The organism is Lysinibacillus sp. FJAT-14222, assembly GCF_001278875.1.
Taxonomy (GTDB): domain Bacteria; phylum Bacillota; class Bacilli; order Bacillales_A; family Planococcaceae; genus Lysinibacillus; species Lysinibacillus agricola.
The window spans coordinates 57,672-111,270 of record NZ_LIYL01000016.1; the positions used below are offsets into that span (position 1 = coordinate 57,672).

Below are 53,599 nucleotides of genomic sequence, written 5' to 3' on the forward strand. Positions count from 1 at the left end.
CCAAGAGGAAGGCTTCCGTACACTTGAAGAAGGTCAAAAGGTATCATTTGATGTAGTGGAAGGTAATCGTGGACCACAGGCGTCAAATGTTGTTAAATTATAAACACAAAGGAGCTGTTCGTTGGATGAACGGCTCCTTTTTTCTAAATGCTCCTAATTTTCTTCTAAGCGCTATAGCTTCAACGATTGATCCAATAAAAAGCAGTTGGAAAAACTAGCGTTTCCTTCATTCTGTCAGTATCTTTAAGTGTCACCCCAAACGGCCCTTCATTTAAATGACCTAGCGTTAGAGCAGTTGCAGCAACTTCTTCATAAAAATCTAAACGAATATTTGGTAATTGCAAGGAAATAAACTGTGCATGTTGCTCAGGTTCTGGTAGTTGTAATACTTCCTGCCATAATTTAATAGTAGTTTGCACATCTTTTACATAAAATTGCACGGACTCCATCGTTATTGATTGTTTCATATCAATGGCGCCACTTGCCTTTAATTGTGCAACACGTTCCTCATCTGCATCAGCCCACTCGATCAAAAAGGGAAAATCAATTGCCTGGCCTGGTTTCCCAAAATGCAATAGCTTCCATTCTACCACGGAGCCATCTGGTCTTGTGCGACTACAAGCGTCAGGTCCATACACTTCAAAGCCAAGTGCACGCAAACGTCGTCCCTCTTCCTCAATATTTTTTGTACGTAATGCAATTCGTGAAAAACCATAGCGCTCGTTAGTACGCTTAAACGTATAATGTAGGGAATAAGGTAATTTCGCAGCATTTTCAAATAAATCACGATCATAGATTGCTATTTGCTCTATATAGTTTAATCCAAAGTAGCTTAACGAATTGTATGTCCCCCACATTGTGTGTTGACCACCGTTAACTGTATGGATATTGCGTTTGTTTAAGAAAACCTGTGTATTTTCTGGTGATTGAACTTGGTGAACTAGATGGTCAAAATATAATGTCATGACTAAACCCCCTCTTTTTTCACTCTATTATATACTTTACCTGTTAGTTTTATTGGTTTAAAATAAAATTAAGAATATTCCAATTATTAAGGAGTTACTATATTTTGTGATGACTATTTTTAGATGCACGCGACGAAATAACTACCGTGCAGATGGTTAATCAAAAAAGGTTTTTCATTTCCATAAATCAATGGTATATTCACATAAAATATCAAGAGGTGATTAGAATGACAGACAGAGTAGCAGCTTTTAAATTAGCATTAGGTAATTATCCAACAGGCGTTACGGTTGTCACAGCTTGTAATGATGCAGATGAACCTATTGGCATAACTGTCAATTCCTTTGCGTCAGTCTCCATAGATCCACTCCTTATTTTATGGTCGCTCGATAAAAAATCACAGCTGCATCCATATTTTACAGCAGCCGACAAGTTTGCTGTCAATATTTTAGCGAGCAATCAGGAGCATTTATGTACGCTATTTTCAAGTAAAATACCGGATCGTTTCGCTCAGGCAAAGTGGTCAACTTCCGTTCACGGTCTTCCGATTTTACACGATACAGTAGCCACTTTACAATGTAAAACATTTCAGCAAATCGATGCGGGAGATCATACGATACTTATTGGGCAGGTCATAGAAATTGATAATGCACAGAAGGAGCCCCTACTCTATCATCGTAGACATATTGGTGAAATCCCTAATAGTTTTTATGAATAAAACATCTTCAAGTAAGTAGAATACATGCAAAAACAGGATGATTCGTCGAAATCAATCCTGTTTTTTGTATCATATACAATTGCTGAATATTTAGCCATACTTGAATTTATGAATTAAAAGTAACTGTTTTTAAACTTTATTTAATTGATGGGGTAATGTTGAAAATATATGATACCTATTTTCAGTAGTTTTATTATTTCTCCCACGGAAGGTGATATGCTAATCATCAACCCTATTTTTCAGACTAACACCAAAACCACCCTACTACAATGAACAAGTAACCCGCTCCTTTAGCCAGCCGCTAAACAAAAAAGGCCACAAATAAACGAAGGAAATAATCCTGCTTGTGGTCCTCAAAGATCTGGTCAACTGTCATCATATTGTTTACTTTTTCTGTGGAAATCTCTGCTTTTCAAGTCTGTTAATTTGAACAATGACACCATCTTGAATCGTAATGTGTACTTCTCCAAATTCTAAATGTTGAATTGCCTTTGCAATTGCCTCTAGTTTTTTGTCATCTACCTTTGCCTGTTGAGTCATCCGATTCACCCCTTCTTTTTCATTCTTTTTTGTACAAAAGAGGCCAACGCATCAAATTGATTCATAGCCCCCTTATCTCTCAGATAGCTCTGTTGGATTTGGCGCCTACAATAATGATCACCGAGGCTTTATGGGTCAAGTCCCTCCACTTCTTTTGATAGGAATATTACGTTTCTTGGAAATAATTCTATAATTCTGAAAACCTATTGTCAATATAAATATTACAAAACCTAGCTGAATACTATGTAATTGAGTAAAAAGAAGTATTTTAATATCGATTTCGCCTCGGCGTAATTGCCGCTGTCGTTACAAAAAACATTTGCTGAATGAAAATAAAAATAAAGGGCTAACCATTGTTTAGTTAGCCCACATACAGAAATTATTTTATTCCATTACTTCATTTCTAATTCAAAAAGTGTAAAATTTATCCAAAAAAACTCACTACACTAATGTTACACTGACATTTTATTGCAAACATGTTTTTTAGAAATCCTTATGGAATTATCTTTACCTTGTTACATTTCTCAAAATCTATTCAATCAGACCTCTATTGTAGCTGCTTCTCTATATTTTCCCTTTTTGCTCTCTGAACACACTATCTACAGCTTCCTGCCATATCTCTTTATAATCTAATTCAATTCCAGTCAACATAAAATTGCCGATATTATCGTAGACCATCGCAAGCATATGAGCTTTTGCTTTAATATTTGAATCGCAAATTGCCTCAATTTGTACAGCGTATTTCAATAAATCATAAAAGCCGTCTAAAAAACATGCTTGGAGCTCTAAAAGCCTTTTCATATATTTTTCATCTCGGGAAGCTAACAGCATATATTGATTAAATATTTTATTAAAATGTATGTCTTTTTCCTGTTGCTCAATTGACATGTAGCCAATTTCCAATAGCTTTTGTATTAGATTGTCCTTCGAAATGTCTGTATAATTAAATGTAATTTCAAGTTTAATTTCTTTATAGATTTCTTCAAACAAATATTCAATTAGTTGATCTTTAGATTGAAAATAATAGTAGATAGCTGGTTTGGATATCCCTACCTCTTTAGCAATCATGGATAGACTTGTTTTATCAAATCCATTTTCAGAAAACATAACGTACGCAACTTCTAAAATTTTTTTAAATGTTTGTTCTGAATTACCCATATGACCCCTCCATTTTTTACCTAACGTTTAGTAAATAATAATCTAAATCATTACCTAAAACAATAATAAAACAAAAACTGTGCAGATCTTTGCCTACACAGTTTTCTCTTTAATCATTTTGTAAAAAATCCATTAATGCTTTCGCTGTTTTTTGCTTGCCCATAATCTTTATTGGTTCGCCTTCAGCCGGTACAATCCAGTGTGGCTCATCTCCTCCATATAAAGACTGTGAGCTATTAGCTACCATAAACTGAGCGTTGGCCGACTCCATCCGTAGACGTGCGCGGGACAGTAAAAAATCCTCATCATCTGTTGCCTCGAGTTTAAAGCCTACTAAAGTAACATTCGGCTGCCACTCTTTTATTTGACCTAATACTTTAGGCGCCTTTTTAAAGTGAATAATAGGTGGCTCATCAGATGGCATTTTACCTGCTTCCTCCATTAAATTCCCTGATTGGTCATATACTTTATCAATGAGCCAATCAGAACCAGCAGCAGCCATAATAACGATATCCACCTTTTCTTCCTGAACAGCATGTCGAACTTTCTCGCCTAAATCTTCTATACCTTCAAATCGAATGGTACGCATTTTATCTTTGTTTGTTGGCAGCTGCGCAAAATAACCATGCATATACAATACGTTTGCCCCAGCCGCTAGTGCCGCCTCAGCTAAATAACAGCCCATCGACCCTTTTGATAAATTCGTATGCCCACGCACACGATCCCATTTTTCAAGTGTTCCCCCACTTGTAATGAGTACGGTCTTACCTCGTAATGTCCCCATACACTCACCTTTTTCTAAAAAAATATACAAATACTATTTTAACGTAATGCTATGTTATGCATCAATGTTGTTTTTATAGGGTATATCGCGAACCACAAAGAGTTAGATTTAAAGTTATTTCATATTTTGTTCTTTTAACCAGGAACTTAATATCTCCGCAAATTTCTTTGTCACCGGTGATGCCTGGTGTTTCATAGCAATTCCAATTGTGCGATAGCCACCTTGTTTCAAAGGAATTGCCTTTAATGTAAGCGGCAAATTATTTATAACTAATTTCGGTAAAATACTAATTCCTAGCTGGTGAGAAATCATCGAAATGATCCCTACATCTTCTGATAGTTCAAAGCGAATATTTGGCTTTACATGATATTGCTCCAAAATTACATTTACATCATTTGTCCCTTTATGCGAATTCAAGATAAATGGCATATCTTCTAATTCAACAATATCAATTTCTGCTTTATCATAAAGCGGGCTTTTATCGGAGACAATACACAGCAATGGATCCTGCTGTAGTTCGGTAAACTGAAATTGCCCAGAATTTTGACCATTTAAAAATCCTGCATCCACCTCTCCACTCAGTAGCCATTGTTCAATTTCATAATAATCTCCCTCTCGCAATTCGACTTGTATACCAGGAAATTGATTGTCCATAATACGAACAATTTCCGGCATCCAGTTTGAGGAGATACTTGAAATTACGCCAATTCGCACTTTCCCACGAGTAACGCCAAGTATATGTGCTGCTTCCTGCTGTAATAGCTCCTCTGCGTCGAGGACATGTCTCATTGCTCTTAGCATTGTATCTCCTTCGCTAGTTAACGTGACACCCGCTCGACTTCTGTGAATGAGTGCAAAGCCGAACTCCTTTTCTAAGCTTGAGACAGCGTGACTTACAGCAGATTGGGTTAAACCTAAAGCCTCCGCTGCTCTTGTAAAGCTTGCTACCTCAGCCACTTTATTCAAAATCTCATATTTCACTAAACTCATTGTCTTTTTCCTCTAATACATGAATTTTTTTAATACTAATCATTATAAACATTCGTTTTACTAATCACAATACAAGATATATAGTAATTTTTAGTATGAAAACTGTTTTAGTACAGGGATGGTAGGTGAGCATAATGAGTATCCAAGGAAAAGCAAATTTATTGATGGTTATTGTGACAATGTTTTGGGGACTTTCTTATACCTTTATGGTAATGGGGCTTGAAACATTGGCCGTATATAATGTAGTGGCATTACGTTGTATCATCGCATTTTTCGCAGCAGGTATCATCTTTTACAAACGAATGATTAAGGTCGATACTAAAACATTAAAATATGCAGCTATTCAAGGGTTATTGTTATTCATTGTGTTCGCTCTCAGTTTATTCGGACTAGAAACAACTTCTGTATCAAATGCTGGATTTATTTTAAGTCTAACAGTTGTCTTAGTACCTATTTTCAGCAGTTTTATTGAAAAGAAATTACCTTCAAGAGCCGTTAGCTTTGCGATTGTTTGCACAATGCTTGGAATTACAGTTTTAACTACTCAAGGCTCATTGGCCTTTCAAAAAGGGGATATTTTAGTAGCCATCGCTGCACTATGTTATTCGATATACTTATTATTAAACAGTACATTTACACGAAGCGTTGAATCAATTTCCTATGGCATTTACCAGCTCGGTTTTGCTGGGCTTTATGCACTTGTATTAACATTAATTTTTGAAACACCAACTCTCCCAAATACAACGACTTCATGGATTGCCATTATAGGACTCGGTGTTATTTGTAGTGCATTTTGCTTCGTAGGTCAAACTGTTGCACAACAGTACACTTCTGCTACACATACAGGACTCATTTTTTCTTTAGAACCGATTTTTGCGGCGATGTTCGCCATGATGTTTATTGGTGAGGGAATAACGATAAAAATATTAATTGGAGGTAGCTTTATTCTAATCGGTAACCTTGTTGCTCAATTAGAGCACCTTCATGTATTACGCTTTATAAAAAAACACGAACATGAAAAAGCTATACATTAACTTTAATACCACCATAATTCAAATAAACAGAGTGATGCATGTGCATTCACTCTGTTTTATTTGTATAGATATCTTCGAATTTGTTCAGCTTCATTCATCCACTGCATTATTAATGTCACGGTTACACGTAGATTGAGCGGATCATGTTGATAAGCGATTATCTTCCGAAAGAGTTGATGTTGTCCTAGACTCAATTGAATCCTCACGCTCGGCAAATAATACGATAGCACCTTGTTCTACGTGGTGGGCATAGTACGCCGTTTGTCCCACAGTAAAATTGAATCTCTTTAATCCTTCTGTTACAGCCGATTCACCGGTAAACCATGATTTAAATTGATCCACCAAATTCCCTACCTCATGTGTTTTAACATCAGCATCCCATTTTACATCCTCAAATTGCCTTGGATCCTTTGCAATAATGTGGATAATGTCCTCTATTTGATATGCTTCTAATCGCATACTTTCTAAAATATGAAGCATTTCTTCCCTTGTATGGGCCACTTCAATTTGTGGGTTTTGTTCATTTATCATGTTCAATTCCTCCTAATTCGTATGGCTTACCAGATATTTACCCTACTTATTTAAGAAAAAACCCATTTTGTTCATTCTTTAACGAACTGTAATATTTGTTACATCGTTTTGATATATGTTCCCGTTTTGTAATATGGTATAGTACTTTTATAAAATGTCAAAAAATAGGCAATGGAAGCTTACTAAAAAGATCCGTATTGCCTATCTTATTTTTTATCTCGGTTATTAGTGCCCAAGGAAAGCCTTCAACATCCATGTATGCTTTTCAAGGGACTGGTACATAGCATTTAGTAAATCCTCTGTTCGATCGTCCCCTTCTTCAGCCGCAAGCTGCATTGTTGAATTTAAAGCTTTCATCAGCTTTTGGAAATCTGAAATGGTTGTAGCTACCATTTCCTCTGTCGTCTCATTCCCTGTCGCTTCCTCGACAAAGGATAGCTCGAGATGTTCTTTTAAAGTAGCCACTGGGTTTCCATCTTTCGAAAGAATACGCTCTGCAATTTCATCTAGATTTAATGTTGTTTCATTATATAGTTCTTCAAATTTTGCATGTAGTGTAAAGAAGGTATTTCCCGTCACATACCAATGATAATTGTGAAGCTTTGTATAAAGTACAGACCATGTAGCGACAAGTTTATTCAATTGTTTGTTTAAGTTTTGTGTCATCATTTCTCCTCCAATGTGCCAATTGTTCTAGCTATTAGTATGCGTTTCAAAGTATATAGGCTATACACACATTTTTCCCATTGACACAAACAAATTTTTTATGCCCATTTGCATGGACTTGGGATACAGATTAGGAGGAGTTTTAATGTCTAAAATTTTTCTTATTTTGCATCTTCCTACTTATTATTACTGGGTGTACATCAGAGGATTCTGTACACAACAAATGGCGCGTGAATTAACGAAAAAAGATAACAATAATGATCTATTCTTACTTGAGTGGGCTGTGGATGCAAAAGAATTTAAAGCAGTAAAGACTACAAAGTTTGGTAGTATATCGAAGGAGTATCAGAAAAACAAAGTGTTTGAAGTAGGTATGGCTTCTGTATTACCTAAATGAACAGAGTTATTTCGTTCTGTAGAAAATCCTGAATATGTTATTCGAATGTAGATGGTAATTATAGATTATACAAGTCGAGCCCTAAAGGTTAATTAGGGAAATAGTTAAATCAAACTGTTCTTAAACAAATTTACAACAAGAAATGGATTTCATCTTAAATTGGACACTAAAAATTTACAACAATCCTTATAAGAATTTGTTGAATTTCATAGTGTCCAAACATTTTATTTTTCTGCACAATTAGACTACTTAAGTTCCTTACGAATTTCCTTTACCTTTGCCACTGAAAGCTTTGCAACTTCAGCAATCCACTCATCCTCAGCACCATTTTTCATTAATCCGAAAATTATTTGCTTAATACCTTGTTCAATACCTTGTTCAATACCTTGTTCAATGCCCTGCTCAAATCCTTCCTGCCTTTCTAAATCCAAAACTCCTACTAGTGTCGGCGGTAAATCTTCTTTATATAAATGCAAAATTTCTTCCTCCCCTCTAATCTCATCTTTTATATCCTTTACAAGCTGCTCAGACATATCTCTTGGTAGTTTCAATAAATAATCAATAAAGTAAAGCAACGCACTCATTTCTGTTCGTTCAACATTATTTAATGACCACACTTCTCTTAACAGAGCTCTTTTGTATACACTACGAAAGCTCATTTTGTTTTTAGTCCGATTCATATAAATAGATGCTAGTATCGCTTTACTAAATAGTTTCGGTGATTTTGTCAATTCTTCTTTATCAAAATCTGAGACGACAAACTTATTAAAAGTATATGTTATTTCTGTACCAAAATATTTATCATGATATTGATTCGTACTTTTGGTACTTGTATCTGTAAAAATAGCAATCGCCACAATCTTCTTACCATAACGATCACTGATACGATAGAAATACTCAAACATACGCTTCGCAAAATGCACTTCATCGACAGTTTGTATTTCCGTATGGACAAGGATCCATTGCTCTTTTCCACTTTTAAGATGAACCTTCGCTATTTGATCGGCTATTTTGCGTCCTTGACGATGCTCAATAATTTCTTTGAAAAGCTCCTGTTGTAAAAACTCCACTTGTTTTGAAAAATCTACTTCTGCGTGTAACTCTGGTAAAAAGAACAACAAAAAATCTTCAAACAAATCCGCAATTATCTTTTTCCATAAACTATCCTGATTCACTTGTCTAAAATTATATACGTCCGGTTTCTCCCAAACTAACTGCATTTTTCACCCCCCTTTATCTTTAAATCCATTATAACTAATGAGAACGTAAGTTTCTACATTCTTATGTATTTTTTGAGAATATTAGGACTATTCTCTATTATTATTTCACTTTCCGAAATAGTTTCGTTATAATGGAGTCACTCACACTAAAAGGGGTGTTAATTGATGGGGATTTTACCATTACGAAAAGATGTACCAGTAGAAGAAACGTGGGATTTAAAGGATTTACTTGAAAACGATGCAGATTTTGAGCCGGCTTTAGCTCAGCTTGTAGAGGAAGCACTAAACTTTGAACGCAAATATCAAGGTACAATTACGGATGCACAAAAGGTGATTGATGTTTTAACAGCTTTTGAAGCATTACAAAAAAGCATTGTTCCTATTGGCACTTATGCCAGCTTAAATATTCAAGCAGATCGTACAGATGACGTAGCTCAAATGCGTTCTGCAAAATACAGTACAGCAGTCGGAAAAATTAGTAGTGCACTATCTTTTGTACGCAGTGAATTACTAGCCCTAGATGAGACAATTTTACAAGAAGCTGCGAAGTTGAGCCCTATTTACAAGGTTTACTTAGAGGAATTGTTAAAGCAAAAGCCTCATCAGCTACATCCAGAAGTGGAAAAAGCATTAGCTGCATTTAGCTCAACTTTTAAGGCGCCTTATGAAACGTATAATACGACAAAGCTAGTTGATATGCATTTTGGCCAGTTTGAGGCAAACGGTGAAAAGTATCCACTGAGCTTTGTATTATACGAAAATAACTGGGAGTTTGAGGCTGATACAAATGTACGCCGTGCTGCATTTGAAGCATTTTCTAGTAAGTTACGCGATTATCAGCACACAACTGCAAAAATTTATAACACGCATATTCAACAGGAAAAAACAATGGCTGATTTACGTGGCTTCGACTCTATCATTGATTATTTACTGTTTGATCAGGATGTTGATCGTACGCTTTATAATCGTCAAATAGATCTTATTACAAAAGAGCTTGCGCCTCATATGCGCCGTTACGCAAAGCTGATTCAACAAGCGAATGGCATCGAGAAAATGACATTTGCTGACTTAAAAATAGCACTTGATCCAGATTACGATCCGAAATTAACAATGGCTGAAGCAAAGGGGTATGTTGAAAAAGCATTAGCAGTTATGGGCGAGGATTACAAGAACTTGATTGAAAAGGCGTTTAACGAGCGCTGGATTGATTATTCACTAAACAATGGAAAATCCACGGGTGCATTTTGTTCAAGTCCATATGGTAGTCATCCGTATATTTTAATGTCTTGGAATGAGCGTATGAATGAGGTATTCACTCTTATCCATGAGCTAGGACATGCAGGTCATTTTGCGAATGCACATGCTCATCAATCTTATTTTAACAGCCGTCCTTCGTTATACTTTATCGAGGCACCATCAACAATGAATGAAATGCTACTAGCGAATTATTTACTAACCCATAACGATGATCTTCGTTTCAAACGCTGGGTTATTTCTAATATTGTGTCTAAAACGTATTATCATAACTTCGTCACGCACTTACTAGAGGCAGCATATCAACGAAAAGTATATGAATTAATTGACGCTGGTGAAGCTGTTAATGCCACGGTTTTAAATCAATTAAAACGTTCTGTCCTTGAAGATTTCTGGGGCGATACTGTCGATATTTCCGAAGGCGCAGAGCTTACTTGGATGCGTCAGCCACACTATTATATGGGCTTATATCCTTACACATATAGTGCAGGCTTAACGATTTCTACACAAGTATCTCAGCGTATATTAAAGGAAGGCAGTGCAGCTGTTGATGAATGGTTAGCTGTCCTTCAAGCTGGTGGCACGAAATCACCTGTAGAGCTAGCTCAAATGGCAGGTGTAGATATTACAACAGAGCAGCCGCTTCGAGATACGATTTCTTATATTGGTCACCTCATTGATGAACTTGAACAATTAACAATGGAAATGGAAGCTATAAAAGGCTAATCAAAGTCTGCTTCAATAAACAAAAACCATCCAATGCTATCATAGGCGTAGATGGTTTTCTTTTTTTTAGTTCTAAGCAAGAAAATTCGTACATATACTAGAATCAGGGCGTCCCTCTACACTTTTTTGATATTTCTAAATAGACAATCATTTTTCTTCATACAAATGTACCGTTATTATTAAGAGTACGCAATTTATTTAGCAAAATTCGACTAACAATTTTCAAAGGAAGTGTTTCTAATTATGGTAAAACGTAATGATCCATGCCCATGCGGTAGCGGCAAAAAATATAAAAAATGTTGTGAAGGTAAACAGCAGGTTACAGTTGAAGCTGTAGCAATCGAAGAATTAGAGCGTGTATTACAAACATTTTACTTAGAATATCCTGAACGCAAAGATGTTCGTGCATATATCGAGCATGTAGGCACATGGCAGCCTAAATTAGAGAGCGTACTACAAAGAGAGCTAATTGAGGCAATCGCGTTAGACGACTTCTTCTTCCATCAAGATCCATCTATTTGGAAATGTTACTTAAAGAAAACGAAGAAAAAAGCGGTAAGACCTTCTACCTTAAAAGTGCTAGAAGGCTGGTCACAACCTAATTTATTTATTGGTTCGGTGTCAGTTGTAGAAGAAAAATATTTCAAGGCTATACATGTGTTAACAAATGAAGAAATTTATATTCGTCGCGAAAATGACAAGCCAATTCCTGAAGGTATGCATGTTTTTGCATTCATCTTACCAGATGGTACAAAAAAATCAGAGCATTATTTAGCTGTTTCAACGCTTATCTTCTTCCCTGAAGACCATGCAAAGGTATTTGAGCAATTGAAGAAAAATTTTGAGGCGTCAGAGAAGAAGGTTGGAGCATTCTTAAAAGAAGAGCATTTATCCTTCTGGGAGTTACTTGTTTCAAATGGTTATAAAGGCGAAGAATTCACTAACTTTGAGAGCAATGTACTAACACAAGTTAAAGATTTCCTTGAGCAAAATGATCGTGAAACAGCTCCTATGTTAGAGATTTTAGAGGACTATTTAATTGAAGGACAACCATCTGCACGTAAAGAGGCTGCTATTGCTGCTGGCGCGATTCGATATGGTCAGGAAAAAGAGCTATTCGAGTCGCTATCATTGACAGTAAAAGAAATTGCGGCGACGTTCGATATTTCAGCTTCCTCTCTCACAAAATATTATCAAGACTTAAGTAACTATGCTGCAACTAAATAATGCTTAAAATAGAATTACGCCGCACGCTTTAAGTCTTAGAGTGTGCGGCGCATTTTAGTCTACATAGAAAAAAGCTACTTTTGCTATCGGCAGAGCCAACAACAAGGTAGCTTTTTTTCTATGGTAACCAACCAATTCTATTATTTCCGAACATATTGTTATTTATGCATTGAATTTAGTAAATATGTTTCTTTTTGGAACAAAAATGAAACTTTTAGCACTAAGCTGTATTTTATTATAGCATTGTCCATTTAGTACTTATGATTGTCTTAATTGATACGTTTTATGTGTAAGTCCCAATGACCATTTATATGGTATCTTTTGCCGTATCCTTTTACAAAAATTATTTACTATATACCTTCAAGAGTTCTTCTCCAAGAAACTGTAGTCGCTCCCCTACTGTGCAGGCTTCAATACAAAAACGATGAGCTCCAGGTTTACCACGCTCTTTTCGTAATTGCTTTATCACTAAGCAATCAGCGCAATACATATCATGCAGTTCATCAATATCTTTCATAACCGTCACTTTATCCAATTTGAACTCTCGCTCCTTTCACGTCCAAATTTCGCTTCTTACTATTATGAAGTGAACATTTTGAACAAGCAACTATTTTGTTTATCCATATTTAACAACAACTAAGATATATTGATGTACAATTAATGTAAAATCTAAATCAAAAAGTGGGGATTTTATGTTAGAAGTAAATATAGATGCTGCTAGTGCAGGAAATCCTGGTCCCAGTGGTATTGGAATATTTATTAAAGGAGAAGGCCATCATATACAAATCAGCGAGTATATAGGGCAAGCCAATAACCATATTGCCGAGTTTACTGCCTTAGTACGTGGCCTTGAAGAAGCACAAAAGCTTGGTTCAAACCTCGTCTCAGTGCGCTCTGATTCAAAAATTGTTGTAGCCTCTATGGAAAAAGAATATGTGAAAAATGAGGAATTTAAACCTTATCTTGAGCAGGCACTTACACTTGCAGGTAGCTTCGATTTATTTTTCATCAAATGGGTTCCAGATGCGCAAAATAAAGCTGCAGATGCACTTGCACGTAAAGCGATTCAAAAAGAAAAAAATTAAACCACCTTATGGGGACTGTCCCTTGCCTTAAAACAAGAGTTAGTCTCCTTCTCTTCATCCGCCCCCACTTTATTCAGATACTTAATATCCCCCAATATTTTATTTTTATCATCTCCGTTTTCTTACATAAACAAGTAATTGAAATGATGTAGACAACCAATGAAAGAAATAATGTGGGCTCATCACCATAACGAGGGATTGATTTCCTTGACTTCCAATGAGCCGCTTAGAGCAACAAATGGTTTCTGTGCGAAAGCGAAGCGACAGCAACAAATGGTTTCTGTGCGAAAGCGAAGCGACAGCAACAAATGGTTTCTGTGCGAAAGCGAAGCGACAGTAACAAATGGTTTCTATATGATGCTTTTATCTACTGCAATCACTCCTAGGTCTTGTCTGTGACGCTGTGATTTCTAAGGGGTCGCACGTTCTCCGTTCCAATCAACTTAGATATATGGCATACGTTTTAACAAAAGTCACCCCACCTTTTGGTGATGAGCTATAAAATGTAGTAATTTTCTAATTATTATAAGTATTATTTGTATCCTTAATGTTATTTTGTTGACATATAACTGTAATATTACAATGTTAATATCATTTATATATTAAGTTATAAGTTTTAACGCTTTTAGGAGGATACATATTATGAAAAAGAATAAAAAGTATAGATGGGGATTGAAATTAGCTACATTGGCATTAAGTTCTTCTGTACTTTTTTCAACGATTGACACAGCATCAGCAGCAACTTACACAGTAAAATCTGGTGATTCTTTATGGAAAATTGCCAATCAGCACGGTGTTTCTTATCAAACATTGATGACAATGAATAACTTATCTTCTACAACAATTCGCGTCGGACAAAAGTTAAACCTCAATACCTCGGTAGCTTCTGCACCTAAACCAACAACTAACCTAGTACAAATTGCTAAACAACAATTAGGTGTAAAATACACATTTGGTGGAAGTAAACCGAGCACAGGTTTTGATTGCTCTGGCTATATCACTTACGTTTTTAATAATGCTGGTATTCCGACAGCTCGTACGTCAGCAGCAGGTTTTTACAATACAGCTAAAAAAGTAAGTACACCTCAAGTAGGTGATTTAGTATTTTTTGCTAATACATATAAAGCTGGTATCTCACATGTAGGCATTTACATTGGAAATAATCAAATGATTAATGCAAGTGACAGTGGCGTTAATATTGCTAACATCAATAGCTCTTATTGGAAAAAGCACTTTGTTGGATATGGTCGTTTATAGTAAAAGAAAAAACAGTTGGGGCGTCCCAACTGTTTTTTCTATATGCTGTAAACTTATACATGTGCTACTTTTTTGGATTTTATTTTTGCTAAACGTACTAAATAAATGATAAAGACAAAGACCAGTAGCCCTGCACCAGTTAGATAAACAGAAGCATAGCCCGCTTGCACTGCCACTATCCCTAAAATATAAGAACCGAGGGCAATCCCGAGATCAAACATCGTAAAGTACGTTGCAGTTGCATAACCACTGCGCGTATGTGCCGTAGATTGTACAGCCAATGCCTGTAAGCTTGTTGTCACTGCCCCGTAGCCAAATCCAATAAAAACGGCTGCAAATAAAAATAATGCCGGTCCTGCGACAAATGCGAGCATAACAAGCCCGATTGCAAAGAATATAATACCAGGAATAATAACAAATTGCGGCCCTTTTGTATCATAAAGCTTTCCTGTATAAGGGCGTGTAATAAGCATAGCAGCTGCAAAAACTGCATAAAAAAGACTTGCTACAGACATTAGATCTTTTTGCTGTGCGTACACTGATAAAAACGATAAAACACTTGCATATGAGAAAGCTACTAAACTAGCAATAGCCGCTACTGGGAGTGCTTTACGTTCGAATAAATCATCAAATTTAAATGTCAATTTACCTTGATGTGCAGGCTTGGGTAAATCATCTGTATTCAGAGTTACAGCTAGGATACCCCCTGCTAATATACAAATACTCATAACAATAAAAAGTACATTGAAGCTACTATATTGAATAAGCAGTAAACCGATAAATGGCCCAATTACTACTGCTAAGTTAGTAGACATCGTGAAATAGCCTAGACCTGCACCTTTACGATTTGCTGGCACAATATCCGCAGCTAAAGACCCAGCTGCTGTTGTAATAATACTAAAGAAGATACCTTGAATAAAACGTAATCCTAGTAAAAGTCCAAAAGGATGAATGAATAAATATAAAACCGTACATAAAAAATAGCCGGCAATCGAAATAACTAAAAGCTTTTTCTTCCCAAAGACATCTAATAGTTTACCTGAAAAGGGACGAACGATAATGGCTGATAATAAAAACCCCGACAGTAACAATCCCGCTTCCTTGTCTGTCTGGTGCAGCTCACCAATCGCATAAAGCGGCAAAGTCGTGACCAATCCATAGAAAACAAAAAATACCGAGATATTTGTTAAAAAGAGACTAATAAACCGCTTCGTCCAGATTTTTGTGTTCCCCTCTTGCTGCATGTCAATCAACCTTTCATTTTTTCCAATAAAATTATAAATTGCTGTTGCTCTTCAACAGTAAGTGATCCTACCATTTCTTCCTCAAAAGCTAAAATAGTTTCAGTAATAGCAGGTAATCGTTCCTCTGCATATGGTGATAAGGTAACAATTTTTTCCCGTTTATCTTCACCATCTATTCTTTCCACCCATCCTAAAGTTTCGAGTCGCGTAATTGCTCTTGTTACACTTGGTGCCTCAACATTTAAATACTTCCAGATTTGTGTTAATGTCATTGGCCCGTGCTTATGTAAGCAATATAAAATAGCCCATTGTGAGCTATACAAATTATGCTGTTTCAGTACTTCATTTAAACAATTCGTTAAATAACGACTTTTTTGGAATAAAGCATGAAATATAGGATTCATTTTATCGACCTCCCTGAATTTATTTACCTAGCTAAATAAATACTATACGCTTCATTTTTTTCATTGTAAAGCACGTTATTTGCGACATGATGACGTACTTTAGCAAAGAAGATTGTGAATCTACTGGCGTTTGATCCATTTTATCAGCGATTTCTCTACTTCTAGTAGTTTTTCTAAAATATCAGAAGGGAATTTTTTGAAAGTGTCGAATTAAGCTACTAGATTACAATAAAAGGAGATGGATTCATGGGAAAAAAGGTATTAATACTTGCAGGAGACGCAGTTGAGGCTTTAGAAATTTTTTATCCTTATTATCGTTGTCTAGAGGCTGGCTATGATGTGACGATTGCAGCACCATCAGCAAAGAAATTACAAACTGTATTGCACGATTTTGTCGATGGAGTCGATACGTACATCGAGCGTACAGCATATGGCTTAGAAGCACACTCTTCCTTCGCAGATGTAGATCCAGCACAATTTGACGGACTTATTATTCCTGGTGGGCGAGCGCCAGAATATATTCGTTTAAATGAACATGTTCCATCACTAGTAAGCCATTTCTTTGAAACAAATAAACCAATTGCTGCTGTATGTCACGCAGCTCAAATTTTCGCGACCATTCCTGAGGTACTTAAAGGACGTGAGCTAACAGCCTATATTGCCTGCAAGCCGGAAGTTCAAGTAGCAGGAGCAACGTATATCGATGCTAATCTTCATACAGACGGCAATTTAGTTAGTGGTCATGCATGGCCGGACTTACCTGGATTAATGCGCGAATTTATTCAGAAGCTAGAAAGCTAACGAAAGGAGGATGCCTGAAATAAGGCATCCTCTTCTTTACAAGGTGGGATTTGTATGAAAAAGAGCATACTCCATGGTTTTAACCAAAACGGTATCACCCGAAAGTATGTTGAAACAACAATAAGTCGTTTAATTATGTCCCAAATAAACAAAAACCGCCTATAAAAAATAAGAGCCTTACTACACTTTATTGTAGTAAGGCTCTTTAAAGTTGGTTAATTGTTATTCAACAAAGCACCAATTTGTTGAAGGTATGCATTCACAAACTAATTCAGTTAAAGTAACCAAAATTTTGAATGCTTAATAATTATGATTGTTGTTTAAACTTATTTTTAGAAGGAACAAATAGAGTTAAAACAAATGCAATTATAGCTAAGATTGTCATGAAATAATAGGCATCACTTGAACCTAAGATTGAAGCAAGTGTTCGAATACCTTCAGCCGGAGCATTTGGTGTTTCTGCTAGCAATGTTTTCGCATGGTTTGTCGTTTGTGATGTGAAAATTGTAATAACGACTGCAGATCCAATTGCACCTGCAATTTGGCGTAATGTATTATTCACTGCTGTACCATGTGTTACAAGTGTCTTAGGTAAGGCATTCAAACCAGCTGTGTTCAATGGCATTGTAATAAAACTCAACCCTATACGTAGAAAAATGGTCCGTATCATTAAAAAGCTATAGGTTGTTGTTTCTGTTAAATCTGTTACAGCCCACATTGAAGGAATGACAAAAACCAAACCGATAATAAATAACGGCTTTGCACCAAAGCGGTCATACATTTTTCCTGTCACTGGAGACATAAAGGCATTTACAAGTGCACCCGGTAATAATAATAAACCAGCGTCTAAAGCAGTAAACCCTCTTCCATTTTGCAAATACATTGGTAATAAAATCATATCCGCATACATCATCATTGTAACAAGAATGTTGATGATGGACGTTAGAGTAAATAATTTATTTTTAAAAACGGATAAGTTAAGAAGTGGATCAGAAGATTTAACTTGTCGAAGACAGAATATTGCCGTAGTCATTATCCCCACGAGTATAGAAACTATTACTACTTTATCATCCCAACCATGGCTTCCTGCATTACTAAAACCATACAAAATAAGACCAAAGCCAATAGTTGATAAAATAACACTGATTACATCTAACTTCGTTTTTGCTGTTTCTGAAACATTAATTAAATATTTCATAGCCATTAATATAACGATCACGACAAATGGAATTATTCCAATGAATAACCAACGCCATGAATAATAATCTATTACAAAACCTGCTAATGTTGGTGCAATGGCTGGAGCGAAAATCATAGCTAATCCAATTAACCCCATCATGCTGCCTCTTTTTTCTGGAGGAAAAATAAACATCACTATGCTCATTAGCAATGGCATAATAATACCTGCTCCAATGGCTTGAATCATACGACCTATTAATAAGGTCGTGAAGTTTGGTGCTACTGCACATAAGATAGAGCCCATTAATAAAAACAACATTGAACTTATAAATAATTGGCGCGTAGAAAAACGTTTCATTAAGTATGCTGTAATAGGGACTAGCACCCCGTTTACCAACATAAAGCCAGTAGATAACCACTGAACGGTTGTAGCAGAAACGGAAAATACGTCCATTAAATTACTTAATGCAACGTTTAACAGTGTTTGATTTAGTGTAGATAAAAAACACCCTAAAATTAATACTGTTAATAGTACTTTTTTATTTATTGTTTCCGACATTATTTTATTCCTCTTTCTACTTGTTTTATTAACACTATGTCAATAAAATAGATAATAACACGTTTATTTTTTGATTCCTATTTACAATTTTTCAAGAAGTGTCAATTAAACAACAAAATTTAAAATACTATTAACTAAATTTACATTTAATAGATAAAGGAGAATTAAATTGACCACACACAAAAAGCAAGACCCACGAGCTATTCGCTCTAAACGGGTATTTAAAGAAGCTGTCGTAGATATATTAATCGAAAACCCAGATATTTCGAAACTTACAGTACAAAAAATAGCCCAGCGTGCAGAGCTAAATCGAGCAACTTTTTATTTACATTTTATAGATATTAATGATTTATTAAAGCAAGTAGTTTACGATATTTTCGACGACTTGTTGTCGAAAATGTCTCCCACTTTACAAATTGATAATTTAAATAATCAAGAGCAATTAATTACGTTTTTAGATTACTTTTATAAGCATAGAAAAATTTTAGCTGTGCTATTTGAGCACCCTGGCTTCATTAAAAAAATGCATATGACATTAAAGGACTTGATTGTCATACAACGTAAAAGTGAAGGCGCTGATAGTACTCTATCAATGGATATTCTCGCCTCTTCAATACTTGGGATACTCATGTGGTGGCTCAGAAATGGGGTTCATTTCAGCTCCGAATATATAGCAAATCAAATTCTTGAATTATATCGATAATTATTTTGGCAATATCCTTACTCACCTTTCTAAATTTCTTTTCATGTAAAAAGACCAGCGCGGCTAAATTAGCTTTGCTGGTCATGGTACACTACGTTAGCTACTGCTCATAATTATAGTCACTATAAAACGTAAATTATTCGATTCTATTCTATATTTGCTGTTTACGAAGTGGTTGTTTCTTGTAATTCAATATGTAACACTTTGTTCGTATGCGTTACATATTTGATTCTTACATGTACACCGAATTCCTTGTCACTTTGTTTTAGCCAAAGCTTAAATTTTTCAATAGTTGAATCTTCATTAACTTCACTTCCCTCATGCAAATAATCTAGAATTTTAGCTTGAGGATATTTTGCCTGTGCCTCTTTAATTGCTACCTTTCCCCATTTCGCATGAGCTGGTATTTCTTGTTGAGCATAAGCATTTGTTGTTGGTAAGTGTAACAGCACAGCAAGGAATACAAGAAAAATTCCTAGTATTACACAAAATCTTCGCAAATGAATCCACCTCTTGCCTTCTTTTTGCATAAAGTCGTCAAAACAGCAAAAAATAAGTGCTCCAAAAGTATTCACAACTACTTAAGGAGCAATTTTTTTAATTATTTACTGGATTGTTTTGGTTGTTGAGGATTATTATGAATAACTTGATTAAATTCTGCTGAGTATTCCTCACGATCATTTCTTTTATGTGTATCTTCTTTCTTTTTCTTTTTGAAGCTTGTTTTACCCTTCTTTGCCATTATTTAAGCCTCCCATATTTCGATTATTTGTTTTTGTTGGACTGTTGATTCTTCTTATGGTTCGTTTTATTATCTTTATTTTTGGCTTTCGCATCAAATTCTGCAGCGAATTCTTCATTTAGATTGTCATTCGGGTTATTGTTATTACTATTTGATTTATCGAGGTCTATCTTTTTGTAGGTATCAAAAGGATTATGCGTTCTAACATTCATTGTTTTATTGTTATTTTTATTGTTCCCATTGGTGTTTCTATTGCCCACGGATATTCACCTCCTAATTGTAATGTGCTCAGGATAGAAGGATTTATGCTTTGGGGATTACTTCAGACGTTACTAAAATTTACAGCATAAAAAAATGTACATCACCAATAATAATTAGTAATGTACATTGTTATTCTTTAGACAATCGTATATTCAGTTATATTTAATAAAGCACCGACTGCACCTGAAAAACCGTGGTCATTTATAAAGACAGGTGTATGCTTTTTCGTACGTGTGTAATTGGCAATAACATGTGCAAGATGATCGTTATTACTTAAAGTTGAACCGATATAAACGATATGCTGGGTATTTTTCTCCTCAGCATATTGAATACTAAGTGTAGTAATAACCTCACCGACAAGCCCTTGTACAGTTGCAATAATATCTTCAGTTGGATGTTTGACAAACTCTGTAATACCAACTTTCCCAAAATTACTAGCTGTCAAATGCCCATCAATAGGTGTGTCCATCCCTTGATAAATATCCTTTACAAGTAAATCAATATCCTCTCGATTACCCTTAGAAGCCAGTTCTCGTATTTCATTATAATCCGTGATTCCAGTTGTAAGCGCTGACAATCCAATCAATGTTCCACCGCCAACGCCTGTCCCACCAACACGAATATGCGTATTATCTTCCATATAATGAATCGAAGTACCAGTACCAATATTCGTAATCATACTACGTTCAAAGGAGTACCCTTCTTTATGCAACAAAAATCGAACGCCCTTCAATGTAGCTTCAAACTCTACTATATAATGAATCGATTTCATTGCTTTAATGACATCAAGTAATTGTTCTGTACGCCCCCCCGTAACACCAATATCCTCAATATCTGGATGATTAAAAATCCAGTTTTTCACAGCAAGCAAATCATTTGACGGGAAAGTTATTAAAACAAGCTCATTTTGCTCATCTAAATAAGCAACTTTTGTCAATGTGCCTCCTGCATCAATACCTATAGCCTTTGGCATACCATTCTCCTTTGACTTTACGTACAATCTCTATTTTCAGATGGTGAGATATATACTAGATTTTGCTTTTATTCAAGAGGCGTTTAAAGGCCAGTTGAATAACGTTCATGCCTTCACAGATGTCACGGATTTTGCAAGGAGTTAATGTGCCAAAATCCGATGTATTGTTCAGTACCGAAAGCAAATCGGCAGCTACAATTACTCGAAAAGTGTAGTTGCATATTTGCCCTTCCTAAACTTTAACGCTGTTGAAATAATTGTGCAATAACTTAGCAAACTTTCATGAAAAAAACACTTAAAATATCAAAATCTTTTTATTATTCACGCGATTATTGTCGCATTTTTATAACTTTAACATTATTCTACTAAAAAAACAAAAGAAGTGAAAATGCACTTAATGCATTTTCACTTCTTTATCAATTTCTATTAATTAGCGAGCTGAATAACCACCATCAATCACTAGTTCGCTACCAGTAATATAAGAAGCCTCATCTGATGCTAAGAACAAAATAGCGTTTGCAACTTCTTCTGGTTGTCCAAGTCTGCCCATAGGTGTAGCTCGTACAAGCATATCCATTGCTTCTTTTGCTTCGGACAATTTTGCTGTCATTGGTGTTTCAATCACACCAGGGAAGACGGTGTTTACACGTACATTGAAAGCACCTAATTCAGCAGCTGCTGCTCGAGCGATTGCACGCAAAGATCCTTTAGATGCTGTATAGGCATTTAAGCCCGCGCCAATGATTGCTGTATATGAAGATGTATTAACAATTGAACCTTTTCCAGCTTCTTTCATATATTTTGAAGCATGTTTAATGCCTAAGAATGGACCGAAAGCATTGATATTATGCATAATTGTCCAATCGGCTTGTGAAGTTTGATCCGGACCCTTTTCAGTCGAAATGCCAGCATTATTAATTAAAATATCAATACAGCCATACTTTTCAACGATCGCTTTCGTTACTTCTGCCCAGTTGTCATCCGAAGAAACATCTAATTTCATTCCCTCAACGTTTTCTAGCTCAGAAATTTTTGTTAGGTTTTCTTCGTTAATATCAGCGGCAATTACTGTAGCACCTTCTTTCGCAAACAATTTTGCCATCGCTGCGCCCATCCCTGATGCACCACCTGTAATAATTGCAATCTTGTTATCTAAGCGTCCCATCAATAATACTCCCTCTCTTTATCCTATAAATTCCACCTTTAAAAGTATACCTTTAAATAGTTTACTATTAAACTATAACATTTTATTAAAGCGCTTTCAAAGAATATGATTATAAAATGAACAATCTGTTTTATCTTTCAGCACTTTTACGATACGATATACTATAGATGTGTTACCATTTGAACGGAGGAATACAAGTGAAAGATCAAAAAAAACTTTATAAAGAAGCGATGCAAGTTTTAAAAGAAACGAGCCGCACTTTTTATATACCGATTACTTTTTTAAAAAATGATTTAAAATTGTCAGTAGCTGCTGCATATTTAGCTATGCGTGCTATAGATGAAATTGAGGACCATGAAGAACTTTCCAATGATGTAAAATTCGATTTACTAACTGCAATAAGCGAATTATTAAAGGATACATTTAATGTCGAGGCTTATGAAGTATTATTAGCACCGTATGCAAATCAGCTACCTGAAGTATCTCTTCGTTTAGCGGATTGGTTAACATTTTGTCCTGAAGGCTCACGTAAAATTGTCCAAGCTTCAACGAGTGAAATGGCATTTGGCATGGCAAAATGGGCAAAGGCAAACTGGCAAGTGCATACGCGAGAGGATTTAGATGATTATACATACTACGTTGCTGGGCTTGTTGGGACAATGCTGTCTGAGCTTTGGGCGTGGGGTGCAGACATTCAAACAGATCGCGATTTAGCAATTGGCTATGGACGCGGGTTACAAGCTGTGAATATTTTACGTAATCAGCATGAGGATATGGATGAGCGCGGAGTAAGTTTCGTTCCTGATGACTGGACACGCGAGGATTTATTTGCATACGCAGAGGAAAACCTTGCGAAAGCTGATCTTTATATGAAAGATATTAATAAACGAACGGTATTATTATTCTGTCGATTACCACTTGCATTAGCCCATAAAACATTGAAGGCGATGCAAGATGGTCGTGAAAAAATGACACGAGCAGAGGTTGAGCAAACTGTCGAAGAGGTACAAGGTGACTAGAACCGTTGCCTTACCTTAAATGAACCACCTATCAAGTAGACAGTGACCATTATAAAATATTTAAACGGCTTGAGCCTGTAATTAAATAGGCTTAAGCCGTTTACTCGTTTTTTATTACAAATCCAATGTTTGTTTATCAAGAAAATTTATACAACAAATTTAATAAAAATGGTTTCACTAAAATAATTTCTCACAAGTTTGTCATGCATCATAGTTTTCGAACGGGAACTTGGATTTCAAAGGTGATCTCATTCGGTTTATCCGTAATCGTAATATCTAGATGCATGATTTGCAATGCATCACCAGTGATCTGATAGCTGTTTTTGTTAAGATAATGAAGTATTTTTCTTAAACTTTCACTACGACTCGACAATAATTCTCCATTGTAACGGATACATGCAAATAATCCCCCTGGAATCGTTAATTGATATGTATTTGGAATATCTTCCTTGTTTTTTGCCACAATAAAAATAGTGGAAGGTTCCTCAAAACGTCCCAATTTTAGATTCGTTTCTTCGATAATAATGCCAAGTCTGTTGGTAGCAAGAATCGGTGTCTTCTCCGTAAGCATATTTTCTAAATTCAATACACCATAACAAAGTTCGAAGTTATTATTGATTTTCTCATGCAAGGTAAGTAATCGCCTACTTTTCATTTCACGGAATATGACTTTCTGAAGTTCACTTTCTCTTTCCACTTGTTCCAAATAGGCAATCTTCCCCCTGATGTTTTCTTCCATCTCGTTCAATTCTTTCAGATTTGAAACAAGTTCTGCGTGTTTGATTTTCATGATATCTAACGATTTACTGAAATTGCGTTCATTAAGATATTCCTTGATCTCATCTGTAGTCATCCTAAGTTGCCTTAGTTCTTTAATGGTACCCAGAATTTCATACTGAAAAATGGAGTAGTATCGATATCCTGAATGAGGGTCGATATATTGTGGCTTGAACAAGTCGATCCGGTCATAGTGGCGTAATGTCTCCGAAGTCAATCCTCGCAGCTTTGCCATTTCTCCGATAGTCAGTTTTTCTTTCAATCAGCTTACCTCCTAAAAAATTTATAGACTGCTAAAATTTTTGTGGTAGGAATATAGAAAAACTCACCAAATTATAATAAAGTTTGATTAGTTTACCACACACTCTATAATCTTATTAAAATAAGTGATACGTTCTTGCCTACTTTAATTTCTCCAAAAATCAATTAGCATACCTTTACAAGTTGATTGAATCCTCAGTTTGACCTTTCAGTGCACCCATAATTCAAACTATGCAATCTTTTCTGACTATTTGTCAAGTGAAATTCTGAACACTTTATTTCAGTTCAACAACCGTCTTATTCTTCGTACTTTTTTCATTTATACTCGCCTTCTTATTCTCTTTCTCTTTTAAGACATAGCTGAGCAAATCCAGCATGATGCGAGCCGCTACTTGCCCTGTTATGCCAGTAGGATCATAAGGAGGTGCCACTTCGACTAAATCAAATCCAATCACTTCTCCCCTTTTTGCAATCCCTTCCAACAATTCGTTTACTTCATCGTAAAGAAGGCCGCCCGGAGAAGGTGTACCCGTGCCAGGAGCGATTGATGGATCCAATCCATCGATATCAATTGTCACATAATATCTTTCTCCTGCTGGTATTTGTTCCAGCACTTCTTCAATCCCCATTTTTCTCATTTGGCGTGGAGATAGAATCACGCTACCGTAGTCTCTTGCAGCATCAACATCCTCTTTTTTACTGCTGCTAATTCCACGAATTCCTAATTGGAATATTTTCTGTACATGATCCATCTCTGATAAACGGCGGATGCAGCTTCCATGGCCATATCGCATTCCTGAGCGGTGATCCGCCCAATCCAGATGAGCATCAATTTGAATGACATGAAATGGACCTATTTCTTTTAGTCCTTTTCCTACCGCAGCCGTGATAGAGTGGTCTCCTCCTAGAACTACTGGCATAGCCCCTTTTGAGACAATTTTACGGATTGTTTCTTCTGTATTTTCGTGACATTGCATTAGATCTCCATGAACCATATCGACATCGCCACAATCCACTACTTTCCAATCTGGCCCGAGATACATGATATCATTTTCAATGTCATAAGCACCTTCTAATCCGAAGCTGTATAGCGTCGATCCTTCCCTGATTCCCCGCGGTCCCATTCTTGCACCCGATTTCCATTGGGTACCCATATCATTCGGCACCCCAATGACCGCTACATCGGCATCTAGCTGGTCCAAATCGGAGCAAATCGGATATTTCCCAAACGTACATATCCCTGTAAATGGCAAATTCAAAAATTGTTTCTCATCGTAATTAACCATGATTATTCCCCCTACTATCAATCATTTATGCCTTGTTTCTCTACAAAGAATATTTGTATCTGCCGTTGCACTTTCGGTACATAAAACATTTGCTGAAAGAAGTTACATCTCACGTTATGGCTTGGAGCCCCCAGCGATCATGAGGTTATTGACATGAATGTTTCATTTCCATCTCATAAGTTTTTTGGAACAATTTCAAGTAGTCATCTTTCGATAATTTACGAGAATTTGTAATTGTGCACAAATGATTAAATGCTCCCTCAGCAAGAAATTCGAAATCATCAGGGTTAACATTATCTACATCCCGAAATTGCGGAATGCCAATTTTACTTGCAAGTTCATGCAACAATACAACACCTTCTTGGGCAATTTCCTCCAAGGTCTTCCCTTCCGCGGTTGCTCCAAGTTTCAACGCAACTGTCGCATGTTTTTCCAGGTTGGACGGAATGTTATATTCAAATACATGAGGAAGGAAAATGGAATTTGCCACTCCATGTGGTGTGTCATACAGCCCTCCAAGCGGTTCTGCCATCGCATGCACCGCACCCAGGTCAGCGTGCGTAAACGCCATACCTGCAATCAAGCTTCCTACAAGCATGTTTTGTCTTGCTTCTAAATTGTTACCGTTTTCTACAGCGAGTGGAAGATACTTAGCAATTATTTCGATAGCATAAAGACTGAGTGCATCAGAAATCGGTTCAGCAATATTGCTCGTAAAAGCTTCGATTGCGTGCGTCAATGCATCCATTCCAGTAGCAGCGGTAATTGATTTAGGTAAAGACAGTGTCAATTCAGGGTCCACAATCGCCAATTTCGGAGCTAATTTTATATCAAGTATAGCTTCTTTCTGTTTAGTGATCGTATCTGTGATAACAGACCCTGTCGTCACCTCACTACCAGTACCCGATGTGGTTGGGATACAAATAAGAGATGTTATATCGCGCTCCAACAGATTGAAACCATAGCGATCTTTAAGCTCCCCTTCATGTGTAAAAAGTACCCCGATCGCTTTAGCAGTATCCATTGAACTTCCACCACCAAGACCTAGCAATAAATCGATATTTTCATTTTTAAATTGTTCATAGGCTTTTACGCAATCAACGTCTTTCGGATTCGGTGTAATTTCATCATAAACAAGAAAAGGAATCCCTTCCCGTTCCAATGAATCTGTTACCCTTTTCAAAATTCCTGTTTGTGCAAGCCCTTTATCAGTAATGATTAGCGCTTTTTGACTACCCAACTCTTTCGCTCTTTTCCCGACATTGTTAACTGTCCCGTTACCAAATTCAATAGAAGTCGGTAAATTAAAATCCCATACCATTCATCATTTCCCCTTTCAATTTTTCATATGACAAACGAATTACTTTTACGAAATTCACTTTGTTTTGTTGGTCACCCTTCAAACCAATTGGTCGGACTGACTTCTAAATTGATATTTATTTGCTTCACTTCCGAAAATTCATCCAAGCCGAAAGTACCTAATCCACGACCAAGTCCGCTCTGCTTATATCCTCCCCATGGGGCTTCGTTGTAAGCAAGATTGTATGCATTAATGGATGTAATACCTGCTCTAATTTTTTTAATAACCCGTAAAGCTTTAGCACCATCTTGAGAGAACACCCCAGCTGCAAGACCGTATGGCGTATCATTCGCGAGCTTTATAGCCTCTGCTTCATTTTTGAACTTTTGGACAACTAGCACAGGGCCGAAGATCTCTTCTTGGACAATTTTCATGTCAGGCGTTGTATCTACAAATATTGTCGGCTCGACAAAATAACCACGATCAAGTCCACCGCTTGTAATCCGTTTTCCGCCAAAAACCAAATTCGCACCTTCATCGATGCCGATTTGAATATAATTTAGCACTGTGTTCATATGATCTTCACCAACAAGAGCACCCATTTGAGTCGACGGATCATCACCGCGACCGACACGTATTTTTTTCGCTTTACTAATCAGGCTTTCAACGAATTTGTCATGGATGCTTTCCTCAATGAGCAAGCGCGATCCTGAATTACATACTTGACCCGCGTTCATAAATATCCCATAAAGCGCATAGTCGACCGCTGTATCAAAATCTGCGTCAGCGAAGACGATATTTGGCGATTTACCACCTAATTCGAGTGCGATTTTCTTAATATTTCCTGATGCTGCTTTCATGATTGATCTACCTACCGTTGTACTGCCAGTAAATGAAACCATATCGACTTTATCGCTTTCAGCCAATTCATTACCGACAGTCGAACCTCCTCCGGTTACCAAATTCGCAACGCCTGCTGGAATCCCTACTTCTTCAAGAATTTCGAAGAGCTTGATCGTAGTAATTGGCGTCAATTCAGATGGTTTGAACACGATCGTATTTCCCGCTGCAAGCGCAGGCGCAATTTTCCACGCTCCTGTCAATAATGGGAAATTCCAAGGAGCAATCAGACCACAAACACCTACAGGTTCACGAACAATAAGCCCCTGTACCGGATCGGCAACGGAATACGTTTGACCGTTTGGTTTAGTGATGAGGCCGCCATAATATCGGAAGCAATTCACAGCATCCCCAATATCGAATTCCGCTTCCCTAAGAGGCTTTCCTGTATTCAACATTTCAAGTGTACTCAGCTCAGATGCATTCTCCTCAAGTTTATCTGCAATTTTGAATAAATAGGATGCTCTTTCAGAAGCCGGCATGTCTGACCAAATACCTGAATCAAATGCATGACGTGCTGCTTCAATGGCATCCTTCGTTTCTTCAACACTTGCTCTCGATGCCTCAGCTATCACTTCGTTGTTTGCTGGGTTGATAATATTACGTTTTTCATCGTTCACTGAATCTGACCATTTACCATTAATAAACAATTTTAAATTTAGCATTATACTAACCTCCTAATTAATTAGCCATATTTTATCTAAATGCACATTTAACCTCTCCTACAAAACAAGAGATTACAATAAGTGGTAGGAGTTTCATAACCTTAAATAAAGCTGTTCTCATTTTCGTAATTCTGTCTTTCCGCGAATAGCCTCACCCCCTTCAATTACATATCCTACCTGTAAATAACAGGAGAATCATCCCTTGTAAGCCTTTACATTTTTATGTCTTCTGCAAGAATATTTTCAGGAATAATCTCCTTATCGAAACTGAATTCAGGCAATCCCTGTCTGAAAAACTTTGTCATATAAATTAAATACCCAAAGCCAATTGCCATCCAAATGCCTCCAAGAATCAATGCATCCACCTCTAAGTGAGACCATAGCCAAAGCGTAAATCCTGCTCCAATGAGTGGCATAACCAGATAACGCATGTATTCAGTGAAAGAGGAACGCATACGATTCCGAATAAAATAATGAGCAATGACAGACAAATTAACTGACGCGAAAGCAATAAGTGCTCCAAAGTTAATAAACTTAATGACTTGATCGAGTGTCAGCACGATACCGAGCAATGAAATGATTCCGATGACAATAATTCCAGTTGACGGTGTTTTAAAGCGTGAATGGATATGGCCAAATACTTTTTTAGGCAGTACAGAATCTCGCCCCATTGCATACAACACACGGGATGCGCTTGTTGTAGAAGCTACACCAGAAGAGAAATTCCCTAAAATGACCGCGGTAACAAATAAGGATTTGAACAAATTCCCACCGACCAAATAGACAACTTCCATAGCTGCAGAATCTGTGTTTTCAAATGCAAAGCCCGGGTGAACCAATTGTGCCAAATAAGCCGATCCGATATAGAGCACACCAATTGTCAACAACATGATGATAATCGCTCTAGGAATTGTTTTTTCTGGATTGATTGTTTCTTCAGACAATGTAGTAAGAGAGTCGAAGCCAAGAAAACTGAAACAAAGAATTGATGCTCCTGCCAAAATCACTGGCAATTTGATTTCTGCATTGAACAAAGGCTGAATAGAGAAAAGTGTCCCTGCTCCTACACCCGCCAATAAACTTTTGATAGTTAAAATCCAGAAAATGCAAACAAATATGACTTGTGCAATAACAAAAATCTTACCAGTGGATGCGGTGAACTTAACACCCAAGATGCTAGGTATTACTATAGTTGCAGTTAATAAGGTAATCCACAGAGCGTGAGGGACTCCAGGGAACATTGCATTTAAAAAAACAGTAGACATTAAACAAGTGACCATTGGTGTCAACATATAATCCAACATGATTGTCCAACCGATAAGAAACCCAAGTTGTGGATTAATTGATTTTTGTGTGAATGTATAAGCCGATCCCGCGATTGGAAATGCTTTTGCCATCTTTCCATAACTAAAAGCAGTAAACAGGATTGCAAGAAAAGCGATTATATACGCCCCCATAATGACACCTTGGGAAGTGACAGTTGCAATTCCATATGTGTTGAAGAATACCATCGGGTTATTCCACGCAATCCCTAAAAATACAACTTGAGACAAAGTCAGTGTTCGCATTAATGTTTGTCGTTTCATAATAGCTCCCCCATCCACCTTTGTAATTTCAATATTTCAAAGATTCTGATTTCTGTTGATATTGACTATAAAGGTTTGTGTTACACAAAGGTCAACAACCAAATTATAATTTTCGTTAATGAAAAAACTCTCCGTAGAAATACAGCAAAATGCAGTAATAAGTAGGACTCTAACGAGGTAAAGCTACATATCCTACGAGGGTTATTTTTTTATGATATTACTTTAGATGGGCAAAACTTTTCAAAAAATCCTTTCATGATGAATTGCTACTATTTTTAGTAGACATTGATTAACGCTTCACTTCTGAATGAAGAAAAAAATACTCCCCCTTAGATAAACAGATCTTTTATCTGTCTACCTAAGAAGGAGCATCTCACTCTAATATTGGGTTCCTTTGCTTAAACGGTATCAATAAGCTTAACAATCATTTCATAGCTAAAAAAGACTGAAAGCATCGTTAACAACATAAATACTACCTTTTCAACTTTACTACCCGTTTTTGTAGTAAGTGGTAGGCGTACTGAAATAGATACTGGGAAGAACAGCTTAACACCCTTCTTCGTGCCCATATCAAGGAAAATATGACTTGCCATTCCTAATAAAATACCTAGCGAAATGGATTCGTAAGGTATAAATGTATGTAGTAGCATCCAAATCAAAAATAAAAAAAGCAAACTATGTGTAAAGGAACGATGTCCAAACAGCGAATTCACAGTTTTTGATATGATGGGAAACTTCCTCCCGATTTTACTACCACTATGACAAATATCCGGAAGTAATGCACCGATAACACCTGCTCCTACTAAAACAAGCGGATTATCATTAGAAATTTGTGCAAAAGCAAGGCTAGCCGTGATGCCCCCGATAATATGTGTATTCCCTTGCATTATTTGCTCCTTATGTCTCTATATTTTCACCCTTCTTAATTTAACACACTCCAGCGCGAAAGGGAACATATATTCCGAACACACAATCCCTTTTTTATACCTACTCACAAAATCTCTCATATAAAATTAAAAATATCAGAAACATTTCAGGTTCTCGTTGTATATGTAAGATGATTAGAGATAAAAATGAATATTGGAGGTTATTTATGAAATCTATTAAAGGCATTTTATTTATCATACTAATAATGAGCAGTAGCGCTTTACTGTGGTATTTTGCTACACCTATAGAGTCTATCCAGGCAGTTAACAGGCTCAGTCACATCATTGGAGGCATGGCCATCACAGGCTTCTTTCTTGTCTTTTTGTTAGCAACAAGAATGAAATTTTTTGAGCGTTGGTTCCATGGTCTAGAAAATGTTTATTTTTATCATAAATATTTAGCCATACTTTCACTAGTATTAGTGGTTATTCATGGGCAATTACAAGGTCTGGTCCCCCACTGGGATAAAGTACAAAGAACTTCACTCAGCGAATTTGCGAAAGAACTGGGATCACTTGGCCAATATGGTTTCATAGCACTAATTTTGATTGCGCTTTTGGCTAAATTTCTAAAATATGAGCACTGGCGGATCTTTCATCGATTATTGCTTATCCCTTATACATTTGGAATTTATCATGCCTATTTTTCAAGCAGATACGATTTATTGCAACCTACACCTTTAGGAATTTTTACCGCAATAACGGCGACTATTGGATTTATGTCAGCATTATATATGTTGACGATGTATCAGGATATGTTTTTTAAATATAATGGCAACATTACGGGAATCAAAAAAATAGGGCCCAATGTTATTGAACTGGAGATAACACTTGATAAAACAATACCGTATCGACATGGACAATTTATTTTTATCAAGATTTTGCAAGATGGCATAGAAAAGGCGCCTCATCCCTTTTCAATTTCAGGTGGCGACGGAAAAAAAGTATTTGTCTCTATTAAGGCACTTGGTGATTTCACAAAAAAAGTATATGATTCAGTTCAACTGAATACACCAGTCGCACTTGATGGTCCTTATGGTCATTTAAACTTTGAAAAAGGGACACAACAACAAGTTTGGATAGCAGGTGGCATAGGAATTACTCCTTTTTTATCCTATTTACAATCACAACCCGTCGATCGTGATATTGAATTATTTTACACTTATCATGGTCAAGACAATGCTATCTATAAAGAATTTTTACAGGAGTATGCAAAAACTAACCAACAATTCAAAGTGAACTTTATTGATACTACCCAGATGGACAGACTTTCATTTGAAAATTTTTCAGTACAAGCACATACAACTATTTTTATGTGTGGCCCTGAAAAAATGGTGAAACGCTTTGCCAAGCAATTCAAATCTTACAATAGAGATATTAACGTTGACTTCGAAGCATTTAAATTTAAGTGATTAATAATGAAAAATTAATATAGTCTATAAATATAATTAAATCAAAACTCTCTAATTCGAGCAATTTACTTGGAATTTAGAAAAGTATATCGTATAGTAAATCTCATCAATAATAAAGGAGACTTTTTAACATGACTACAACAAAAAGTTATTTAAATAAAGTAATGCATGATCGTAAATCTGTTCGTAAATATGAAGCAAATTATAAAATCCCTCAATCTGAATTAGAGGAATTACTTATAGAGGCAACAACAGCTCCATCATCAAGCAATTTACAGCCTTGGCGCTTTTTAGTGATCCAAGATGAGGCAGTAAAAAAAGAACTACGCTTGATTGCTAATAACCAGGAGCAAGTAGAAACTGCCTCTGCCATCATTGCGGTTTTAGGCGATACTGAAATGTACAAAAATGTAGAGGAAGTCTATACAAAAAACTTCGAGCTTGGCTATATGGATGAAGCAACAAAAAATATGATGATTGAAAATTCATTAAAGCTATATCCAAACCTTCCTGAAGAAATTCTAAAAAATATAGCTACATTTGATGCGGGCTTAATTTCCATGCAAATCATGCTTTTAGCAAAAGACATGGGCTATGATACAGTACCAATGGGTGGCTTCAATAAAGAGGCTTTTGCAAAGCGCTTTGAATTAACAGATAATCTAGTGCCAATCGTCTTAATCGCTATCGGAAAAGCAGCAGTAGCAGCTTACGGCTCTTCTCGTTTAGAGCTAAATGACCTTGCAAAATTCATTTAATCGAAAGATAAAGACTGTATCAATTACAATTTTGTATAATTAGCTGTCGCTTTGCTTTCACAAGATAAAATGTTTTATTTAGAATAAATATGATACACTAAATATAGAATAAAAAAGACTGGATGCGTCAACATCCAGTCAAAGCAACAATCATGCCGCAAACATAGCGGCTGACCAAGTTAAAGTTGTAGAAATAGTCACCTTACTTAGCCGGCAGGGGGCTATTTCTTTTTATTTTGAGAGACAATAATGCTAAGCATCAGTGTAAGTACTGCAATTAGCAAAAGACTACACTGTACAATCAAACTAAATGCTTCAAATACTGTCAATCGCCTCACCCCCTTTCAATAGGGAGTTCAGCCGCCACCTGCTTTATGAATTGTTGCTATTGTTAGTCTAACAATTTTACGAAATATATTCTATGGAAAATCCTCAGAAGATTAAAAATTGCTACTTATGTTTTTACCACCTGTATCATTAGTCAGGTGAAAGGCTATACTCTACATTTATCGCACTTCATGAGCATGAATCCCGATTTACGTAATTAGCCTAAAACAACACTAAAAAGTACCTCTGTATATTAATCTAAGTCTGACAATTTAGCTAACGACTCTTTCAAAAGCTGTAATTCAGACAGTGACAATGTAACACCCTTCCCCATCTTTGTATGATCCTCCGACCAATCTCTAATATCGTATTTCGGTTCACGACCATTCCAGCTAATCAAATTCAATTCTTTTTTCCAGCCTTTATTGCCTTCCGATAATACCACAATTGTTTCAATAATTTCGTATTTAATTTCTGCCACATGCCTTCCTCCTTATTGTATCTGTATTAAGAACTATATCTTGAAATAATAGGATTATCAAACGTGACAATGCTTGAAATAATTACACTTTCTAAGAAACGTGTAATCTGAATAATGGATATTTAGTTTTAGTCGGAGTTATTCAATGTTCTTCCGTAATAAAATCAAATTATTTCTTAAACTTGTGTACCTTCCTTGGCTCCCATAACGTCGTATATCCGTTCATTATTGAATAATCATATAAATCCACAAGTTTTTTGTTTTCATATGTATAAAAATAAGTTGGTTCTCTAACAATTGACACTAACTTATGGTTTCTTTCGAGCATGGATTCTAAATAAAATCGAGTTGTGATTTTGTCACTTTTATGTAAGTTACAATCATTACACGACAACACTAAATTCCATAAATTATCACAGAAGTGAGCTTCAGGAAGCCCACTTCTTCAGAGGTGGGAGGAATGAAGTGCTTTTTTCTTTATAGAACATATGTTTATATTGTATATTGTGAATAATCAAAAAAAGAAAGGAGTGACGGGTAATGACGAAATGGAAGAAAGATTGTTTTATTATAGAACTCAAGTTACTTATAGATACATGGCAAAAGGATATCCTATTAAAACGTTTTGAAATTGCCCGTACACTCTATAATACAACTTTGTCTTATGCAGTAAAACAATATACTTTCATGCAAGATTCAAAACACTATCGAAAACAATTACGTGGCTATCAAAAAGCGAAAAAAACGAATGATTCAAAAGAATTGAAGCAGATCGCAAAAGAATTAGATAACATTCGTCAATCTTTTGGATTAAGTGAATATCAACTGCATGCGTATATTAAAAAGCATCAACATAACTATAAAAAACATATAGATAGCAATACTTCTCAGAAAATCGCCTCTACTGTCTGGAGAGCGGTTCAAGAAGTTCTATTTAAAGGGAGCAAAGCACACTTTAAACGGTACGGAATGTTTCATTCTGTTGAAGGGAAATCTAATAAAGCAGGCATTCGATTTAAAGAGAATATTGTTTATTGGAATGGATTAACCCTTCCTGTTCGTATTCGTAAACAAGATTTGTTTGTAGAAGAATCCCTTGCTCTTCATACCATTAAATATTGTCGTCTAGTCAAAAAAGTGATTCGTGGCAAACATACGTTGTGTAAATAAGAAAGTCTTATGGAACAGAAGATAAATCAAAGATGTTGTACACAGGACATGGCAACACCATCTGTGGAGAGCTTTGTAACGCTTCTCTTAAGTATATAAGAACCCCATTGCTTTAGCTGTGGGAGTAGTCAGTTTGAACAAAGCTCCACGGAATGAAGTGGTCGACGTGTGTTTTTCGTCGGCTAGTTGATAAATCACAGTTACAATAGAAGCATCGATTTTGTTCAAATTGCGTAAGAACTTTGTAAAACGTCTCTAAAGAACTACGTTTTGAAATCACCTCTATTTTTGAGAGCAGAGCCATTGTACTTGTGGCATCATTCACTTTTTCGAGGTATTTGACTAAATGATAATTTGTTAAATTTATTAAAATTCGTTGGTATTTTTTCATGAATTGATAGACAGGACTGTTGAAACGAAAATATGCATGTTTGATGTCAAATTCATAAAATACCCCTGCTGTATCTCCGTAAAATGCACCGATTACGTTTTGCTTACAGTCACGCTTCACCTCATTGACGATTTTAAGTTGCAAGGAATCTAAAAGCTGATCGAATTGCCATTCTGTAGGGATAGCATTGTCATTAGCATATTTCTGTAAGATGGTTTGGGCACGAGCGGGTTTATCTTCATTCAGCAGAAGACTCCCACCTCTGAAGTTGGTGAAATGAATGAAAATATGGTTCCTTTTCAGTGGGGGTTCAAACGCCTACTGAATGAAGATAAAGCCTCCGGTGGATGTCACGGATTTTGAAAGGAATGAATTGTGCGGGCACAATTCAAAATCCGGACGCAATTACGCCAAGGCGAAATTGATTATTATTTGGTGATTGTGCTAACTTGTGATGAATTACCAGATTCCAATATATATTTGTGAACGAATAAAATATTTGATCATAACTGAGTACTAACTTTTCGTCTACATTGTATAAGTTTTCAAGCAATGCTTTAAAAAACACATACTTATAAGATGTCGAGACTGAAGAACGGTAGTAAAAATTATTCAGATGTTGCCAAATCTGATGTTCAGTTACATATTGCTCACGTATTTCACCAACCTTTAAATCATGAGACATACTGTTTCCCCCTACTCCTTCACCTCAACTAAATAAATACCTTTCGAAAATCCTCCGCGTTGCATCTTCTTCTGAATACGTAGCTGTTCCAACTGTTCATAGGACACGCCGTACATTTGTAAAGCTGCATGTACTAATTCCAACATATCCGCAAGTTCCTCAATGGCCTCTTTTGGAGAGACTGCCTCTAGAAATTCTAATGCCTCTTCTTGCATTTTCGCTTTTATTTCTTCTAAATGTTCTCCCTGTTCTAATACTCTTATGCTACATGTTTTACCCCCCGCTTCAATTATTTGTGGAATTAAATCACGTACTAATTTGTTGTATACTGGCATCCCTACTGTCCCCTTTTAACATACAATTATTTTCTGTATTTCTGCTGAATCGTTTGAATATGTTGTTTTTTGACTTCATTGGATACTTGCATTTGAGGCACGAGCTTATTATAAATTGTTTGAATATCGTCTTGAGAGAAAAACTGTGTTGCAGTTTGTTTTTGTGTTTGGATAAAACGCCTTAAATCTTCTCGTTTTATAACATGTACATTTTGGGAAGTGACTATCACTTTTTTCAATGTACAGCGCTCACTAAAGACAATAATAGAATGAATTGCTTCTTTTGGAAGTTCTAGAAAATCTTGAATTGCACGGATATGCGTAGCATTTTGACGGATTGGATTGAAAAATTTATATTTTTTCTTATTGGGCATCGTTTGTGTCCATTGCTGTTGTGTTTCATTGCCAAAAATCCAACCACTATAGTTTTTTGATTCAATCACATATAGACCAGTTCGATCAATATAAAGTAAATCAATCTCCGTTAATTCATCTGAATTTCTTTTTGGAACATATACATTTAATAATTGCTTATGACTTTGTAAGGCATGCTTCTCAATAATTTTCGATGTTAGATACTCACCATTTCTCCCTTTATTGAGTTTAACTGCAAAGAAATTATTTTTTGTCAGTTTATAATAGACACTTTTCCGATAATTTTTTTTCATAAAGTAAAAACTTATCACTATCAATATAAAAATAATAAATAGAAACAACTTACCCATTCCCCCTAACCTTTCATCCTTTCACAGAAAAACCCAAAATGATTCTACAAAATTATTATACCAATATTTACAAGGGTATTTTTTCGTTTTTTATTATTAGGCAAAATATTTATCAACAAAAGATTTTTTTATAACAATCCAGTACTAATGTTTGATTTTATGGATTTATTATTCTTGCATCACTATTCATGGCTTAACGCGCATGTCTCTGTTCTAAGTGCGGATCACCTTGTCCGTTGGATAAATCCTCTTCCAAACTCTCAGCAATGCATAAGAATATTTCCCGAGTTTGATGTTCAGTCAATTATCGCTAACTCTCGTTTTTCTCCATTCTTTAACTTAAGTGATATTCATTTACTCCGTTAGTACAAGCTAAATCTATACATTTATACTTTAATTACAGCATATGATGTACTTTCCCTTACTTCCGTTACAATATTAGTAGAATCTACAACTGAAAAATTTGTATAAAATGATTCTTCACCACTATATTTCCAATGATTCCAAATTTTTTACTTGCAATTCGATCAATCTTTTATCAAAATTCATCACTAAAATAATAGAAACATTCCCAAAAAACAGGACATATGTATCATTTCCATAAAATCCCTGGTATTTTTCACTGTAGATTTAACCATTTAGTATTGTTATTATTATGAAGTATTTTTTTGAAAGGAGGTTTTCCAATGTACGATTCTTATTATTATAATGATTATGATTATGATGCGTTTTTCGGTGGTTTGTTTCTCATCATTATGTTAATTTTTCTTGTGATGGGTATTGCAGGCTATATTATTAGTTCACTTATTTATTATCAGGCATCTAAAGCAAATGGCTTTGATGATCTTGCCTATGTCGCTTGGATTCCTGTTATTAACGTTTATAGCCTTTTCTTATTAACTGCAAAGGGTGATGATGACGTAACAGTTCGTGCCGAAGCGAAAAAGAATGTTCTAATTTATGCTGGATTTTTACTTGTTTCATTCATTCCATTTATAGGTATACTCGCTGCCTTAGGTGTTAGTATTTATGTTTTGTATTTCACATATCGCCTCTTTTATCGTTGGTCGGGTGAGCCTGGGAGAGCTGTACTTTATATTATTTTATCGTTCATTACATTCGGACTATTCTATTTTATCTACGGCTTAATAAAAATGAATAAACCTTTCGTTGCATAATTACATATGCAAAATAGAAAACCTCTTTACTCCTTTAAAATACAAGGTTAAAGAGGTTTTCGACTTATTCACGTAATTTTACACTATAGTGTCTCATGGACTTAGGAATACCTTTTAATGCAAGCACCCCACTATACACTAAAAATCTTATTCTACATTCTAAAAAGAAGACACTGGGAAGCTCGTCGATTAAAGGTAAGAGTTCCGCAATCACTGTTCCCGTCTTTATAAAATCTTTTGTTACTTGTTCATTATGTAGCTTTTCTATCGTCTCTATAATAAGTGGATCAAAATAATTTTCTGGTACCCCTTTTATTTCATTGTTAATCCATAGGCGCAGAACATCGTTATTTTGCGATACTATTTCCCATTCATTTTGCAAAATAAGACGGTCCTGAGTAGTTAGTTGCTTTCTTTCTTTTATGTTCACAAAAAGCTGCGCCAATTGTTGTGAATTTAGCTGACTTGTCGCACAATTAGTCTTACTATGTTCTGTCGTATTAATAAGGAAAATCTCATTTGATTTATCTCGCAATAAATAGAGGAAATAACGAAGTCCACATTGTTCATCTGCGTTATTACCATACCAAATATAGATAGGAACATGATTTGGAATATCTTCTATTTCACGCAAAGTATTTGTAAACTTATTTTGATAAACATCTTCCTCTCCATCGTTAATATTTTCAAATAACCAATCATTTCGGAAGTCTTGACCTCTTTTCTCCTCTAGCTTCCACAATGGTCCAATTGAGAAGCAATCAGGGAATCCAATCACATGTTTAGGTGGCGCAAGCGCTACTCTCACTGAACCTGCAGCAGATTCAGTGCTCACAATATGAACTGCCTGCGTTGTTAATCGTTGGTCTACAGAACGATGTTTTTGAATACAGTCATTTACAATTTCTACTATGTCGCATAATTTATCGTACTCTAGCGAGAATCCCCAACCCTCAATTGCTTCACTTTCTTCATGGTTGAATGTTTCAAATTGAGAAAGATGCTGTAATTCATATGCCTCCCATTCACTACTATCTATCAAATCCGATGCGTTCAAATAATTATGTGTTTTAATTCGATAGACAAAAACCGTATTTAACTCCAATAAAAAATAAATAAATGGATAATTTACTTTCCATTCCATAACTCAGCCCCCCTTTTATATAAAAATTTTAACATATAAAAATTGAGAACTATTCGTTGTATTTTCTACTCTCATACGACACATGACTTATCAAATTATGAAAAAGCAGTTAGATAACAGAATAAATATGCTATATTATAGTTAGAAAATTTAGAATTTCTATTTTTAATTTACAAAGGGGTTTGATAATTGTGTATGAAAATATTTTAAGACATCCAGGACCTACACCAATTCCGAAAAAGGTTCAGCTTGCGATGAATCACGATATTATTAGTCATCGAAGCAATGAATTTGTGAAGCTTTACCGTGAAACAATTGAATTAGTGAAGCCTGTTTTTGGGACAAAGCAGGATATTTTACTCCTTCCATCAGGTGGTACGGCCGCTTTAGAGGCCGCAGCGGTTAACACTGTTTCTGCTGGTGAAAATGTTGTTGTAATTACTGTTGGAGCGTTCGGAGACTATTTCGTTTCGATTTGTGAGAAATATGGCTTTCATGTACATAAGCTTGAAAAAGAATGGGGACAAGCTTGCACGGCTAAGGAGCTGCGAGAATTTTTGCAGCCTTTAAAAGATATTAAGGCTGTTTTTGTCACATACAATGAAACTTCGACTGGTATCTTAAACCCAATCGCTGAATTAGCACAAGTTGTTCGTGAGGAAACGGATGCCTTATGTATTGTCGATGGTGTAAGTTGCATCGGTGGAGCTCCTGCTGAAATGGATGCTTGGGGAATCGATATTCTTATTACAGGATCTCAAAAAGCCATGATGTTACCTCCAGGCCTTTCCTTAGTCAGCGTAAGCGAAAGAGCTTGGAAAGTCATTGAAGAAAATAAAGCACCGTCCTATTATTTAAACTTATTAAGCTATCATAGCTGGGCAGAAAAAGGGATGACTCCAAATACGCCTACTGTAACACTTATTTATGGACTCCACGAGGTTTGTAAACTTATAGAGGAAGAAGGAGGCTTTAAAAAGACAATTGCCCGCCATGAACTATTGAAAAACATGGTACGTCATGCAATGAACGCTCTTAATATTGAACTTCTCACTACTGATGAGCATGCTTCTCCGACCATTACAGCGATTATGGCACCAAAAGGGATTGCACTCGGTGACTTCTTATCACATTTAAAGCAGCAATATCATTTAGATTTCGCTGGAGGACTCGGTCATTTGCAGGGTAAAATATTTAGATTCGGTCATATGGGCTATTGTTTTCCAAGTGATATTTTACAGGCCGTTTCTTTAATGGAAGCCGCACTTCAAGACTTTGAATATGACTTTGTGCCAGGTGCAGGTGTGCGAGCAGCACAGGAAGTATTTTTAGCTGCTCAGCAAAATAAAATTGCAACGATAAAGTGAAACTTTAATCAGTGAGGGCTTCTTCATCCCTACCGGTTAGTCTCCACCAATTGAGCTTATACGAGCAGTTAATCTCCTATCTAGCTGGTTATTATGTGGGATAAAGCTTTAAACCTCCAAATCTACGCATAGATTTGGAGGTTTGTTTATTTCGTAAGATTGCATATAAGTTGATTGGCGTGAAGGCTGGGCGACTCCTTGGGAATATGCAATAGAGGAACAGAAATCTGTAATACCATACTTCCGTTTTTCTTTTTCAAGAGGCACAAATCAGATATTTATACATCTGTAAGCGTCAAATAGCGCCCACCTGTTACTAAGGGGGCGCTATTTGACGCTTATGTTCGAAGCATATTTACACGCGAAGGCGATAAAAAATCGTATCGTCAATGCCTCAGCGCGACGATATCTATTACATGCTGTAAAGATAATAATAAAGTTTAGAAAAATCCTTTGCGATTAGAGAATCTCGCTCGATAAAAAATTGCAATGTACCAGAGTCTGCTATCATGGCATATGTCTTTTGGGCATTCCCCTCCATATCTAATTGAAACAGCAGCTCTGCATTGCCATTATTCTTATCAAAACTATTTTTATCCATAAATGCGTAGCCACCTATTTTCGTGCCACTACCATCTGTTTGATCAAAATACTTTGAATATGCAGGGTTCTCCATTGGTAAGTCATAATGAACGGAGCGAGGATCTGTGTACGGTACTAACTCTTCGCGTAATGTTGCCTTAAATGCATAAGGGCCACCAAAGATAATTGGTTCACATAGCTCATACTCCATCTCCTCATCAGAAAAAGGCTCTATATCATGAGAGGGCTCAAAATCCGCGTAATATCGACAATAATAACCATCCTCGTAAACACCATAATCCTCATCTGCCAACACAAAAAACTGTAGAAGTCCTTGCTGCGGGTAATCTTCTAGCGAGGGTAGCTGAGAAAAATTAAGCTGAGCCAAAAACATATAAGGTATGCCACTACTATGTACAGGAAAGCTATCACCTAACTTACAATAAGGTCGTCCACCTAATTTACTATCCGTATAAGTTACTGACTCCTCTAATGCTTTTAAAACAATCGCCTGCTTTAATGAATGCTTCATTATGTATCAACTCTTTCTTGTTGCTAGAAATGATTTCTCTTAATATACATACTCTAAATGAGCAAAAACTGAAAATAATTCCCATTAAGTAAAATGAAAAGACAGAATCCACTTTTTGGTTAAAATGAAAATCACCAAACAACCATCCTCCAAAGGAGCGTATCTGTCTCATGATTAACTTAACACTTCACCAACAAATCAGCAAAGGGTTTCTTGATTGGCAATTGCCGTTTTACTTTCCCAAGCCTTTTTCACAACATTTGTAAGCGCCAAATACTAAACATCTAAATAAGACACGATGTGATGTTTTGAATAAATTTGCGATCAAATTTTGAAAAGTAATAAACGCAAGAATGTTGATTCCGATCGCATTCTTGCGTTTTCTCATTAACTAACTACCTTAATCATTAATTCTTGCTCCTTGCACTACCTTTGCCATGTATTCCTCCCGCATTTCCACCGGCACCATACTTCCACCTGTTGCCCATACAAGATGGGTTGCTTGCTCCATCTTATCAACTAAATCATGCTCTTCTAAATAACTTTGTCCTTTTTTCATTAACTGAATCGGTCCGAACATCCCTGCATGTGCAGATGGCTCTAAAAATAAATCTTCTACCTCCATGGCTAATGCTAGTGATTTAAATAATTCCTCATCTTTAACTGTGTAGCAGCCACTTACATACGTTTCCATCACTTTGCCAACAAATTTTGACGCACGACCAACAGCAAGGCCATCCGCTTCGGTTTTATTATCAAGACCTATATCTTCTACACTGATGGCGTCATGTAAACCAGTCATTAAACCAATTGTCATACAAGGAGATGCTGCTGGTTCAGCAAAGAAAATATGGGCATGTTCTCCAAAAATTTCACGAATGCCGTACGCAACACCGCCTGGTCCACCACCTACACCACAAGGTAAATAAACGAACAATGGATGGGCTTCATCTACAGTAATGTTCGTCTTTTCAAACTGTATTTTTAAGCGCTTTGCCGCCACTGCATAGCCTGCAAATAAGTCCTTCGAATTCTCATCATCAATGAAATGACACATAGGATCTTGTTCAGCCTCTCGACGACCTTGTTCTACAGCAACGCTATAGTCGGCTTCATATTCAATAACGGTCGCACCTTTTTCTCGCAATAATGCTTTTTTCCACTCTTTGGCGTCACTCGACATATGTACAACGACATTAAAGCCGAGTTTTTTGCCCATAATGCCGATACTTAAGCCTAAATTACCTGTAGAACCTACGGCAATTGTGTATTGCTGGAAGAAAGCATGAAAGTCCTCTGTTGCCAACACAGCAAAATTATCTTCTTTTGTTAGCTTTCCATTAGCCATCAAAAGCTGCTCTGCATGCCTTAATACTTCAAAAATACCACCACGAGCTTTAATAGAGCCTGAGATTGGCAAGGCATGATCGCATTTTAAGATAAATTGACCTGGTATTGAAACATCAAACTCCTTTTCAAGAGCTTTCTTTATCAGTGTTATATCTTGAATAGATGATTCAATAAGTCCATTGCTTTCCAAAAGCTCTGGGAATGCTATTTTTAAATAGGAAGAAAAGCGTTTAAGTGTTTCTTCTGCCTTCTCAACTTCCTCCATTGAAAAAAGATTTGTCATCGCCTTTTTTTGCCAATTTGTATTTTCCCAAAGCACAGTATCATGATTTGCTAACTCTTTTAGTTTAGGAAATTGATTAAATAGTTCGTGTTTAAGTTCATTTTCCACCTTCTGGTTCCTCCATTTTTTGTGCTGAAATTGCTCGTTCACAAATTTGTCGAAATTTCATTTCGAACGAAATATTGTTTTCTTGTGTTCGTTTTTTTGGCCCCCTTGTACGTCCACCAGCACGTCTAAATTTTTGTCCAACATGGCGCATTTCGAGCAAACGTTCGATATTTTCATCGGACATCTCTCGTCCATTTTGATCGATTGGATAACCCCCTCTTGCCAAAACCATAGCTGCTAAACCGTAATCCTGCGTAATGACAATATCATGCTTTGAAAGCGCATTCACTAGCGTAAAATCAACCGAATCCGGTCCCTTAGGAACAATAATTGTTATTACATTATCACGTTCAATACGGTGGGATGTATCGCAAAACAAGATTGTTTCTATCTCAAACTCAGATGATATAGTTAGTGCTAAATCCACGACTGGACAGGCATCAGCATCAATTAAAACCTTCACAATAAAGCATCATTCCTTTCTCACAATTTGATAGATCACTCATCTTATTATTATTTTAATATAACAAATTCTCAGCTCCACTTGCTCAATTTTTCACAAACTTAAGACTGTTGGAAAAAGTATTTTATTGAATAGTGCGAAAAATAGATATACGATACAAATATCAAATAACTGGAGGTTTTTTACTATGACAACTACAATTGTAAGCAACGAACAATTAGCAAAAGAATACGTTGATGGCGTATTCGAGCAATTAAAACAACAAAATAGTTATCAAGCGGAGTTCTTACAAGCAGCTGAAGAGATTTTCATCTCATTAGTGCCTGTATTTACACAACACCCTGAATATATTAAAGCCAATATCTTATCTCGTATCGTTGAGCCAGATCGCATCATTTCCTTCCGTGTTGCTTGGCAAGATGATAACAACCAAGTTCAAGTAAACCGTGGTTACCGTGTTCAGTACAGCAACGTAATGGGGCCATACAAAGGCGGCCTTCGCTTCCACCCTTCCGTAAACGAATCAATTATCAAATTCTTAGGCTTTGAACAAATCTTTAAAAATGCTTTAACAGGCCAACCAATCGGTGGTGGTAAAGGTGGTTCAAACTTCGATCCTAAGGGAAAATCAGATTCAGAAATCATGCGTTTCTGTCAAGCATTCATGACTGAATTATACCGCCATATTGGTCCAGATGTCGATGTTCCAGCAGGTGATATCGGTGTTGGAGCTCGAGAAGTTGGCTATTTATGGGGTCAATACAAGCGTTTAACAAAAGCAAGCGAATCTGGTGTATTAACTGGTAAAACTCCTGGATACGGCGGCTCTTTAGCCCGTAAAGAGGCAACTGGGTACGGTACTGTATATTTTGTCAACGAAATGCTAAAAGATGCCAATGATTCATTCGAGGGTAAAACAGTTGTAGTTTCTGGCTCTGGTAACGTTTCAACATATGCAATTGAAAAAGCACAATCCTATGGCGCAAAAGTTGTTGCTTGCTCTGACTCTTCAGGCTATGTTTACGATCAAGATGGTTTAGATCTTGACGCAATTAAAGAAATTAAAGAAGTAAAAGGCGATCGTATCTCCACTTACTTAAACTATCGTCCAAATGCTACATTTACAGAAGGCTGCACAGGTATCTGGACTATTCCTTGTGACATCGCGCTTCCATGTGCTACTCAAAACGAAATTAATGGCGATTCAGCTCGCACTTTAATTGCAAACGGCGTGAAAGCTATTGGTGAAGGTGCAAACATGCCATCAGATCTTGAAGCAATTAACGAATTCTTAGAAGCTGGCGTATTATTTGGTCCAGCTAAAGCTGCTAATGCCGGCGGAGTTGCTGTATCTGCTCTTGAAATGGCGCAAGATTCTAGCCGCGTATTCTGGTCATTTGAAAAAGTAGATGCTAAATTACATGAAATTATGAAAAATATTTACGCGGACAGTAAAGCGGCTGCTGAAAAATATGGTTATCCTGGGAACCTTGTAGTTGGCGCGAATATTGCTGGCTTCGTGAAGGTTGCTGATGGTATGCTAGCTGAAGGCGTATATTAATAACATTCAAGATGATAGCGAACATTCGTTATCATCTTATTTTTCAGTAAAAAAAAAGTTAAAAAACGTGAAAATAATCGTTTAAAACGAACATTTTTATTATTAAACATTTAAAACATTCGTGTTATAATGATAGAGTACTATGAAATATTGGAGGGTTTTTTGTGGAATTATTGTATACAGGTAAAACGAAAAATGTGTTCAAATTAGAAGATGGTCATTACTTATTAAAATTCAAAGATGATGTAACTGGTGAAAACGGCGTATTCGACCCAGGTGCTAATACTGTTGGATTAACAATCGACGGCGCTGGTTTAGCTGGACTTCGCTTAACTTCTTATTTCTACTCAAAACTAAACGAACAAGGTGTTCCTACTCACTATGTTGATGCAAACTTCAACGATGCAACAATGACAGTAAAGCCTGCAACTGTTTTCGGTAAAGGTTTAGAGGTCATTTGCCGCTTCAAGGCAGTAGGCTCTTTCCTACGTCGCTACGGTGCTTACGTGCAAGAAGGACAAGATTTAGATTCTTTCGTAGAAGTTACCATCAAAGATGACGATCGACTAGATCCTCCTATTTCTGAAGATGCTTTAGCCATGTTAAACCTGTTAACACACGAAGAATACGCAATTTTAAAGCAACGTACAATTGAAATTTCTAAATTTGTTGCTGCAGAGCTTGCAAAAAAAGGGTTAACGCTATACGACATCAAATTAGAATTTGGTCGTGATGCTAAAACAAATGAAATTTTATTAATAGATGAAATTTCAGGTGGTAATATGCGTGCTTACAAAGGCGAACAATACATTGAACCATTAGAGCTTGAAAAAATCATGTTAGCTAAATAAATTCATGTTAGTATGTCTTTAGTTTGACTGGATAGGAATATTCAAAAAGAGTCGCTTTCTTGCGGCTCTTTTTTTGTAAACAAGATGATTTTTTCTTTCTTGTGAAACTTTTGATTGAATCATCCGTATACTAATATACGCAGAATGTAATTATACTATTATTTCGGAGGTAATTTGATGGATAACTATAATGACACACCACAAGAAAGGCCAAAGCTTAATCCATTTTTGTCTATCTGGTTGCATCCAAAGCAAACAACTCGTTTCATGATAGAAGAAAAATCAATTGGCTTTGCGATTCTTCTCATATCAATTGGTTATATTGGTGTTACACTTTCGGACCTTATTGATAAGAAAGCCTTGTTAGACTGGTCACCTTGGTTTATCGTACTATTTTGTGTTATTTTATCACCGATTTCAGCGATAATTGGTACGGCTTTTGCCGCACTAATCACTTGGCTGTTCGGTAAACTTTTTAAAGGAACAGGTACGTACTCACAATTATTCAAAGGGCTAAGTTTAACTGCTATTCCATTTTTAGTACTTATTCCTTTTTATTTAATTTGGTTATTTACGTCACCTGAATCTTTAATGGACCCTAATTTCGCTGGAACGATGCCTTGGATTTTTTGGCTAACGACTCTCATCACAATTGTGATTGGTATTTGGTCCATCGTTATCACTGTAGGAGCTGTTGCAGAAGCACATCAAATACCCAACTGGATGGCCTTCTTTACAATCTTACTACCAACTATTATTTTTGCTATTTTACTCATCATTCTTATTATTGTTCTCTTTCTCATTTTCGGCATTTTTAATGGAATGATGTAAAAAAATCTCCCCTCTCCATGAGAGCAGGGGATTTTTTTCATTTCTATTTACTTTGCACTTACCCCATCAAAAAAGAAGATGAAGAAAAACAAATAGTCTTTCTTCATCTTCATCATTTAGGTGGATTATTAATTTTAAACTGAAAGCACTGTATTTTGGTGGAATAGCTCCGATACACCTGACTCAACGGCAGCACCACTTACAGCTTGCGAAACAATTTCAACGACACGGTCATCTAATGATTTAGGTACAATATATTCTTCTGTTAATTCCTCATCACTTACAAGAGAGGCAATTGCTTCAACTGCGGCTATCTTCATCGCCTCATTAATATCTGTTGCTCGCACATCCAATGCCCCACGGAAAATACCAGGGAAAGCAAGCACATTGTTAATTTGGTTTGGATAATCTGAACGTCCTGTACCCATAACACGTACACCCCATGCCTTGGCGTTTTCATAGGTAATTTCAGGATTTGGATTTGCTAGTGCAAACACGACTGGATTTTCATTCATTGAAGCAATATGTGCTTCGGTTAATAGATTGGCAACAGATACGCCGATAAAAACGTCTGCACCTACAAGGGCATCCTCCAATGTTCCATGTAATTTTTCTGGATTTGTTAAATGGGCAACCGTTTCTTTAATTGGGTTCATACCTTCAGCACGACCTTCATAAATAAGACCTTTTGTATCACACATAAAAATATTTTTATAGCCCATTTGCACAAGAATACGTAAAATGGCAATTCCCGCTGCCCCTGCTCCATTAATGACGATCTTCATCGTTGTCACATCTTTTTTCACGATACGATTGGCATTAATCATCCCTGCACCTACGACAATCGCCGTTCCATGCTGATCATCATGGAATACAGGAATATCACATTCTTGGCGCAGACGATCTTCTATTTCAAAGCATCTTGGCGCTGAAATATCTTCTAAATTTACAGCACCAAAAGTTGGAGCAAGCGCCTTCACAATGCTGACGATTTCATCCGTATTCTTCGTATCTAAACAAATAGGAAAAGCATCAACATTGGCAAAACGCTTTAATAAAATCGCCTTCCCCTCCATTACTGGTAATGCCGCCTTTGGACCGATATCCCCTAAACCTAATACCGCAGTACCATCTGAAACAACCGCCACCATATTACCTTTCATTGTATAGTCGTAAACAAGTGATGGATTTCTTTCAATCTCTACACAAGGCGCAGCTACCCCTGGAGAATACGCAAGACTTAGATCATATGAATCTTGCACAGGTACCTTTGAATTCACCTCTAATTTCCCACTATAATGCTCATGCATTTCTAAAGCCTTTTTCATAATATCCATTCAATCCCATCCTTTTCTTTTGAATTATTATATATTTTAGAATCATAATACTTTGTGAAAATAAAGTCAACGAATTTTCTGTCAATTTTATTTTTTCTTTAAAACAACGCTATTTATTATCGTTTAGGTCAATTTTACATTTTGTTATCAGTTTCACAATCAATTATTTTAATATAATTATAGTATCGATTTCCTTTTAAAAAAATGTACAAATACCGCCATTACGCCTGCTCACTTCTTCACATAGTATTTTTCTCATGTAAATGAGAAATTTTTCACAAACTAATGTAAGCGCATCCATTATTACATCTGGTTTCGTCACATTTTCTCCACATTTTTTCACAAAGTTTTATATTATGCATTCTAAAGTATTCTTTTTTACTTTCTGTTCTACTCATTAAAGCTCTCATTCCTTAGCGATGTCATTCCAATCAAGAATCGAGTAGGAGGGAGTGATTAACTCCCGACCTCTCCAACCACCGTACGTACGGATCCGTATACGGCGGTTCCATGAAGTCTGACGGACAGTGATTTTATATCTCCCTGTCCGTTATGCTTTTCTGTCTCTCCTTGCCACTTGTATTCTCAGCCCTCTTTGTGTCTCCTATGGGATTCACCATTTCTTCCACTAAGTAAGTCCATCTTTGGATTGTCTGCTTCATCGATCAAGCGAAATTCGAGTTTATTCCACACTCCTTCATGGTTTGGTCCTTCCCATTTATGGTACTATGACCTCTGCTGACTTCTGATGGTTCAGCTACTTGTCACCAAATAGGTTATGAAGGGTACTTCACGTTTCCATCAGACCTCCCCGGGTAAGCGCATGCACTTTCACACCATCTATCCGCCTCATTTACTCGATATGACCTTCGACAGAAAGGACTTTGTTTTGTTTGGCAAACTCATCCAATCATACCTAGCCTTCTATGAGATTCGTGTTCCTCGGACCGGTGTTTTGCCTCCAGCTTCCTTCAGATTCCGCGTCGCCACGGACACCCNCCTTCAGATTTCGCCACGGACACCCTTGCTCTTGGCTAACCTCTACTTCTGTCTTCGGGGTTCGGGACTTGCACCCTATAGCTCATGCGCATGCCGGGCGCACCAAAAAAAGAGTCCTTATTTTAAGGACTCTTGCGTAAAATGATTTATAAAAGCGGTGATAATATGTTTAGAAGACCACTGTTCCTCTGATGCTTTTGTAATCGGGTAATCACGAGGAAAGGTTGTTTTTGTGATTTCTTCTACTGAATAACCTTTATTGAACAATTGTTTTATTTTACCCTCCATGTCTTCTAAATAAGCAATTTTTTCTTGTATTTTCGCTCGACCATCCTCTATATAGCCTGCATGACAGCAATAAACTTCCTGAAAATCATAGTTTAATATATTCTTCAAAGACGCCAAGGTATGTACGATATTTTCTTCATCAAGGACAACCTTAGTTTTCGTCTGTATATATAAATCGCCTGTAAACATTGCACCTGTTTCTCGATTGTAAAATGATACATGATCTGTTGTATGTCCCGGTGTTTCAATAACATCCCATGTAGCCGATTTCGTTTGCAATGTATCGCCAAACGGTTGAGCCATAAACGCTTGTCGCTCTCCCCATAATGCCTGTCGATAAAATGGATACTCTCCATCCTCTGCACAAATATTTACCGAATCTCGGTGAATATAGATAGGTACACTCTTATGCTGCTGAATCCATGCTGCATTTCCTGCATGATCCTCATGGGAATGTGTTAGCGCCAATTGCTCAATCGGTATTTCGTTAAAAAAGGATTGGAACTCCTTCGAAAGTGAGTGTGAGCCTGTGTCAATAAGTAACCCATCCACAAAAAAGCTATAAACACTCATTCCAATACCCTGAACAGCTACTTTACCGTGAGCACATTGCACATCACGATTTCGTTGAATCTCTATACTTTTTTCTCGTTTAAACATCCTATTCCTCCTTCACCCTTTGTAAAAAGAGTGTAGCACAAAATGAATGGCCAGTCATTTTATGAATACATGACAACCCGCATCGCTAATTTAATATCCTTTTTCAAACTACGAAAATGGAAAAGTAAACGTATATTGGCGATTAATATCAAAACAGCTCCTACTATTAATAGAGAGACCATTGCATCGTATTCTATATTCATTAGAAAAGTCCAACATGCGGAAACAGAGAGTACAATCCACATATATTTTTTCATAATACGATGAGTAGAACCTAGTATATTATAATGTTTCTCAATTTCTACTATAATTTTGCCGAATTCTAAAATAATGAGTAAGTCAACGATAACTGTTAACACTAAGTGCCATGTAATGGTAAGCAAATGTGAGGTTACAATATTTGTAATTAAAAGTATGAATCCAATGAAAATGTAATGTTTGGCCAATGTTTTACCTTTAAAATAAGACAGACTCTTCATACACGCAAAGTAAATCAATAGCTGCTGTACATAGAAGGCGTATGGAAAAACATTTAAAAATACAAGTTTTAAGCATAGAGCAATCGTTAGCCACTTTAATAAATTCAATTGCCGATGCTTTTCTGACAAATCAATCATGCCTCTCAATCTCCTCTCTTATTTTTGTGATTTTAAATGAAGCTTCTCTCTGTATCCATATTGGTAACATCCCATCTGGACCACTAACACCAACCTTCGCATGTACGTCCATTCCTGTCTCACTGATATGGAATGAGATTGTTACTCGTTGCCCCTTCTTCACAGCAATGGGAAAATCCTTTTCCGTATATGCAATTTCATTGACTTTAATTTCTGTAAAACTAATACTTCGATTTAATACTTCAGGTATATTTACTGTATCTAGCACTACATCCTGTGTCAGAACAAACGTCGCTGTTCTGTCACCATCATAACTACCAGATGTCCCTATAAACCCTTTTAACTCTTTTGCTGAATGCTCAAAATCTATTCGCAATGTCGTTGATAGCTTTTCACCATCATCAAGCACTAGAAACACTTCTGTACTGTTAATCAGTGTCTTTATCTCCTCTTTATTTCCAACAAAATAAGCTGCACGCATAAACTGATGAGAACTTTCATTTGTGACATCTGCTGGATAATATGAGATTCCTTTATTTTCTCTATCGCCATAGTCCCTTGCTTGCAATGTAAGATTGTTGGCCTGTAAATATTTCACAAAACGTCGGTCGCTTTTATTTGTAATATAATGGATTGTAAAGTCATAGGACTCATTGCTACTAAAAAAGTCTTGCACAAGTGGGACAGTGATTGGTCTTGGCAATTGATTTTGCAAATAAAATGCACTATTACCGAGCAATAGCGCCATAATGAAGCCCATTGCTATACTCGCCGTTTTATCCATCCCTTTTCGAATCGCCATTTTCACAACAAAAATAGTCATTATCATTAGGAAAATTGCTATGCTCCAATACAAAATAGGTGAGGATAGACTCCCATCTAATAAACTGCTCGACTGCTGTTGTCGTGTATCATGCTCTTCTCCTACACTTAAAGCTATAAAACCTCCTGCTGCGAGCGTCACAGCAACAGTCAATATTTTAGGCATCCAGCGCTTAGAGATTTGCTGCTCTTTTTTTGCTTGTTCAATTCCTTGTAGACTACGCTTATGCAACGATTTTGGGATATCAATTTGATCCAACTGCTTTTTAAAATCGTTCATCCTTGTACCTCCTGTTCAAGCGCTTGCTTTAATTTTTTTAATGCACGATATAAAATGGTTTTCGCGGTTCCTAATTTTAGCTGCAAAACCTGAGCCACTTGAGATAATGTATAATCATGATAAAATCGAAGTAAAATAACGTCTTTTTCCTCTTTTGTGAGCTTTGTCATTACATCTTCCAACGCCCATTTTTCTGGAAGCTCCTCAAGTGGCTCTTCACTTATTTCTAACTCCGCCTCACATGGCAGGATCTGCTCCCGCTTTTTTAGCAAATCTGTCGCACAATTAATGGCAATCCTCATTAACCATGTTTTTATATAAGTTACGCTTTGTAATGAATGTATGTATTTAAAGCTGCGGTAAGCGACCTCCTGCACAACATCAAGTGCATCAGCCTCATTGCCTACGTATACATAGGCCATTTTATATAAATCATTCTCAAACTGTGAAAATAACTGTGCGAACGCCTCTGCATCGCCCTCTTTTGCTCGTTGGACGAGTATTTCCTGCACTAGCTCACCCCCTTTACCTATTAGACCTTAAAATAACAAATTTGGCTTTAAAACTTTGTAAATTACTTAAAATGTATATGTCATGCATATAAGTTGATTGGAGATTGCGACTCCTTGGGGATTAGCGTCACAGATGAGACCCTGCAGCGCAGCGGATGTTTTCTGTGCGAAAGCGAAGCGGCAGCAACAATGTTTTTTCTGTGCGAAAGCGAAGCGGCAGCAACAATGTTTTTTCTGTGCGAAAGCGAA

56 protein-coding genes and 1 riboswitch (1 of these 57 running past the window's edge) are annotated in these 53,599 nt (G+C 36.4%); of the genes, 20 read left to right on the forward strand and 36 right to left on the reverse strand.

From position 1 onward, the window contains the following. A protein-coding gene (locus tag AN161_RS07100) for a cold-shock protein (protein WP_053593670.1) crosses the window boundary here: on the forward strand, positions 1-103 show its 3' portion. 98 nt of this gene lie to the left of the window's left edge; only the last 103 of its 201 coding nucleotides appear in the window; its start codon lies off the left edge, out of view; the stop codon is at positions 101-103. Between the two features lie 76 nt (positions 104-179). Here the strand turns inward: AN161_RS07100 and AN161_RS07105 are convergent, their stop codons facing one another. Further along, on the reverse strand, positions 180-965 hold the full coding sequence (locus AN161_RS07105; RefSeq protein ID WP_053593671.1) for a VOC family protein: 786 nt from the start codon (positions 963-965) through the stop codon (positions 180-182). 227 nt (positions 966-1,192) lie between these two features. On the opposite strand from AN161_RS07105, the gene AN161_RS07110 reads away from it, so the two are divergent. Next, positions 1,193-1,681, forward strand: a complete 489-nt coding sequence (locus tag AN161_RS07110; RefSeq protein WP_053593672.1) for a flavin reductase family protein — start codon at positions 1,193-1,195, stop codon at positions 1,679-1,681. A gap of 384 nt (positions 1,682-2,065) precedes the next feature. Here AN161_RS07110 and AN161_RS27420 read toward each other — a convergent pair whose 3' ends face one another. The 4 genes from AN161_RS27420 to AN161_RS07125 all read right to left on the reverse strand — a co-directional run bounded on the left by AN161_RS27420 (position 2,066) and on the right by AN161_RS07125 (position 5,153). Continuing rightward, positions 2,066-2,221: a YezD family protein gene (locus tag AN161_RS27420; RefSeq protein WP_075807201.1), complete on the reverse strand. Its 156-nt coding sequence runs from the start codon at positions 2,219-2,221 to the stop codon at positions 2,066-2,068. Positions 2,222-2,290: 69 nt separating this feature from the next. Beyond that, positions 2,291-2,385, reverse strand: a riboswitch (SAM riboswitch). Positions 2,386-2,785: 400 nt separating this feature from the next. Then, the gene (locus tag AN161_RS07115; RefSeq protein WP_053593673.1) at positions 2,786-3,379 is read right to left on the reverse strand and encodes a TetR/AcrR family transcriptional regulator; all 594 of its coding nucleotides are present in this window, start codon (positions 3,377-3,379) and stop codon (positions 2,786-2,788) included. Positions 3,380-3,488: 109 nt separating this feature from the next. Further along, a complete protein-coding gene (locus AN161_RS07120) occupies positions 3,489-4,163 on the reverse strand; it encodes a phosphopantothenoylcysteine decarboxylase (protein WP_053593674.1) in 675 nt (224 codons plus the stop codon). Positions 4,164-4,277: 114 nt separating this feature from the next. Then, positions 4,278-5,153: a LysR family transcriptional regulator gene (locus tag AN161_RS07125; protein WP_053593675.1), complete on the reverse strand. Its 876-nt coding sequence runs from the start codon at positions 5,151-5,153 to the stop codon at positions 4,278-4,280. A 134-nt stretch (positions 5,154-5,287) separates the two neighbouring features. On the opposite strand from AN161_RS07125, the gene AN161_RS07130 reads away from it, so the two are divergent. Beyond that, entirely contained in the window at positions 5,288-6,187 is a 900-nt protein-coding gene (locus tag AN161_RS07130; protein WP_053593676.1) for a DMT family transporter, read from the forward strand. A gap of 141 nt (positions 6,188-6,328) precedes the next feature. Here the strand turns inward: AN161_RS07130 and AN161_RS07135 are convergent, their stop codons facing one another. Further along, complete coding sequence (locus AN161_RS07135; protein WP_053593677.1) at positions 6,329-6,718, reverse strand: general stress protein; 390 nt, start codon at positions 6,716-6,718, stop codon at positions 6,329-6,331. Positions 6,719-6,943: 225 nt separating this feature from the next. Next, complete coding sequence (locus AN161_RS07140) at positions 6,944-7,384, reverse strand: DNA starvation/stationary phase protection protein (protein WP_053593678.1); 441 nt, start codon at positions 7,382-7,384, stop codon at positions 6,944-6,946. 145 nt (positions 7,385-7,529) lie between these two features. Between AN161_RS07140 and AN161_RS07145 the strand changes: the two genes are divergently transcribed. After that, on the forward strand, positions 7,530-7,781 hold the full coding sequence (locus AN161_RS07145) for a hypothetical protein (RefSeq protein WP_053593679.1): 252 nt from the start codon (positions 7,530-7,532) through the stop codon (positions 7,779-7,781). A 245-nt stretch (positions 7,782-8,026) separates the two neighbouring features. On the opposite strand, the gene AN161_RS07150 is transcribed toward AN161_RS07145, so the two are convergent. Next, positions 8,027-9,001 carry a hypothetical protein gene (locus AN161_RS07150; protein ID WP_053593680.1) on the reverse strand — a complete coding sequence of 325 codons (975 nt, stop codon included), beginning with the start codon at positions 8,999-9,001 and terminating at the stop codon, positions 8,027-8,029. A 165-nt stretch (positions 9,002-9,166) separates the two neighbouring features. Here AN161_RS07150 and pepF point away from each other — a divergent pair, with 165 nt between their 5' ends. After that, positions 9,167-10,981 carry an oligoendopeptidase F gene (gene pepF / locus AN161_RS07155; protein ID WP_053593681.1) on the forward strand — a complete coding sequence of 605 codons (1,815 nt, stop codon included), beginning with the start codon at positions 9,167-9,169 and terminating at the stop codon, positions 10,979-10,981. A gap of 243 nt (positions 10,982-11,224) precedes the next feature. Continuing rightward, positions 11,225-12,208 (forward strand): SEC-C metal-binding domain-containing protein, encoded by a 984-nt coding sequence (locus tag AN161_RS07160; protein WP_053593682.1) that lies wholly within the window; start codon positions 11,225-11,227, stop codon positions 12,206-12,208. 343 nt (positions 12,209-12,551) lie between these two features. Here AN161_RS07160 and AN161_RS07165 read toward each other — a convergent pair whose 3' ends face one another. Further along, complete coding sequence (locus AN161_RS07165; RefSeq protein ID WP_053593683.1) at positions 12,552-12,743, reverse strand: zinc-finger domain-containing protein; 192 nt, start codon at positions 12,741-12,743, stop codon at positions 12,552-12,554. A gap of 157 nt (positions 12,744-12,900) precedes the next feature. Between AN161_RS07165 and AN161_RS07170 the strand changes: the two genes are divergently transcribed. The 3 genes from AN161_RS07170 (at position 12,901) to AN161_RS07175 (ending at position 14,550) form a co-directional block, all read left to right on the forward strand. Next, the gene (locus AN161_RS07170; RefSeq protein WP_053593684.1) at positions 12,901-13,293 is read left to right on the forward strand and encodes a ribonuclease HI family protein; all 393 of its coding nucleotides are present in this window, start codon (positions 12,901-12,903) and stop codon (positions 13,291-13,293) included. Positions 13,294-13,452: 159 nt separating this feature from the next. After that, positions 13,453-13,692, forward strand: a complete 240-nt coding sequence (locus tag AN161_RS28665; RefSeq protein ID WP_143114662.1) for a hypothetical protein — start codon at positions 13,453-13,455, stop codon at positions 13,690-13,692. A gap of 243 nt (positions 13,693-13,935) precedes the next feature. Next, on the forward strand, positions 13,936-14,550 hold the full coding sequence (locus tag AN161_RS07175; protein WP_053593685.1) for an NlpC/P60 family protein: 615 nt from the start codon (positions 13,936-13,938) through the stop codon (positions 14,548-14,550). Between the two features lie 53 nt (positions 14,551-14,603). Here the strand turns inward: AN161_RS07175 and AN161_RS07180 are convergent, their stop codons facing one another. Continuing rightward, on the reverse strand, positions 14,604-15,794 hold the full coding sequence (locus AN161_RS07180; protein WP_053593790.1) for an MFS transporter: 1,191 nt from the start codon (positions 15,792-15,794) through the stop codon (positions 14,604-14,606). A gap of 5 nt (positions 15,795-15,799) precedes the next feature. Next, the gene (locus AN161_RS07185; protein WP_053593686.1) at positions 15,800-16,198 is read right to left on the reverse strand and encodes a MarR family transcriptional regulator; all 399 of its coding nucleotides are present in this window, start codon (positions 16,196-16,198) and stop codon (positions 15,800-15,802) included. Positions 16,199-16,444: 246 nt separating this feature from the next. Here AN161_RS07185 and AN161_RS07190 point away from each other — a divergent pair, with 246 nt between their 5' ends. Then, positions 16,445-16,999, forward strand: coding sequence for a DJ-1/PfpI family protein (locus AN161_RS07190; protein ID WP_053593687.1), 555 nt, complete (start codon positions 16,445-16,447; stop codon positions 16,997-16,999). A gap of 307 nt (positions 17,000-17,306) precedes the next feature. On the opposite strand, the gene AN161_RS07195 is transcribed toward AN161_RS07190, so the two are convergent. Continuing rightward, the gene (locus tag AN161_RS07195; RefSeq protein ID WP_053593688.1) at positions 17,307-18,737 is read right to left on the reverse strand and encodes a DHA2 family efflux MFS transporter permease subunit; all 1,431 of its coding nucleotides are present in this window, start codon (positions 18,735-18,737) and stop codon (positions 17,307-17,309) included. A 169-nt stretch (positions 18,738-18,906) separates the two neighbouring features. On the opposite strand from AN161_RS07195, the gene AN161_RS07200 reads away from it, so the two are divergent. Next, complete coding sequence (locus tag AN161_RS07200; RefSeq protein WP_053593689.1) at positions 18,907-19,440, forward strand: TetR/AcrR family transcriptional regulator; 534 nt, start codon at positions 18,907-18,909, stop codon at positions 19,438-19,440. A gap of 164 nt (positions 19,441-19,604) precedes the next feature. Here the strand turns inward: AN161_RS07200 and AN161_RS07205 are convergent, their stop codons facing one another. From AN161_RS07205 to AN161_RS07220, 5 genes are all read right to left on the reverse strand, one after another. Further along, a complete protein-coding gene (locus AN161_RS07205; RefSeq protein ID WP_053593690.1) occupies positions 19,605-19,940 on the reverse strand; it encodes a DUF3889 domain-containing protein in 336 nt (111 codons plus the stop codon). 101 nt (positions 19,941-20,041) lie between these two features. Continuing rightward, a complete protein-coding gene (locus AN161_RS30120; RefSeq protein WP_198926852.1) occupies positions 20,042-20,182 on the reverse strand; it encodes a hypothetical protein in 141 nt (46 codons plus the stop codon). A gap of 23 nt (positions 20,183-20,205) precedes the next feature. Further along, positions 20,206-20,394, reverse strand: a complete 189-nt coding sequence (locus AN161_RS07210) for a hypothetical protein (protein ID WP_049667178.1) — start codon at positions 20,392-20,394, stop codon at positions 20,206-20,208. Between the two features lie 185 nt (positions 20,395-20,579). Next, complete coding sequence (coaW, locus tag AN161_RS07215; RefSeq protein WP_053593691.1) at positions 20,580-21,416, reverse strand: type II pantothenate kinase; 837 nt, start codon at positions 21,414-21,416, stop codon at positions 20,580-20,582. Between the two features lie 430 nt (positions 21,417-21,846). After that, entirely contained in the window at positions 21,847-22,581 is a 735-nt protein-coding gene (locus AN161_RS07220) for an SDR family oxidoreductase (RefSeq protein WP_053593692.1), read from the reverse strand. Between the two features lie 197 nt (positions 22,582-22,778). Here AN161_RS07220 and AN161_RS07225 point away from each other — a divergent pair, with 197 nt between their 5' ends. Further along, the gene (locus AN161_RS07225; protein WP_241774516.1) at positions 22,779-23,600 is read left to right on the forward strand and encodes a squalene/phytoene synthase family protein; all 822 of its coding nucleotides are present in this window, start codon (positions 22,779-22,781) and stop codon (positions 23,598-23,600) included. A gap of 208 nt (positions 23,601-23,808) precedes the next feature. Here the strand turns inward: AN161_RS07225 and AN161_RS07230 are convergent, their stop codons facing one another. From AN161_RS07230 to AN161_RS07255, 6 genes are all read right to left on the reverse strand, one after another. Next, entirely contained in the window at positions 23,809-24,639 is an 831-nt protein-coding gene (locus AN161_RS07230; RefSeq protein WP_053593694.1) for a MerR family transcriptional regulator, read from the reverse strand. Positions 24,640-24,913: 274 nt separating this feature from the next. Beyond that, positions 24,914-25,924, reverse strand: a complete 1,011-nt coding sequence (speB, locus tag AN161_RS07235) for an agmatinase (RefSeq protein WP_053593695.1) — start codon at positions 25,922-25,924, stop codon at positions 24,914-24,916. A 145-nt stretch (positions 25,925-26,069) separates the two neighbouring features. Next, a complete protein-coding gene (locus AN161_RS07240; RefSeq protein ID WP_053593696.1) occupies positions 26,070-27,245 on the reverse strand; it encodes an iron-containing alcohol dehydrogenase in 1,176 nt (391 codons plus the stop codon). A 71-nt stretch (positions 27,246-27,316) separates the two neighbouring features. Further along, a complete protein-coding gene (locus tag AN161_RS07245; RefSeq protein WP_053593697.1) occupies positions 27,317-28,789 on the reverse strand; it encodes an aldehyde dehydrogenase family protein in 1,473 nt (490 codons plus the stop codon). 212 nt (positions 28,790-29,001) lie between these two features. After that, a complete protein-coding gene (locus AN161_RS07250) occupies positions 29,002-30,375 on the reverse strand; it encodes an APC family permease (RefSeq protein WP_053593698.1) in 1,374 nt (457 codons plus the stop codon). A gap of 398 nt (positions 30,376-30,773) precedes the next feature. Beyond that, entirely contained in the window at positions 30,774-31,262 is a 489-nt protein-coding gene (locus tag AN161_RS07255) for a metal-dependent hydrolase (RefSeq protein ID WP_053593699.1), read from the reverse strand. A gap of 206 nt (positions 31,263-31,468) precedes the next feature. Between AN161_RS07255 and AN161_RS07260 the strand changes: the two genes are divergently transcribed. Together AN161_RS07260 and AN161_RS07265 are read left to right on the forward strand one after the other, a co-directional pair. Beyond that, a complete protein-coding gene (locus tag AN161_RS07260) occupies positions 31,469-32,713 on the forward strand; it encodes a ferric reductase-like transmembrane domain-containing protein (RefSeq protein WP_053593700.1) in 1,245 nt (414 codons plus the stop codon). A gap of 131 nt (positions 32,714-32,844) precedes the next feature. After that, on the forward strand, positions 32,845-33,471 hold the full coding sequence (locus AN161_RS07265) for a nitroreductase family protein (RefSeq protein WP_053593701.1): 627 nt from the start codon (positions 32,845-32,847) through the stop codon (positions 33,469-33,471). 580 nt (positions 33,472-34,051) lie between these two features. Here AN161_RS07265 and AN161_RS07270 read toward each other — a convergent pair. Then, positions 34,052-34,279 (reverse strand): PC4/YdbC family ssDNA-binding protein, encoded by a 228-nt coding sequence (locus AN161_RS07270; protein ID WP_053593702.1) that lies wholly within the window; start codon positions 34,277-34,279, stop codon positions 34,052-34,054. Between the two features lie 540 nt (positions 34,280-34,819). Here AN161_RS07270 and AN161_RS07275 point away from each other — a divergent pair. Then, positions 34,820-35,449: a hypothetical protein gene (locus AN161_RS07275; RefSeq protein WP_241774517.1), complete on the forward strand. Its 630-nt coding sequence runs from the start codon at positions 34,820-34,822 to the stop codon at positions 35,447-35,449. Positions 35,450-36,228: 779 nt separating this feature from the next. Here AN161_RS07275 and AN161_RS07280 read toward each other — a convergent pair. From AN161_RS07280 to AN161_RS07290, 3 genes are read right to left on the reverse strand one after another with little or no spacing between them, the layout of a single operon-like run. After that, a complete protein-coding gene (locus AN161_RS07280) occupies positions 36,229-36,525 on the reverse strand; it encodes a hypothetical protein (RefSeq protein ID WP_053593703.1) in 297 nt (98 codons plus the stop codon). Positions 36,526-36,536: 11 nt separating this feature from the next. Then, a complete protein-coding gene (locus AN161_RS07285; RefSeq protein ID WP_053593704.1) occupies positions 36,537-36,860 on the reverse strand; it encodes a nucleoside triphosphate pyrophosphohydrolase in 324 nt (107 codons plus the stop codon). A gap of 26 nt (positions 36,861-36,886) precedes the next feature. Further along, positions 36,887-37,585 (reverse strand): nuclease-related domain-containing protein, encoded by a 699-nt coding sequence (locus AN161_RS07290; protein WP_075807202.1) that lies wholly within the window; start codon positions 37,583-37,585, stop codon positions 36,887-36,889. Positions 37,586-38,271: 686 nt separating this feature from the next. Between AN161_RS07290 and AN161_RS07295 the strand changes: the two genes are divergently transcribed. Continuing rightward, on the forward strand, positions 38,272-38,763 hold the full coding sequence (locus AN161_RS07295; RefSeq protein WP_053593706.1) for a hypothetical protein: 492 nt from the start codon (positions 38,272-38,274) through the stop codon (positions 38,761-38,763). A 64-nt stretch (positions 38,764-38,827) separates the two neighbouring features. On the opposite strand, the gene AN161_RS07300 is transcribed toward AN161_RS07295, so the two are convergent. Then, a complete protein-coding gene (locus AN161_RS07300; protein WP_053593707.1) occupies positions 38,828-39,907 on the reverse strand; it encodes a DUF1835 domain-containing protein in 1,080 nt (359 codons plus the stop codon). Positions 39,908-40,098: 191 nt separating this feature from the next. On the opposite strand from AN161_RS07300, the gene AN161_RS07305 reads away from it, so the two are divergent. Next, positions 40,099-41,274, forward strand: a complete 1,176-nt coding sequence (locus AN161_RS07305; RefSeq protein WP_053593708.1) for an alanine--glyoxylate aminotransferase family protein — start codon at positions 40,099-40,101, stop codon at positions 41,272-41,274. A gap of 412 nt (positions 41,275-41,686) precedes the next feature. Here the strand turns inward: AN161_RS07305 and AN161_RS07310 are convergent, their stop codons facing one another. The 3 genes from AN161_RS07310 to AN161_RS07320 form a co-directional block, all read right to left on the reverse strand. Next, positions 41,687-42,388 carry a YwqG family protein gene (locus AN161_RS07310; protein WP_053593709.1) on the reverse strand — a complete coding sequence of 234 codons (702 nt, stop codon included), beginning with the start codon at positions 42,386-42,388 and terminating at the stop codon, positions 41,687-41,689. 400 nt (positions 42,389-42,788) lie between these two features. After that, on the reverse strand, positions 42,789-44,129 hold the full coding sequence (locus tag AN161_RS07315) for a D-serine ammonia-lyase (protein ID WP_053593710.1): 1,341 nt from the start codon (positions 44,127-44,129) through the stop codon (positions 42,789-42,791). Further along, a complete protein-coding gene (locus AN161_RS07320; protein ID WP_053593711.1) occupies positions 44,119-44,592 on the reverse strand; it encodes a YaiI/YqxD family protein in 474 nt (157 codons plus the stop codon). The genes AN161_RS07315 and AN161_RS07320 overlap by 11 nt, the downstream gene beginning before the upstream one ends. A gap of 187 nt (positions 44,593-44,779) precedes the next feature. Between AN161_RS07320 and gdhA the strand changes: the two genes are divergently transcribed. From gdhA to AN161_RS07335, 3 genes are all read left to right on the forward strand, one after another. Continuing rightward, on the forward strand, positions 44,780-46,153 hold the full coding sequence (gdhA, locus tag AN161_RS07325; protein WP_053593712.1) for an NADP-specific glutamate dehydrogenase: 1,374 nt from the start codon (positions 44,780-44,782) through the stop codon (positions 46,151-46,153). A gap of 164 nt (positions 46,154-46,317) precedes the next feature. Further along, the gene (locus AN161_RS07330) at positions 46,318-47,004 is read left to right on the forward strand and encodes a phosphoribosylaminoimidazolesuccinocarboxamide synthase (protein ID WP_053593713.1); all 687 of its coding nucleotides are present in this window, start codon (positions 46,318-46,320) and stop codon (positions 47,002-47,004) included. Positions 47,005-47,181: 177 nt separating this feature from the next. Next, positions 47,182-47,835, forward strand: coding sequence for a Yip1 family protein (locus tag AN161_RS07335; protein ID WP_053593714.1), 654 nt, complete (start codon positions 47,182-47,184; stop codon positions 47,833-47,835). Positions 47,836-47,969: 134 nt separating this feature from the next. Here AN161_RS07335 and AN161_RS07340 read toward each other — a convergent pair whose 3' ends face one another. From AN161_RS07340 to AN161_RS07360, 5 genes are all read right to left on the reverse strand, one after another. Beyond that, complete coding sequence (locus AN161_RS07340; RefSeq protein WP_053593715.1) at positions 47,970-49,172, reverse strand: malic enzyme-like NAD(P)-binding protein; 1,203 nt, start codon at positions 49,170-49,172, stop codon at positions 47,970-47,972. 1,116 nt (positions 49,173-50,288) lie between these two features. Continuing rightward, complete coding sequence (locus tag AN161_RS07345; protein ID WP_053593716.1) at positions 50,289-51,119, reverse strand: MBL fold metallo-hydrolase; 831 nt, start codon at positions 51,117-51,119, stop codon at positions 50,289-50,291. A gap of 59 nt (positions 51,120-51,178) precedes the next feature. Continuing rightward, positions 51,179-51,736, reverse strand: a complete 558-nt coding sequence (locus AN161_RS07350; RefSeq protein WP_053593717.1) for a hypothetical protein — start codon at positions 51,734-51,736, stop codon at positions 51,179-51,181. Further along, complete coding sequence (locus AN161_RS07355; RefSeq protein WP_053593718.1) at positions 51,729-52,838, reverse strand: hypothetical protein; 1,110 nt, start codon at positions 52,836-52,838, stop codon at positions 51,729-51,731. The genes AN161_RS07350 and AN161_RS07355 overlap by 8 nt, the downstream gene beginning before the upstream one ends. After that, entirely contained in the window at positions 52,835-53,350 is a 516-nt protein-coding gene (locus tag AN161_RS07360) for a sigma-70 family RNA polymerase sigma factor (protein WP_053593719.1), read from the reverse strand. The genes AN161_RS07355 and AN161_RS07360 overlap by 4 nt, the downstream gene beginning before the upstream one ends. Positions 53,351-53,599: the final 249 nt, after the last annotated feature.

Excerpts from the sequence above, each read along its gene's own strand:
- AN161_RS07105 (WP_053593671.1), bottom strand. The coding sequence starts at position 965 with ATGACATTATATTTTGACCATCTAGTTCACCAAGTTCAATCACCAGAA.
- AN161_RS07110 (WP_053593672.1), top strand. The coding sequence starts at position 1,193 with ATGACAGACAGAGTAGCAGCTTTTAAATTAGCATTAGGTAATTATCCA.
- AN161_RS27420 (WP_075807201.1), bottom strand. The coding sequence starts at position 2,221 with ATGACTCAACAGGCAAAGGTAGATGACAAAAAACTAGAGGCAATTGCA.
- AN161_RS07115 (WP_053593673.1), bottom strand. The coding sequence starts at position 3,379 with ATGGGTAATTCAGAACAAACATTTAAAAAAATTTTAGAAGTTGCGTAC.
- AN161_RS07120 (WP_053593674.1), bottom strand. The coding sequence starts at position 4,163 with ATGGGGACATTACGAGGTAAGACCGTACTCATTACAAGTGGGGGAACA.
- AN161_RS07125 (WP_053593675.1), bottom strand. The coding sequence starts at position 5,153 with ATGAGTTTAGTGAAATATGAGATTTTGAATAAAGTGGCTGAGGTAGCA.
- AN161_RS07130 (WP_053593676.1), top strand. The coding sequence starts at position 5,288 with ATGAGTATCCAAGGAAAAGCAAATTTATTGATGGTTATTGTGACAATG.
- AN161_RS07135 (WP_053593677.1), bottom strand. The coding sequence starts at position 6,718 with ATGATAAATGAACAAAACCCACAAATTGAAGTGGCCCATACAAGGGAA.
- AN161_RS07140 (WP_053593678.1), bottom strand. The coding sequence starts at position 7,384 with ATGACACAAAACTTAAACAAACAATTGAATAAACTTGTCGCTACATGG.
- AN161_RS07145 (WP_053593679.1), top strand. The coding sequence starts at position 7,530 with ATGTCTAAAATTTTTCTTATTTTGCATCTTCCTACTTATTATTACTGG.
- AN161_RS07150 (WP_053593680.1), bottom strand. The coding sequence starts at position 9,001 with ATGCAGTTAGTTTGGGAGAAACCGGACGTATATAATTTTAGACAAGTG.
- pepF (WP_053593681.1), top strand. The coding sequence starts at position 9,167 with ATGGGGATTTTACCATTACGAAAAGATGTACCAGTAGAAGAAACGTGG.
- AN161_RS07160 (WP_053593682.1), top strand. The coding sequence starts at position 11,225 with ATGGTAAAACGTAATGATCCATGCCCATGCGGTAGCGGCAAAAAATAT.
- AN161_RS07170 (WP_053593684.1), top strand. The coding sequence starts at position 12,901 with ATGTTAGAAGTAAATATAGATGCTGCTAGTGCAGGAAATCCTGGTCCC.
- AN161_RS28665 (WP_143114662.1), top strand. The coding sequence starts at position 13,453 with ATGAAAGAAATAATGTGGGCTCATCACCATAACGAGGGATTGATTTCC.
- AN161_RS07175 (WP_053593685.1), top strand. The coding sequence starts at position 13,936 with ATGAAAAAGAATAAAAAGTATAGATGGGGATTGAAATTAGCTACATTG.
- AN161_RS07180 (WP_053593790.1), bottom strand. The coding sequence starts at position 15,794 with ATGCAGCAAGAGGGGAACACAAAAATCTGGACGAAGCGGTTTATTAGT.
- AN161_RS07185 (WP_053593686.1), bottom strand. The coding sequence starts at position 16,198 with ATGAATCCTATATTTCATGCTTTATTCCAAAAAAGTCGTTATTTAACG.
- AN161_RS07190 (WP_053593687.1), top strand. The coding sequence starts at position 16,445 with ATGGGAAAAAAGGTATTAATACTTGCAGGAGACGCAGTTGAGGCTTTA.
- AN161_RS07195 (WP_053593688.1), bottom strand. The coding sequence starts at position 18,737 with ATGTCGGAAACAATAAATAAAAAAGTACTATTAACAGTATTAATTTTA.
- AN161_RS30120 (WP_198926852.1), bottom strand. The coding sequence starts at position 20,182 with ATGGCAAAGAAGGGTAAAACAAGCTTCAAAAAGAAAAAGAAAGAAGAT.
- AN161_RS07210 (WP_049667178.1), bottom strand. The coding sequence starts at position 20,394 with ATGAATGTTAGAACGCATAATCCTTTTGATACCTACAAAAAGATAGAC.
- coaW (WP_053593691.1), bottom strand. The coding sequence starts at position 21,416 with ATGCCAAAGGCTATAGGTATTGATGCAGGAGGCACATTGACAAAAGTT.
- AN161_RS07220 (WP_053593692.1), bottom strand. The coding sequence starts at position 22,581 with ATGGGACGCTTAGATAACAAGATTGCAATTATTACAGGTGGTGCATCA.
- speB (WP_053593695.1), bottom strand. The coding sequence starts at position 25,924 with ATGGTTAATTACGATGAGAAACAATTTTTGAATTTGCCATTTACAGGG.
- AN161_RS07240 (WP_053593696.1), bottom strand. The coding sequence starts at position 27,245 with ATGGTATGGGATTTTAATTTACCGACTTCTATTGAATTTGGTAACGGG.
- AN161_RS07245 (WP_053593697.1), bottom strand. The coding sequence starts at position 28,789 with ATGCTAAATTTAAAATTGTTTATTAATGGTAAATGGTCAGATTCAGTG.
- AN161_RS07250 (WP_053593698.1), bottom strand. The coding sequence starts at position 30,375 with ATGAAACGACAAACATTAATGCGAACACTGACTTTGTCTCAAGTTGTA.
- AN161_RS07255 (WP_053593699.1), bottom strand. The coding sequence starts at position 31,262 with ATGCAAGGGAATACACATATTATCGGGGGCATCACGGCTAGCCTTGCT.
- AN161_RS07260 (WP_053593700.1), top strand. The coding sequence starts at position 31,469 with ATGAAATCTATTAAAGGCATTTTATTTATCATACTAATAATGAGCAGT.
- AN161_RS07265 (WP_053593701.1), top strand. The coding sequence starts at position 32,845 with ATGACTACAACAAAAAGTTATTTAAATAAAGTAATGCATGATCGTAAA.
- AN161_RS07275 (WP_241774517.1), top strand. The coding sequence starts at position 34,820 with ATGACGAAATGGAAGAAAGATTGTTTTATTATAGAACTCAAGTTACTT.
- AN161_RS07280 (WP_053593703.1), bottom strand. The coding sequence starts at position 36,525 with ATGTCTCATGATTTAAAGGTTGGTGAAATACGTGAGCAATATGTAACT.
- AN161_RS07285 (WP_053593704.1), bottom strand. The coding sequence starts at position 36,860 with ATGCCAGTATACAACAAATTAGTACGTGATTTAATTCCACAAATAATT.
- AN161_RS07290 (WP_075807202.1), bottom strand. The coding sequence starts at position 37,585 with ATGGGTAAGTTGTTTCTATTTATTATTTTTATATTGATAGTGATAAGT.
- AN161_RS07295 (WP_053593706.1), top strand. The coding sequence starts at position 38,272 with ATGTACGATTCTTATTATTATAATGATTATGATTATGATGCGTTTTTC.
- AN161_RS07300 (WP_053593707.1), bottom strand. The coding sequence starts at position 39,907 with ATGGAATGGAAAGTAAATTATCCATTTATTTATTTTTTATTGGAGTTA.
- AN161_RS07310 (WP_053593709.1), bottom strand. The coding sequence starts at position 42,388 with ATGAAGCATTCATTAAAGCAGGCGATTGTTTTAAAAGCATTAGAGGAG.
- gdhA (WP_053593712.1), top strand. The coding sequence starts at position 44,780 with ATGACAACTACAATTGTAAGCAACGAACAATTAGCAAAAGAATACGTT.
- AN161_RS07335 (WP_053593714.1), top strand. The coding sequence starts at position 47,182 with ATGGATAACTATAATGACACACCACAAGAAAGGCCAAAGCTTAATCCA.
- AN161_RS07340 (WP_053593715.1), bottom strand. The coding sequence starts at position 49,172 with ATGGATATTATGAAAAAGGCTTTAGAAATGCATGAGCATTATAGTGGG.
- AN161_RS07345 (WP_053593716.1), bottom strand. The coding sequence starts at position 51,119 with ATGTTTAAACGAGAAAAAAGTATAGAGATTCAACGAAATCGTGATGTG.
- AN161_RS07350 (WP_053593717.1), bottom strand. The coding sequence starts at position 51,736 with ATGATTGATTTGTCAGAAAAGCATCGGCAATTGAATTTATTAAAGTGG.
- AN161_RS07355 (WP_053593718.1), bottom strand. The coding sequence starts at position 52,838 with ATGAACGATTTTAAAAAGCAGTTGGATCAAATTGATATCCCAAAATCG.